49 protein-coding genes and 2 pseudogenes (2 of these 51 only partly in view) are annotated in these 57,671 nt (G+C 60.5%); 18 read left to right on the top strand and 33 right to left on the bottom strand.

Annotated features, from left to right (window positions below):
- Positions 1 to 18: part of a GMC family oxidoreductase N-terminal domain-containing protein coding region (locus AB4Y87_RS04075; protein ID WP_442003156.1), annotated on the bottom strand (this coding region is incomplete at its 3' end). 549 nt of the annotated region lie to the left of the window's left edge; the window shows 18 of its 567 annotated nt.
- A 475-nt stretch (positions 19 to 493) separates the two neighbouring features.
- On the opposite strand from AB4Y87_RS04075, the gene AB4Y87_RS04070 reads away from it, so the two are divergent.
- The 3 genes from AB4Y87_RS04070 to AB4Y87_RS04060 all read left to right on the top strand — a co-directional run bounded on the left by AB4Y87_RS04070 (position 494) and on the right by AB4Y87_RS04060 (position 3,175).
- Entirely contained in the window at positions 494 to 1,810 is a 1,317-nt protein-coding gene (locus AB4Y87_RS04070; protein WP_442003155.1) for a flavin monoamine oxidase family protein, read from the top strand.
- Positions 1,807 to 2,229 (top strand): nuclear transport factor 2 family protein, encoded by a 423-nt coding sequence (locus AB4Y87_RS04065; protein ID WP_442003154.1) that lies wholly within the window; start codon positions 1,807 to 1,809, stop codon positions 2,227 to 2,229. Before AB4Y87_RS04070 ends, AB4Y87_RS04065 begins: the two co-directional genes overlap by 4 nt.
- 67 nt (positions 2,230 to 2,296) lie before the next feature.
- Positions 2,297 to 3,175 (top strand): NAD(P)-dependent oxidoreductase, encoded by an 879-nt coding sequence (locus AB4Y87_RS04060; protein ID WP_442003153.1) that lies wholly within the window; start codon positions 2,297 to 2,299, stop codon positions 3,173 to 3,175.
- Between the two features lie 2,529 nt (positions 3,176 to 5,704).
- On the opposite strand, the gene AB4Y87_RS04055 is transcribed toward AB4Y87_RS04060, so the two are convergent.
- Positions 5,705 to 6,481: a GAF and ANTAR domain-containing protein gene (locus tag AB4Y87_RS04055; RefSeq protein ID WP_442003152.1), complete on the bottom strand. Its 777-nt coding sequence runs from the start codon at positions 6,479 to 6,481 to the stop codon at positions 5,705 to 5,707.
- A gap of 488 nt (positions 6,482 to 6,969) precedes the next feature.
- Between AB4Y87_RS04055 and AB4Y87_RS04050 the strand changes: the two genes are divergently transcribed.
- A complete protein-coding gene (locus AB4Y87_RS04050) occupies positions 6,970 to 7,284 on the top strand; it encodes a hypothetical protein (RefSeq protein ID WP_442003151.1) in 315 nt (104 codons plus the stop codon).
- Between the two features lie 151 nt (positions 7,285 to 7,435).
- Here the strand turns inward: AB4Y87_RS04050 and AB4Y87_RS04045 are convergent, their stop codons facing one another.
- The 8 genes from AB4Y87_RS04045 to AB4Y87_RS04010 all read right to left on the bottom strand — a co-directional run bounded on the left by AB4Y87_RS04045 (position 7,436) and on the right by AB4Y87_RS04010 (position 15,869).
- Positions 7,436 to 9,109 (bottom strand): thiamine pyrophosphate-binding protein, encoded by a 1,674-nt coding sequence (locus AB4Y87_RS04045; RefSeq protein WP_442003150.1) that lies wholly within the window; start codon positions 9,107 to 9,109, stop codon positions 7,436 to 7,438.
- Positions 9,110 to 9,458: 349 nt separating this feature from the next.
- Entirely contained in the window at positions 9,459 to 9,932 is a 474-nt protein-coding gene (locus tag AB4Y87_RS04040) for a VOC family protein (protein WP_442003149.1), read from the bottom strand.
- Positions 9,933 to 9,935: 3 nt separating this feature from the next.
- Positions 9,936 to 11,345 (bottom strand): FAD-binding oxidoreductase, encoded by a 1,410-nt coding sequence (locus AB4Y87_RS04035; RefSeq protein WP_442003148.1) that lies wholly within the window; start codon positions 11,343 to 11,345, stop codon positions 9,936 to 9,938.
- Positions 11,342 to 12,046: a fumarylacetoacetate hydrolase family protein gene (locus AB4Y87_RS04030; protein ID WP_442003147.1), complete on the bottom strand. Its 705-nt coding sequence runs from the start codon at positions 12,044 to 12,046 to the stop codon at positions 11,342 to 11,344. The genes AB4Y87_RS04035 and AB4Y87_RS04030 overlap by 4 nt, the downstream gene beginning before the upstream one ends.
- 274 nt (positions 12,047 to 12,320) lie before the next feature.
- Positions 12,321 to 13,151 carry an ABC transporter ATP-binding protein gene (locus AB4Y87_RS04025; RefSeq protein WP_442003146.1) on the bottom strand — a complete coding sequence of 277 codons (831 nt, stop codon included), beginning with the start codon at positions 13,149 to 13,151 and terminating at the stop codon, positions 12,321 to 12,323.
- A gap of 38 nt (positions 13,152 to 13,189) precedes the next feature.
- Complete coding sequence (locus tag AB4Y87_RS04020) at positions 13,190 to 13,894, bottom strand: ABC transporter permease (protein WP_442003145.1); 705 nt, start codon at positions 13,892 to 13,894, stop codon at positions 13,190 to 13,192.
- Between the two features lie 172 nt (positions 13,895 to 14,066).
- Complete coding sequence (locus AB4Y87_RS04015; protein WP_442003161.1) at positions 14,067 to 14,777, bottom strand: ABC transporter permease; 711 nt, start codon at positions 14,775 to 14,777, stop codon at positions 14,067 to 14,069.
- Positions 14,778 to 14,900: 123 nt separating this feature from the next.
- Positions 14,901 to 15,869, bottom strand: coding sequence for an ABC transporter substrate-binding protein (locus AB4Y87_RS04010; RefSeq protein WP_442003144.1), 969 nt, complete (start codon positions 15,867 to 15,869; stop codon positions 14,901 to 14,903).
- 149 nt (positions 15,870 to 16,018) lie between these two features.
- Here AB4Y87_RS04010 and AB4Y87_RS04005 point away from each other — a divergent pair, with 149 nt between their 5' ends.
- The gene (locus tag AB4Y87_RS04005; protein WP_442003143.1) at positions 16,019 to 16,843 is read left to right on the top strand and encodes a FadR/GntR family transcriptional regulator; all 825 of its coding nucleotides are present in this window, start codon (positions 16,019 to 16,021) and stop codon (positions 16,841 to 16,843) included.
- A gap of 478 nt (positions 16,844 to 17,321) precedes the next feature.
- Here AB4Y87_RS04005 and AB4Y87_RS04000 read toward each other — a convergent pair whose 3' ends face one another.
- On the bottom strand, positions 17,322 to 19,001 hold the full coding sequence (locus AB4Y87_RS04000) for an FG-GAP-like repeat-containing protein (protein ID WP_442003142.1): 1,680 nt from the start codon (positions 18,999 to 19,001) through the stop codon (positions 17,322 to 17,324).
- Positions 19,002 to 19,495: 494 nt separating this feature from the next.
- Between AB4Y87_RS04000 and AB4Y87_RS03995 the strand changes: the two genes are divergently transcribed.
- The gene (locus tag AB4Y87_RS03995) at positions 19,496 to 20,428 is read left to right on the top strand and encodes an HNH endonuclease (RefSeq protein WP_442003141.1); all 933 of its coding nucleotides are present in this window, start codon (positions 19,496 to 19,498) and stop codon (positions 20,426 to 20,428) included.
- Between the two features lie 311 nt (positions 20,429 to 20,739).
- Positions 20,740 to 21,054 carry a hypothetical protein gene (locus tag AB4Y87_RS03990; RefSeq protein ID WP_442003140.1) on the top strand — a complete coding sequence of 105 codons (315 nt, stop codon included), beginning with the start codon at positions 20,740 to 20,742 and terminating at the stop codon, positions 21,052 to 21,054.
- 792 nt (positions 21,055 to 21,846) lie between these two features.
- On the opposite strand, the gene AB4Y87_RS03985 is transcribed toward AB4Y87_RS03990, so the two are convergent.
- Both AB4Y87_RS03985 and AB4Y87_RS03980 read right to left on the bottom strand, forming a co-directional pair.
- Complete coding sequence (locus tag AB4Y87_RS03985; protein WP_442003162.1) at positions 21,847 to 22,716, bottom strand: competence protein CoiA family protein; 870 nt, start codon at positions 22,714 to 22,716, stop codon at positions 21,847 to 21,849.
- An 87-nt stretch (positions 22,717 to 22,803) separates the two neighbouring features.
- Positions 22,804 to 22,917: pseudogene (locus AB4Y87_RS03980) on the bottom strand (hypothetical protein); the annotation flags it as partial.
- Between the two features lie 378 nt (positions 22,918 to 23,295).
- Here AB4Y87_RS03980 and AB4Y87_RS03975 point away from each other — a divergent pair.
- The gene (locus AB4Y87_RS03975) at positions 23,296 to 23,700 is read left to right on the top strand and encodes a hypothetical protein (RefSeq protein WP_442003139.1); all 405 of its coding nucleotides are present in this window, start codon (positions 23,296 to 23,298) and stop codon (positions 23,698 to 23,700) included.
- 173 nt (positions 23,701 to 23,873) lie between these two features.
- Here the strand turns inward: AB4Y87_RS03975 and AB4Y87_RS03970 are convergent, their stop codons facing one another.
- The 3 genes and pseudogenes from AB4Y87_RS03970 to AB4Y87_RS03960 form a co-directional block, all read right to left on the bottom strand.
- Complete coding sequence (locus AB4Y87_RS03970) at positions 23,874 to 24,641, bottom strand: hypothetical protein (protein ID WP_442003138.1); 768 nt, start codon at positions 24,639 to 24,641, stop codon at positions 23,874 to 23,876.
- 1,109 nt (positions 24,642 to 25,750) lie between these two features.
- On the bottom strand, positions 25,751 to 25,933 hold the full coding sequence (locus AB4Y87_RS03965; protein ID WP_442003137.1) for a YegP family protein: 183 nt from the start codon (positions 25,931 to 25,933) through the stop codon (positions 25,751 to 25,753).
- Between the two features lie 145 nt (positions 25,934 to 26,078).
- Positions 26,079 to 26,261, bottom strand: a pseudogene (locus AB4Y87_RS03960) (DUF4193 family protein); the annotation flags it as partial.
- Positions 26,262 to 26,275: 14 nt separating this feature from the next.
- Between AB4Y87_RS03960 and AB4Y87_RS03955 the strand changes: the two are divergent.
- Positions 26,276 to 26,587: a GlcG/HbpS family heme-binding protein gene (locus tag AB4Y87_RS03955; RefSeq protein WP_442003136.1), complete on the top strand. Its 312-nt coding sequence runs from the start codon at positions 26,276 to 26,278 to the stop codon at positions 26,585 to 26,587.
- Between the two features lie 2,261 nt (positions 26,588 to 28,848).
- Here the strand turns inward: AB4Y87_RS03955 and AB4Y87_RS03950 are convergent.
- From AB4Y87_RS03950 to AB4Y87_RS03905, 10 genes are all read right to left on the bottom strand, one after another.
- Positions 28,849 to 30,309 (bottom strand): NAD-dependent succinate-semialdehyde dehydrogenase, encoded by a 1,461-nt coding sequence (locus AB4Y87_RS03950; protein ID WP_442003135.1) that lies wholly within the window; start codon positions 30,307 to 30,309, stop codon positions 28,849 to 28,851.
- Positions 30,310 to 30,397: 88 nt separating this feature from the next.
- Positions 30,398 to 31,141, bottom strand: coding sequence for an SDR family NAD(P)-dependent oxidoreductase (locus AB4Y87_RS03945; RefSeq protein ID WP_442003134.1), 744 nt, complete (start codon positions 31,139 to 31,141; stop codon positions 30,398 to 30,400).
- 54 nt (positions 31,142 to 31,195) lie between these two features.
- Entirely contained in the window at positions 31,196 to 32,302 is a 1,107-nt protein-coding gene (locus AB4Y87_RS03940) for an alanine racemase (protein WP_442003133.1), read from the bottom strand.
- A 17-nt stretch (positions 32,303 to 32,319) separates the two neighbouring features.
- Complete coding sequence (locus tag AB4Y87_RS03935) at positions 32,320 to 32,838, bottom strand: RidA family protein (protein WP_441437320.1); 519 nt, start codon at positions 32,836 to 32,838, stop codon at positions 32,320 to 32,322.
- A gap of 10 nt (positions 32,839 to 32,848) precedes the next feature.
- Positions 32,849 to 34,030: an FAD-dependent oxidoreductase gene (locus AB4Y87_RS03930; RefSeq protein ID WP_441437321.1), complete on the bottom strand. Its 1,182-nt coding sequence runs from the start codon at positions 34,028 to 34,030 to the stop codon at positions 32,849 to 32,851.
- 1 nt (position 34,031) lies between these two features.
- Positions 34,032 to 34,799: an amino acid ABC transporter ATP-binding protein gene (locus AB4Y87_RS03925; protein WP_441437322.1), complete on the bottom strand. Its 768-nt coding sequence runs from the start codon at positions 34,797 to 34,799 to the stop codon at positions 34,032 to 34,034.
- Positions 34,796 to 35,692, bottom strand: coding sequence for an amino acid ABC transporter permease (locus tag AB4Y87_RS03920; RefSeq protein WP_442003132.1), 897 nt, complete (start codon positions 35,690 to 35,692; stop codon positions 34,796 to 34,798). Before AB4Y87_RS03920 ends, AB4Y87_RS03925 begins: the two co-directional genes overlap by 4 nt.
- Before the next feature lie 47 nt (positions 35,693 to 35,739).
- Complete coding sequence (locus tag AB4Y87_RS03915) at positions 35,740 to 36,663, bottom strand: ABC transporter substrate-binding protein (RefSeq protein ID WP_441437324.1); 924 nt, start codon at positions 36,661 to 36,663, stop codon at positions 35,740 to 35,742.
- A 109-nt stretch (positions 36,664 to 36,772) separates the two neighbouring features.
- Positions 36,773 to 37,930 carry an N-methyl-L-tryptophan oxidase gene (solA, locus tag AB4Y87_RS03910; RefSeq protein ID WP_441437325.1) on the bottom strand — a complete coding sequence of 386 codons (1,158 nt, stop codon included), beginning with the start codon at positions 37,928 to 37,930 and terminating at the stop codon, positions 36,773 to 36,775.
- Complete coding sequence (locus AB4Y87_RS03905; protein ID WP_441437326.1) at positions 37,927 to 38,886, bottom strand: succinylglutamate desuccinylase/aspartoacylase family protein; 960 nt, start codon at positions 38,884 to 38,886, stop codon at positions 37,927 to 37,929. The genes solA and AB4Y87_RS03905 overlap by 4 nt, the downstream gene beginning before the upstream one ends.
- Here AB4Y87_RS03905 and AB4Y87_RS03900 point away from each other — a divergent pair.
- A complete protein-coding gene (locus AB4Y87_RS03900; RefSeq protein ID WP_442003131.1) occupies positions 38,795 to 39,703 on the top strand; it encodes a GntR family transcriptional regulator in 909 nt (302 codons plus the stop codon). The genes AB4Y87_RS03905 and AB4Y87_RS03900 overlap by 92 nt on opposite strands.
- Positions 39,704 to 40,089: 386 nt before the next feature.
- On the opposite strand, the gene AB4Y87_RS03895 is transcribed toward AB4Y87_RS03900, so the two are convergent.
- From AB4Y87_RS03895 to AB4Y87_RS03875, 5 genes are read right to left on the bottom strand one after another with little or no spacing between them, the layout of a single operon-like run.
- Positions 40,090 to 40,269, bottom strand: a complete 180-nt coding sequence (locus AB4Y87_RS03895; protein ID WP_442003130.1) for a hypothetical protein — start codon at positions 40,267 to 40,269, stop codon at positions 40,090 to 40,092.
- Positions 40,266 to 41,033: an alpha/beta hydrolase family protein gene (locus AB4Y87_RS03890; protein ID WP_441437328.1), complete on the bottom strand. Its 768-nt coding sequence runs from the start codon at positions 41,031 to 41,033 to the stop codon at positions 40,266 to 40,268. Before AB4Y87_RS03890 ends, AB4Y87_RS03895 begins: the two co-directional genes overlap by 4 nt.
- Positions 41,030 to 42,055, bottom strand: coding sequence for a zinc-dependent alcohol dehydrogenase (locus AB4Y87_RS03885; protein ID WP_441437329.1), 1,026 nt, complete (start codon positions 42,053 to 42,055; stop codon positions 41,030 to 41,032). Before AB4Y87_RS03885 ends, AB4Y87_RS03890 begins: the two co-directional genes overlap by 4 nt.
- Positions 42,052 to 43,551, bottom strand: a complete 1,500-nt coding sequence (locus AB4Y87_RS03880) for an FAD-binding oxidoreductase (RefSeq protein WP_441437330.1) — start codon at positions 43,549 to 43,551, stop codon at positions 42,052 to 42,054. The genes AB4Y87_RS03885 and AB4Y87_RS03880 overlap by 4 nt, the downstream gene beginning before the upstream one ends.
- Before the next feature lie 39 nt (positions 43,552 to 43,590).
- Positions 43,591 to 44,370 carry an SDR family NAD(P)-dependent oxidoreductase gene (locus AB4Y87_RS03875; RefSeq protein WP_441437331.1) on the bottom strand — a complete coding sequence of 260 codons (780 nt, stop codon included), beginning with the start codon at positions 44,368 to 44,370 and terminating at the stop codon, positions 43,591 to 43,593.
- An 80-nt stretch (positions 44,371 to 44,450) separates the two neighbouring features.
- On the opposite strand from AB4Y87_RS03875, the gene AB4Y87_RS03870 reads away from it, so the two are divergent.
- The 8 genes from AB4Y87_RS03870 to AB4Y87_RS03835 all read left to right on the top strand — a co-directional run bounded on the left by AB4Y87_RS03870 (position 44,451) and on the right by AB4Y87_RS03835 (position 55,420).
- The gene (locus AB4Y87_RS03870; RefSeq protein ID WP_442003129.1) at positions 44,451 to 45,047 is read left to right on the top strand and encodes a TetR/AcrR family transcriptional regulator; all 597 of its coding nucleotides are present in this window, start codon (positions 44,451 to 44,453) and stop codon (positions 45,045 to 45,047) included.
- 332 nt (positions 45,048 to 45,379) lie between these two features.
- Positions 45,380 to 46,345, top strand: coding sequence for an alpha/beta hydrolase (locus AB4Y87_RS03865; protein ID WP_441437333.1), 966 nt, complete (start codon positions 45,380 to 45,382; stop codon positions 46,343 to 46,345).
- A gap of 119 nt (positions 46,346 to 46,464) precedes the next feature.
- The gene (locus AB4Y87_RS03860) at positions 46,465 to 48,945 is read left to right on the top strand and encodes a glycoside hydrolase family 2 TIM barrel-domain containing protein (RefSeq protein ID WP_441437334.1); all 2,481 of its coding nucleotides are present in this window, start codon (positions 46,465 to 46,467) and stop codon (positions 48,943 to 48,945) included.
- A gap of 79 nt (positions 48,946 to 49,024) precedes the next feature.
- The gene (locus AB4Y87_RS03855) at positions 49,025 to 50,371 is read left to right on the top strand and encodes an MFS transporter (protein ID WP_441437335.1); all 1,347 of its coding nucleotides are present in this window, start codon (positions 49,025 to 49,027) and stop codon (positions 50,369 to 50,371) included.
- A 69-nt stretch (positions 50,372 to 50,440) separates the two neighbouring features.
- A complete protein-coding gene (locus AB4Y87_RS03850; RefSeq protein WP_442003128.1) occupies positions 50,441 to 52,720 on the top strand; it encodes a glycoside hydrolase family 3 C-terminal domain-containing protein in 2,280 nt (759 codons plus the stop codon).
- A gap of 20 nt (positions 52,721 to 52,740) precedes the next feature.
- Entirely contained in the window at positions 52,741 to 54,018 is a 1,278-nt protein-coding gene (locus AB4Y87_RS03845) for a glycoside hydrolase family 1 protein (RefSeq protein ID WP_442003127.1), read from the top strand.
- Positions 54,019 to 54,105: 87 nt separating this feature from the next.
- Positions 54,106 to 55,059: a LacI family DNA-binding transcriptional regulator gene (locus AB4Y87_RS03840; RefSeq protein ID WP_441437338.1), complete on the top strand. Its 954-nt coding sequence runs from the start codon at positions 54,106 to 54,108 to the stop codon at positions 55,057 to 55,059.
- 139 nt (positions 55,060 to 55,198) lie between these two features.
- Positions 55,199 to 55,420 (top strand): hypothetical protein, encoded by a 222-nt coding sequence (locus tag AB4Y87_RS03835; protein WP_441437339.1) that lies wholly within the window; start codon positions 55,199 to 55,201, stop codon positions 55,418 to 55,420.
- A gap of 127 nt (positions 55,421 to 55,547) precedes the next feature.
- Here the strand turns inward: AB4Y87_RS03835 and AB4Y87_RS03830 are convergent, their stop codons facing one another.
- Both AB4Y87_RS03830 and AB4Y87_RS03825 read right to left on the bottom strand, forming a co-directional pair.
- Positions 55,548 to 57,215, bottom strand: a complete 1,668-nt coding sequence (locus AB4Y87_RS03830) for an amylo-alpha-1,6-glucosidase (protein ID WP_442003126.1) — start codon at positions 57,213 to 57,215, stop codon at positions 55,548 to 55,550.
- 57 nt (positions 57,216 to 57,272) lie between these two features.
- Positions 57,273 to 57,671 carry the final stretch of an alpha-galactosidase gene (locus AB4Y87_RS03825; protein WP_442003125.1) on the bottom strand. Its footprint extends 1,689 nt past the window's final position, so the window shows 399 of its 2,088 coding nt (coding positions 1,690-2,088); the start codon falls outside the window, past its right edge; the stop codon is at positions 57,273 to 57,275.

Below are 57,671 nucleotides of genomic sequence, written 5' to 3'. Positions count from 1 at the left end.
ATAAGCGTCAAGCTTCACTGTTTATCCTCACTTGGTAGATGGCGTCGTTCGACTGAACGCCAAGGCCTTGCCAACATCCTTCCCCAAATAACACAGCCAGGGGCTAGGTGAGGAAGATTACGAACTACCCCACGGCAACTTGTGAGCCATGACATACCAACAGACCACCACCTTCCGGCCGCAACTTTTCAGAAGGGCGGTTCCGATGGGAGCTTGGGCCGGTATTCCGCGTCTCGAACGGCGGCTAAGAACAGGGATTATCATCCGAGACCGGAGTAGACGGACGCAGTCGACTCCGAGTCTCGTATCGTGGCAACAATCGTGACGATACCGACACTGGCTGCGTTGCATTGGAAAAACTTGCATGACTGTCAGCACGACGGCCGGGCAGGATTTAGATGTCTACCCGCAATTCGCGGCCGGCCCCGCCGACAGTGGCTGGGGAAGCCCGCGCTCTATGGGGGCCTAGAGGCAAAAATGCTAGGAGGAATGCATGATGGCGAGAACGCAAGACGTCGTGGTCGTTGGCGCCGGCTTCAGCGGTATCGTGGCGGCCCGGGACCTTGCCGAGCGCGGTCATTCAGTCGTGATACTGGAAGGCGGCACCAGGGTTGGCGGTCGGACTTACGCGCGAACTTTTAAGGGACAGGAGCACTTAACGGTCGAGCTCGGGGGCAGTTGGATCAGTCGCGCTCTCCAACCCAACATTCGTCGAGAAATCGCTCGATACGGCGTCCAGGTCAAGACCGATGTCCCAGCAGAGAATGCAGCGTTCATCACGGATGGCATCCGCCGCCCGTTTCCGGTGCCAATGTCAGAATTGCCCGATCTTGAGCGCGCATTCATGCGCTTGCGGGACGCGTCCAGGCGCATCGCTCCCAGCCAGCCGCTCAGCCAGCAGCCCCTGAATGACCTCGACATCTCAGTCGAGGCGTTCATCCACGGGATGGACCTCGGTCCTGCAACGACTGATCTGTTCTATGCGCTCATTGCTTGGTACTCCGGCGCGGACCCACGTGCCGTTTCGGTGTTCGGCGCCATTGCACAGACCGCTGGATTCGGTCACAGCCCCGTGGGGTTCTACACCGGCCTCAGTGAGCGCTTTGTTGGCGGCGCAGGCGTGCTCTTAGAGAAAATGATCGACACCAGTGGCCTTGAGGTACGGCTTGACCATCTTGTCACGCAGGTGCATCAGAACGACCACGGCGTCACTGTCCGGACAAAAAGCGGAGAGGTGATCCACGCCAAGGCTTGCGTGATGGCGATTCCGACTAACGTCCTTCGCCAGGTGGAGTTCTCACCGCAGCTCGGTCCGCGCAAAGTGGAACTTCTTGCCGAGGATCACCTCGGCCGCGCGTACAAAGGCTCCTTCCTAGTGAGAAACATTCCTCGCCGGTCATTCACGCTCGGATCGGGCAGGCTCCATTCCCTCATTCTCGGCTATGAGTGCGAGGACGGCTCCTGCGTCATGGTTGCCTTCGGCGACGACAAATCGCTTTCGGACCCGCTCTCGCGCGAGGAGGCAGAGGTGGCGGTTCGAGAGTACTTCCCCGACGCCGAGGTCCTCGCCGTTGATGCTCACGACTGGTGCGCCGACCCACTTTTCCGCGGCGGCTACCGCGTCGACCCACCGGGACAAGCCCTGGAGTTCGTACGCGTCATGAATACGCCGGACGGACGTGTTGTATTCGCGGGTACCGATCTCGACGATTCCGTGTGGCGTAACTGGATCGACGGCGCCATCAACAGTGGGCGGGCAGCCGCCGACAAGATAAGTGAAACCCTGTCTCATATGAGGAGTACCAGTTGAACGACACGAATCTCCAGCTGTTCAAGACTCAAATGGCTGCATACGGCCAGATGGACATCGACATGTTGATGACTTCCTTTGATGATAAAGCCGTACTTCAAGACATGAGCGAGCCGGATTCGCTGTGGGTTGGGAGCTCTGAGATCCGGAGGTTCCTGACCGAGTATTTCGCTCACCTATCGGAAGTCCAGGTCACGATCGCTTCTGTTGCGACGAGCAGTAACCGGGTCTTTGCCGAGCTAGAGGTGAACGCTAAGTATTCGCCCGATGCTGGATCCCCTTCGGATATCCACGACGTCGTGATGCGCTATTGCGTCGTCGAGACGTTCAGTCAGGGCAGGATCGTCCATGAGCGCTTCTACTGGGATCGCAGCGAATTCGAATCCCAGCTCTCGTCAGCTCCTAAGCTGGTCAGCTGACGGGCCTAAACCCGCATCCGCGATTCTCCTAACGACACGCAAGACCACAAGAAATCGAGGTAACCCGATGGCCGACGTAGCTGTGCTGGGGATGGGCAACATGGGGGCTGCAGTCGCCCGGGCGTTACTCGCCGACGGTCGAAGTGTCCTGGTGTGGAACCGAACCGCGACGAGGTGCGAGCCTTTGGCGAACGAGGGCGCGGAAGTGGCGCCTACCCCGACGAGTGCCATCTTGGGTGCTCCTGTGGTCATCGCCTCAGTCTTGGACTATCGCGCTCTGAAGAACGCTATGGCTGATCAGCTCGACCTAACGGAGCGCACTGTGATCAACCTCACCTGGGGAACGACAGATGAGGCTCGCGAACTTGCCGAGTTGGTGTCGACGCGGGGCGGTCGCTACGTAGAAGGTGGCGTGCTGTGCCGACCCGAAGCCATCGGGCACCCCGAGGGGGACATACTGTATTCAGGTCCAACAGGGTCTATCGAGGAAGTTCGCTCCCTCCTAGCGTCGCTTGGCCCAATTCACTACGTGGGTTCAGACCTCGCGCAAGCCAACGCTTTAGCTCTGGCTCTCGGATCGATTTTTTACGCCAGTGTCTTGTCGTTCCTTGAGGCGGTGGCCTACGCTGATCGGTTAGGTATTTCAGCCGACGTCATGGCTCCTCTGGTACGAATTCCGCTCGGCCTTGCCGGTTCGACGATAGATGCGTCCGTTGACCAGATCGAACGGCAGGACTTTATCGGATCCGAAGCGTCAAACGCGGTGCACTCTGCGGCGCTGGCCTCAGTGGCGCAGGCTTTCACAGCTGCCGACATCGAGCACCGCCTTACTGATGCGGTGAGCTCCTATTTCGACTCAGCGGCCCAGCTGGGACTCAGCCACCTCGAAGTCGGCGCGCTCCTGCGCATCATGTCCCGGACCGCCGCTGAGTTTAATGCGACCTGAATCCTGTCCGTATTGCTAAGGGGGGTATCGCTAGCGTTAGGTGGCCTCAGGCCCCTTGGGACTATCGGATGAAGAGCGGGAAGCCCTGTCCTAGTCAGCGCGAACGGGCAACACGGCCCCACACTCTGGCGACGCGCTCCTGGATATGCTAGCGCCGAAGGTGTCCTAGCGACTTCGGCCGCCGCACACATCCCGGACCATGTCGGCAGTCTGACGAATGGAAGCCGTTAAGGGGCGGGAAGCAGGGGGAAGCCAAAAGGGAATTCTCATTCGGTTAGCAACGAAAGGGATTCGATTCGCTGCTGCAGCGGGTGCATGTCTACGGTCGTGGCGGCGTCTCCGCATCTCCCCCCATTTTGCGGAGCAGCTACGGGACCCCACGCTTGAGTCTCCCGCAGACTCGCGTCGGGTTCGTCCTTACTTCTCGGTCCGGTTCTGTCGAAGTTCCCAGCCCCAGGCACGAGGGCAGCCAAATGTGGTAGGGCTTCCTGGACGGAGCTGGCTTCAACTTCAATTGTCTGCTGCTCACTGAGCATAGGCGCCTCTCCCCTAGCTCAGGCTGACGGAAGGGTGCTTCTCGGCCTTTGGCCTAGTTGCTTGAGGGTTTAGAGGGGGCAGGGACGCCTCCACCCTCAAGAGGCGAGGCGACTTGAACGATTGCGCAACAAGCCTGCTGCGCAATCGCGACTCACGCGCTCAATTGCAGCGACATTCCTCTAGCCCCGCAAACGCCGACTGCGAGGCTTCCCCCTGCCTTCCAACGCTGCCCCACTGCCTGATGGTCCAGCAGTCCAGACCAACTCCCGATATATATACGGGGCCGCCGAGCCTCAGGAGGATCAGGCGGGAAGGGAAAAGCCGTGGCGATCGTGAAGACAGTCTCGCTACGATCAGGCCAAGAACGTACCTAACCGCCCAGAGCCTGGGACTGCGTCACATATATGCATATGCACCACAGACTATGGCACATGTGGCCCGGCACTAGAGGCTCAGCCAATGGCCCGTCGAAACCGAATGCACCTATATCGGCAGTTGTTTGGTTTGCTGCTCCTGTCCATAGGCCGCGTTAATAGCGGACAGGCTCCTGCATCGACACTAGTTAGATGCCCTGACGCCAACGACCGTGCCGCCGCTCCTTTCACACCTCTGGATAAATGAGTGCGCCCACAATAACCCAGGCAACACTGTGCATCGCGTCGACTGAGCGCTCATGTCCGAACGGCACAGGAGTCGGGCCTCGTCTAAAACCACGTTGACGCGCATGAAAGCCGTGCCTTTTTGAACGCGTCATGTCGCTATGGCCACTCACATGAATGAGTAGATGAAGACGAAAGGAGGGATGAGCCAATGGCCGCAAGCAGTCACAGTAAAGAAGATTTAAGTGTGGACTTTGTCCACACCCACTTTGGCCTGACAAAGTACCGACCGGCCCGGCCTTCTCACGCCAGGAACGAGCCTAAACCAAGAACTTTGACGAAGGATCGCGAAGTCATGCTGTGCTCAGTACCCCTACCCATGAAGAGGTGTAGGCCAACCACGACCGACCAGACGCACCAAGAGAGGAACACATAACCCCAGCTCACAGCAAGCGGAGGGCCAACCAGCCACGACCCTGAACCCGCTCCCCCACAACCAAACAGGCGACCCGCGGCGCCAGGCACACCCCGCGGCCAGTGTCAGAGGGACCTGACCACCCAGAATGTACACACGTTAAAGCAAAAACCCCCTCTGACGAGGGGGTATGCCGTGCCCGAGGTGGGACTCGAACGGGATTCCAGGCCTTGGGAACACTGGGAACTCTTGAAAACATGCGGAATCCGGGGCAGTCCGTCGGCTGTACGGGCCAATCCGGAGCGGAAAGTGTGGACATTGTTCACACTTCTTTTTTGCTCCATCGCCACCGAAGAAAAGGACCCGACGCTGCTATGCGCATTCGGACCGGCACCAGCAAAATGGGAGCCGGCACACACTAGAGACCGCCTGCTAAGTCTCAGCATTTTCGCCCGCTTGGAGCCTCCTGCCGGGATGAGGCGGCGGCCTGCAGGGCACGACTCACACCGATGTGTCGAACAAACCAAAATCCGGCAACACTCCGCCCGGCAGAACGATGAAACATCCAGCACGATGGCAGCACCTCCTTCATTGTTAACATGGTGGAGAAGACCACGAGCATCATGACAAAGCCGATCCACTGCCCTCTCAACACAGCGAGGGCGTGAACAGGGCCGCCAGCTCCGCCCCGCGGAGCCAGGGCACCCATCGCCCGCAGAGATCAGCGAAACCTCACTGAACAGATTCACCAAGGCAAAGGCCGCGTACGCCTGACACTGGTGGGACCCCTCGTGGTCGAGGCCGAAGCCGACGTCGACCGCGGGTAGGTCATTTCGGCATCCTTTGGGTAAAGGCGTGTACGTCCGAATTGCGTCCCCAAGACGCGATATCGCCCTTTGAAGGACACGAAATCCGCTAACTCGTGGATGTCCGTGAGTCGATCCGAAGTTCGTTGAGCTGTACGGTTTAGCAAGATATTCAGCTCAAACGCCACGAACAGCTGTAGCGGGCAGAATTCTCAGTCTTCGAAGTGCAGCGGGGCGTCAATACTCCGGTGACGTTGGCGATGATCTCGGCGGCGACCGCGTTGAGTTTCTGATTCCGGTGGCTGGACGCCTGGGTCAGCATTTTGAATGCTTCGTCTTGAGTGCAGCGGTTCTGGGCCATGATCACTCCGCAAGCAAGATCGATGACGGTCCTGTTGGCCATGGCGGCCTTCAAGTCAGCGTTAAGGCGTTCGGTGCTTTCGATCCGGATGGCCAGGCGCAGCGTGCTGCCAGCCACATCCGCTAACGCGGTGGCTTCGCTGATGACCTCCCGTGTGAAGAGCCCGGCGGTGGGTGCGAAGAAGTTCAGCACCGCCTCGGAAGTTTCTCCCAAGTCCATGGGGACGCCCAAGCCACTGTGGCAATCCGCAATGGCCAGCGCTTCGCTGTATTTGGGCCACTTGGTGTCTGTTTCCACATCGGCCAGCAGCACCGCATGGCCCACATCAAGTGCTTCAAGGCACGGCCCTTGGCGCAGGTTCTGCTCTATTCGGTCCAGGAGTACTGCCTTCTCGCTGCTGCCCGCAACCGTCGCGGTCCGTTTGCGGCGCCGAAGCGTCAGGGCACAATCGAAGGGCTCACCGGCCACGAGGCTCATCGCGTTCGCGGCAAAGAGGGTCACCCCATCAAGGATCCCCTTGATATCAGCAGTGCCGGCAACCAAATCGTGCAGCCCGCGGATGTGCTCGGGATTTCCTGTAGAGTCCATGAGCCCAATGCTAGGAACGTTCATCGTTCGCGTCATCACGTGCGCCACAGACAGGAACACCTGCGGGCAGGCTGCGCGGAACATGGCGGGCGGGTTAAATGGGCGGCGAAGCCTTCGAAGTACATTTCAACAGGTGTACGTCCGGAACTGGATCCCCAGCGACCCTTGCTTCGGGCCCCTAGTAAGGGCGAGATCAACCGTGATTCACGGACATTGGCGCTGTCGTGGCATTTTCCTCATGCCCGAAAAGACACCCAGCCAGCACGGTTCCTCACCGTGGAGCAAACAGACCAGTACTTGAACGTGGGCCAGCCGCTCATCCGTGCGCTTCTATAGAACGCTGAACTGCGGGCCATTCAAGAGGTGCACGTGGTTATCTTGAACAACTCGTTGGCTTGAGGCGCGTAACGCCACACCACTCACTGGGACGAGCTCCCCCTCGTCAAAGCCGCCTGACCGGCAGCTCACCATCAGAAAGGAAAACCACCATGACTATTGCGCCTGAAACACCCACGACCGGCCACGAAGTCGCTGTCCGGTTCAGCCCCGACGGAACACCACTGGCGATCAGGTACGACGGCCGGATCTGGATGGTCGATCCGGACATCCACACAGCACACTGGTTCACCAGGGACGCTTGGTGGGAACACCGTACGCGGGTGGCCGTTGGAACCGGGGACGTCGTCAGCGTCGAGTACTGGCACGTGCCAGCACGACCATCTGGAGCCAATGCAGAGCTACATACGTTCATGCTTCGCCGTGAGCCCTTGGCTGAACACTGGCAACTCGAGTCCATCAGCTAGTACGAGGTGACATTTACCGCCAGCCCGTCCCGGAGCAGCTCTTACTTCACAGCGGCTCCCGCCGATCCCCTCCTGGCGCCGGTAAGGATGATCCCCTTCATCAAAGTTCGGCCGCCCGTACAGCTGCAGGCTGGCCTTTCGGAGCCCCGGTCTAGAGGGCCTGTTTGACTGCGAGGGAGGCGGACATCCATTCGACGACGATTTCCCGGGATATGGCGACGTCAAGCACGAACACGCCTCTGTCGTGTCCGGCGAGCCAATCCTGGAGGATCTTCAGGTCTGCGAGGGTCATCGCCTTGTGGCCGTCTGCGCCGAGAGCGCGGCCGATGGCGGAGAAGTCGACTTCATCGATTAGCATCGCGGTCGGGTCGAGGCCTTTGGAAGCGTACTGGTGGAGTTCGGCTCCGTAAGCGGCGTCGTTGAGGGCGATGACCACGCCTCTGCGGGTGGTCCGGATGAAGGTTTCGAAGTCTGCCAGTCCCATGAGACCTCCGCCGTCGCCGGTAATGAAGACGGTGGTCCGTTCGGGGTGGGCTATTGAGACTCCGGGCGCGGAGGAGAAGCCGAGGCCGATAGATTGGAAGGCGGTTCCCACCAGGACCATTGCTTGGGGGTCGGGGACGGAGAGGTACATGGGGGCCCATCCCATGAAGTGCCCGCCGTCCATGACGATTGACCTCTCGGCGGGGAGGATGCCCTCCAGGGCAGCGACCACGGTGCGGGGGTTGAGGCGTCCGTCGGGGCCGAACTCTTCCGGGTCCTCGTAGGGCCCGATCGAGCGGAACTCGTCCTCCGCGACCTCGGTCGCGGCATGTCGCCACGTCTGGTGCTCGTTGACGGTTGGTATGCGGCCCCTTAGTGCTTCGAGAAAGGGTGCAAGGTCGGCGCGGATGTACTTGTCGACGTGTGGGTGATCGCTGGAGGGCTCGTTGTCGATGCGGACGACGCGCGTGTCGGGTCCGAAGAGGGTCCCGTAGCGGTGCTGGAAGGAGTTCATTGAGGCTCCGGCGACGAGCACGACGTCGGCCTGTCGGGCGAGGTCGAGGCGGTGCTCGCGGGCGAAGCCTCCGGCGATGCCGAGGTTCCATGGGCTGTCGACGATGTTGACGGCCATTACGGAGGTCATGAACATGGCCCCCAGCCGGTCCCCAAGCTCTTGGAACGGGCCGACCGCGTCTCCGAGCAGCACCCCTCGGCCGGCCAGCAGGAGCGGACGCTTAGCGTTGCGCAGGATGGCGGCGACCCGGTCGAGCTCCTTCCCGGACGCATTCCAGACGGGCTTGGCTGGCAAAGGTTCGAGGTGGGTCTGCTCCTCCAAGGGTTCGGTGGCCAGGTCGTAGGGGATGGCGAGGACCACGGGTTGGACGGTGCGCAGCGCGAGGTCGAAAGCGCGGTGAGCAACTAGTACCGCGTTTTCGGGGTGCGCCACGAGCGTGACAACTCCTACCGCTTCTGCCGCTGTGACTTGGTCGATGTCGAACGACCGCGGCCCGGTGCTTGGCGCGTCCCCGACGATGAGCACCATTGGTACTCGGGCGAGCCTAGCCTCGGCCAGTGCCGTGTAGGCGTTGGTGAACCCGGCCCCGTAGGTCGTGGTCGCCGCCCCAATCTGGCCTCCGGCGCGGTAGTACGCGTCGGCCATCGCGACGGTGGCAGCCTCGTGGCGTCCAGAGGTGAAGGGGAATCCCCGGCTGGTGAGGTGGCTGATGAGGTGGGCGTTCCCGTTGCCCATTAGGCCGAACAGATGGCCGGCGCGCTCGGCCACGACGTCCGCGATTGCTGTGGACACCGTCGGGCTGGCGGTGGGTGGGGTGGGCGTTGTCATGCGATTTCCTATCGTGGGCCTTCGCCCGGTGTGAGAGGGATATGCGGTGGCTGCGCTGCGGATGCCGCAATGACCGCCTAAGGTGACTGGGGTTTTGGCCGTCCGCCGTGGTGTTGACGTGGAAATGGTGCCCCGACCAGATGATGCAGGGGTGTCCGTCCGGGGGTGAGTGCGTCGCCGCGCATCCCTGGCGCTTGCCTTTGAACGTGGGATGCCTTCCCTGTGGCCTTCCGGCGGAACCGTGTTCCCAAGAATAGGGCGGCGGCCGGGGCCAGAGAAGCGAAAAGCGCACCGCTCCTCACGGCGTGGCAGCTTCTACATGCCGTGCGGAGAGGAACGGCGCCGAACCTTATTCCGGGTAGACCACCCAGGGAGAATCCATGTCGGATCCTGCAGCGTCGAACTCATGGGTTTCCAAAGTGTAGAAACGGATAGCCAGCCCGTCGGGATCATGACAGACGAGCAGCCAGCCGAGGATGCCGCGGAGGACAGACGAATTTGCTACTCCATGTTGGTTCAGGTGCTGTTCCCACAGTTCAAGGTCCTTGAGGGTCCCAACGCTGAGGACTGTCGGGTCAAACCCTTTCATGCGCTCCGCGATTTTGGGGGCCAAGCGAAGTTCAAAGTATGTATCGATGCCCGGGATCGTAACGATGTAGGCAAAGAGATTCCCTTCCCGGTCGAAGTGATCAAATTCTGCGCGTCGTTTAGCTCCGAGGATCTCCTCGTACCATTTCAAGCTCGTCTGGAGATTGGTAACCGGAATCTTCAGGTGGTGGATGCCAGCGAGAGCTACTTCGGATGCTTTTATATCGTTTGTCATCACTTACCTGGTTCCTGAATTTGTCGCGGCGACGGGGCGATCACCTGGGGGTATTGGCACCATTGGCTGGAAGATCTGGCCGGGGTCGTAATGTGCTTTGACCTCGCGGAGCCGGGCATATTTCGCTGCCCCAAATATGCTTGACAGATCTACAACTTCATCAGCACCGAGGAAGTTGATGTAGGCGCCTTCGGCTGCCAAACGGTTGAGGGATTGGTGTGTCGAACGGCACCATCCGATATGTTCCTGGTCGAGTAGGTCACTTTCCCACCCGGCTGTGACGTTGTAGGCGAAGCGTGCTGACCGCTTGGGGTAGGCCGTTTCGCTTTCGGGTACATCGTCAATTGCCCCTCCGAGCAGGAGAACCTCAATTTGAGCGTCTTCACTCGGCATTGATTCGGCTGCTTTGAGCATGGCGTCCGCAACCTCGGCTGTCAGCGCGTTGAAGTGACCGGGTTTGAGGAAGTATCTGAAGCCATGGGGGTACCTGTGGTCTTGGTGGCTTTGAACTTCCGCGAACCGTTGGCGGGCCACCTGGGCTGACCCGAAGTGTTGCACTCCGAGCGTTTCCTGCGCTGAGAAAGCGTCAACTGGGTCCCCGGACCACATCCATTCAAACGTGACCACGGGTTCACCTCGCCGGTGATTTGGACCCGACTGGCTCAGCGCTTTTTGTACTTTGACCATGACTTGAAGTTCTCGGGGGAGCGTTTCGGCGCGGCTCCCAAATTCGATTAGCGCGGCTCTCGCCTGCTGCAGACCCACCGTCCGCGTTCCAAACGTCACCCACCCAATCGGCGCGGCTTCGTAGGTGAATTCTGTGACAACACCAAAGTTCCCACCGCCTCCCCGCATGGCCCAAAAGAGGTCGGGATTCTCGGTGCTGCTGGCCAACCTCTCCCGGCCCGTACCGTCAATGACGCGAGCAGAGAGGAGCCGGTCACAGGTGAGTCCCCTACTTCGCGAGAGCCATCCAATGCCCCCGCCCAGGGTCAGTCCCCCCACTCCCGTGTGGGAGACAACGCCTGCCGGGACGGCGAGACCGTACCTGGATGCAGCACGGTCGAGGTCGCCCAGCAGTGCACCTCCACCCACTGACACGTTGGAACTTTGTCTGTCTACATTCACCGAACGCATGGCGCTAAGGTCAAGGACAACGCCATCCTCTACAACGGCGCCGCCGGCAATCTGATGTCCTCCGGCGAGAATTGAAATGGGCACTCCGGCTGCCACGGACTCGGTCAGCGCTATTGACACGTCTCGTCCGTCGGCACATTTGACCAGCCCAAGCGGTCGTTTATCGACCATGCCGTTCCACACTTTTCGCGCGGAGTCGTAGCGCCGGTCCTCTGGTGTAAGGAACCGTTCACCGAAATACTTCGAAAGGCTTGCTGCCAGGGTTCGTGTGGTCATGAATGTATTCCTTCTGCTTCGTGTTCCTGGGCTCGGTTGCCTTCTTCCTGGAGCCACCCCGCTACCAGCGGGTTGGTAAGTTCACCAATTTGTTCGACCGCGACTGTGACAGTGTCTCCGGGGGACATAAACTCAGGCGGGTTACGGAAGGCACCTGCTCCGCCAGGTGTTCCTGTTGTAACGACATCGCCGGGTTGAAGAGTGACCGTCCGGGACAGGAATTCCAGCAGCTCCGGGATTCTCGTGAGCATGGTGCCGGTTGTCGAGTCCTGTTTTAGGACGCCGTTGACCGTAGAGGTGATCCGAAGCCCATAAACGTCGGCGATCTCGTCGCGACTTACTATTTCCGGGCCCACCGGGCAAAAGGTATCGGGACTCTTGCAGAGCATGATTTGCATGGCCTCGCGCTGCATGACGTCTCGCGCGCTCACGTCATTTACGAGAGTGTAGCCGTACACGTAGTCCCATGCTTCGGAAGCTTTGACCTTACTGGCGGTCTTCGAGATCACAAACGCGAGTTCAACCTCGTAATCAACGGTGCTATCCGGTTCTGGGATGGCGATGGGATCGCCTGGGCCTATTACGGAGGACCATAGACCGGGGAAGAAGACCGGTTCTTTGGGCGTTACAAGGTGGGCGACTTCCGCAAGATGGCTTGCGTAGTTTCCCCCGGTGTAAATGATCTGGCAGCGTTCCGCCACTGGTGCGAGGAGTTTTTCCGGACGGACAGGGCCGCCATGACCTGAGGCCTCAGTTAGGATTTCGGACCTGCGCGCGGCAGGGGCCTCCAGAAATTGTCTGAGGTCGGCGAAGCCGCTATCAGCAACGAGTCCATCATCGACTCTGACGCCCAGACGTATTTTGTTGTTATGCAGGTATTTAACCAACCTCATTGGGAATTCACACTCTTTCATTAAACATTCGGCTCAAATTAGCTATGCGTGCCCCGGGATACACTTTCGACGTGTGCAGCATCTAGCCTCCGATGAGCCTGTGTACATGGGCCCTGAGTTCAGCGAACTCGGGGCGGGCCTTGGTTTGGAGCTGGGTGCGGGAGGAGCCAAGTGGAATCGAAAGATTGGCGCGAACATTGGCAGGCCGGCCCCCCAAGACGATCACCCGATCAGCGAGGTAGATTGCTTCGTCGATGTCATGCGTTATCAGGACAACTGCCTGCCCCTGGTCTTCCCTGATCCGAAGTACCAGGTCTTCGAGAGTTTCTCGTGTTTGTGCGTCAACCGAGGCAAAGGGCTCATCCATGAGCATTACTCTCGGTTCGAATACGAGGGCACGGGCGATCGCTACTCGCTGTTGCATCCCCCCCGAAAGCTGCCAGGGGTAGCGATTGGAGGCCTCCCGAAGCCCCACTTCCCGCAGGGCTTTTTCCGCCCTTGCCCGCCGTTCACCCTTGGAGACCCTGCCCTTCAGCGGAAGCGTCACGTTGTCGATGACACTCAGCCAGGGCAGCAGGGAGCGACTGTAGTCCTGGAAGACGAGACTGATTGCTGTCGATGGACCAGCGAGTGGGATGCCGTCAACCGCAACGTGGCCGGCCGTCGGTTGCTGCAGACCCGACAGGCAACGCAAAAGAGTTGTTTTGCCTACGCCCGATGGACCGACGATGCAAACAAATTCCCCTGGCAGCACTGAAAATTCAACAGAGCCAAGGATTTCGGCGCTTCCCACGGAAGTATTGTAGGAATGCCCAAGGTTCACAGCTTCGATGACGGCGTTGACGCTATCCCTACTCTCAGTTTTCGCCGCTTTGACAATAGCGGCCTCATTGGTGCTGTTCGATGTACTCACGGCTTCAATTCCGATCGGTCTGGTAGCTTTTGTCTGATTCACAAGGTGACAGCTCCTGTCGTGGCCTGCTGGCTAAGTGCAGTCTTTGGCGACACAACCTTTCCCCGCGACTGGTTTTGCGTTCGATAGCTGGGGTGCCAGTGCAACAGGCGGCCTTCAAGAATTCTGAAGGCAAGATTCAGCAAGTAGCCGAGGATCCCGAGGACCAGCATCCCGGTCCACATGTCCGTGATGGCGTAGTTCCTTTGGGCCGCCAAAATGAAGTATCCGACGCCGCGGTGGGCCCCTGTCATTTCGCTGACGACTATCAGAACCACTGCTATCGAGAGCGCTGTTCGCGCACCAGCGAAGATTTGCGGAGCAGCAGACGGAAGGCGCACGACGAACAGTCTCGTTGCAGCTGAAAGCGAGAACGCTGTGCTCATATCTTTCACTACGGGATCGAGCGCGCGGATGCCCGCGATGGTATTGAGCAGGACTGGCCACACCGCCCCGAAGGCGATGACAGCAATTCTCATGTCGTCCCCGAGACCCATAGATATGATCGCGATCGGCAGTATTGCAACGGCAGGAACCGCGCGCAGAAATTCCAGCTCGGGTTCTATCGCCTCAAGAACCATGGGCATCAGCCCTAAAGCTGTGCCGATCAGGACTCCTGCAAGGACAGCGATCCCATAGCCCATCAGGAGATTCAGGAGGCTGGGGACCAGGTCACTTGTGAGGCGTGAATCTGTGATCCACACTTTTACTGCCTTCGTTAGGATCGTCTGCAAAGGCGGAAAGAAGGGCGACTTGCTGGATGCACTAATCGCCAGCCAGAGAGCCACCGCGATCACAGGTAGCCAAAGCTCGAGCAATAGGCCCTTCATTGCCCTAAGAAAACCTCGCTCCGTCCTATTTGTCATGATGGTTCTCTCACCTTCCACGTACAGACGGATGCCAAAAGAGAGCCTTGCGCTGACCGAGGCCCGTCCCAAGGTTGACCGCGACACCGAGAAGCGCGGCGATCACGACGTAGGCGTAAGCCGTAGGTACTTGCGCGCCCATTTGTGCCAAGGTGATCTCACGCCCGATTCCAGGTGCATTCCCGATGAGTTCAGCGGCGACCGCCAGCAGCAGCGCGATCGTGCTGGCAATTCGAAACCCTGTCAACAGAAACGGCGCCGAACTGGGCAGCAGAACATTCAGCCACAGGAACCGTGTCCGTAAGCGGAAAGCACGCGCGAAATCACGAAGAACAGGGTCCACTTCGCGTATGGCGTACGTAGCTTGCACAAAGAGCGGCCATATGCAGCCAAAAACAATGAGGACAATCTTCATCCAAGTGCTTGGGCCATATAGGAGAACGATCAGGGGAATGAGTGTGACTGGTGGGATTGTCCGGAGAAAATCTACGGAAAGGCGTGTGCTGGCCCCCAAGAAGGGACTCGCGCCTACCAACATCCCGAGAGGAACTGCCAGAACTGCAGCAATAGCTAGTCCAATAATGGAGCCACTGATTGTCGCCCACACGGCGGCCCAGAAATCCTGCTCGGGCAGGAGCCGGACCAGAGCCGTACCGACCTCCGCCGGTGAAGGAACAATCCCGGGCCCGAACCTCAGGGCTTGCACCTCCCAAAGACCCATAAAGAGGGCGAATGCAAGAGCTCTCAGGACGGGCCTTCTCCGCTCGACGCCCTGACCGCGCCCTATGGACAAGGACGTCCTTGTTCTACTCGAATTCTTCAGAACCATGCCTGGCCTCCAGCCCTATTTCCCGCCGAGCAGGAGAGTGTTGAGGTCTGGCTGATTGTCCAGAAGCTTGTACTTATTCATGAGCCCTGCCAGTGTCCGCATTCCCGAAGTGTCGGCTGCATCTTCGGCATAGATGGGCAGCGTGATGACATTCAGGACTTCCGGGGCAATTTTGGTGTAAGTGGCCGTGATCCGGCGTGTGTCAGCTGCGTCAGCATTCGCTCGAGTCGATGCCTTGCTCATGGCAGCCTGAAATTTCTTAACAACTTCGGGGTTGGTCGAGGCAAACTGCGACGACGAGACGAAGATGGTCGACGGCAGGTCGGCGACTGCGTATGCTTGCGGCGCTATGACTACGTGGAGACCTTTGGCCTTAGCTCCGGACAAGAAGGGCTCAACCAAGAGCGCAGCGCTGACCTTGCCTGTAGCTACGGCCTCGGTCATCTGCGGAAAAGGCAATTCTACGAATTGGACAGCTGCTGAGTTTCCACCTTGGTTGTCTATGGCAGCACGAGCCGTGAGTTCGGAAATGCCTTTCAACTGGTTTACCGCAACCGTTTTCCCCTCAAGGGCCTTTACGTTGGTGATCGCAGGGTCGTCAGCGACGATGCCTGAATAGTCCTTGCCAGGATCTGAGGGCGAAGTCGTGGCAACACCGGAAGCCACTATGCCTACTCCGTTTGCTGCTGCTGTCATGGTGCCGGCGGCGTCACCCAGGGCGAAGGCCAACTCTCCATTCAGCAGACGGGGAATCGCCTCAGCCCCAGACTGGATAGTGGCCGTCTTGACGTCGAGGCCCTGCTCCTTGAATTCCTGCTCAGCGGCAAGATATACGGCTGCCGAAGCTGTGGATGGGCTCACCCCTACGGTTATGGAGGTTGGACCTCCCGCCTGGGTCGCGGTCGGCGCCGGATCTGCCCCGCAAGCCGAGACTGCAAAAAGGGCCAACGCGGCCAGGGACGTCGAAAGAACCATTTTTTTCATCGAATGCACACTCCATCGTGTTTTTCAAGTTGGCCTCAAGTATCCTCATGGACAATCAAGGTGTCAAGGTCACTGGGTGACTTTGACACCTACCGTACTTGATCATGTTGCTTAAGTCACTGGGTGACTGGGTGCGCTATTCTTGCACCATGCCTACCTCGAGAGCGGCCTCGCGTCCACCAGCTGTCAACCTGTCAGGTGCCAGCACCCTAAGAAGCACCAACACCGCGGAACGAATTGTCGAAGAACTGCGCGGGCTTATCGCAACTGGGAAGATCAGTAAGGGAGCGCGCTTGCCGACTGAGCGGGACCTGGCCGGCACCTATGGCGTAAGCCCGTCCACTATTCGGGAGGCCATCCGCGCGCTGGCAGTAATGGGCCTCGTGGAGGTTCGCCATGGAAGCGGCACCTATGTGGTCGAAGACACCGGCGCCCTTGTTAGGTCGTCGCTGATCACCGCCATGCAAATGGAGGGTGTGCAAATCAGTGAAGTGCTTCGGCTTCTATCGCTCATCAACGAGCAAGCCGCCTCCAGGGCTGCGGAACGAGCAACTCCCGAGAACCTCCATGCGCTCAGCGAAGCAAACAATGCAGTGGCCCGCGGTTCCACTTCCCGTGAGATATTGGACGGAGTCGTGTCCTTCCTCACTGCACTGCTGGAATGCGCCCACGAGCCACTCCTGAGAGTCTTCGGAGGGTTTCTCATCCAGCTTCTCGATCGCATAGAGAGCGACCTGTTTCCGGACGACGCGCAGTTCTGGCGGACCCTAACCGGAAACGCCTACGAAGACAGAAAGGCCATAATACAGGCCATTTCCCAGAAGAATCACGATGCTGTCGTTCAAGCTGTACGCAAGTACCACGCGGGCGCCATTGATCTCTTGGAGACAAGTTCCCTCGAAACAGGGTCTGGATCAAAGCTTTCGGATGAAAGGTTTGCTTCCCTTATTTCCTCCCTCATCACAAAAAGGTAGGACCACTCAAAGGGGCCTCCTCTCGAGTGGCCCTATCCGGAGCGGTGTAATCCGAAGGGCAGCCGGTGGCCACTGAACTCGCCAAACTTGGATGCATCCTTGATGGCACGTCGCCGCGTTTCTTTCCATATCCTGCGACGAATCTTTGGCCCAGGACGTCGCCGACAAATTGTTCACCTTGCAACGCAACGATGTCCTTCATTACGAGACTGGCCGAACTGCCCCATAGGGCTGCTCTTCGGGCTGCGCGTCTGACGGTAGCTCTACCAAGCCATTCGGCGCTACTGGCAGCGCAGCCGCCTGTTCAACGCCCATCTTCTATAGCTCCGCGACCGATGACTACACTTTTCTGTCAATTCAGGAAATAGCCGTTCTGCAAGCATCCCAACACCATTGGATTGGGTGCTCATAGGCTCTGACCATTTCCACCATCGCTTGCCTACGCCCGGGACAGGTTCTGGGAATGTAAGGGGTGGCTCTAGACAAGGGGGTTCATGACGTTCCAGCCCTGCCCTACTTGGACGCGTGGCATCCAGCCGTAGTCACCGGCTTCCGGATAGAGCCACAGCAGGCCGTCAATATCCCTTGCGAGCACGTCCGGCCTACCGTCACCCGTAAAGTCACCGGGCACCGTGATGGCGTCCATGACGTTCCAGCCCTGCCCCGACTGGAACCGCTGCAGCCAACCACCGGCACCGTCGCCGGGGTACACCCACAGCAGCCCTGCCGAATCCCTGGCCAGGACATCAGGTTCCTCGTCCGCGTTCAGGTCACCCGCGCCAAGGACCGTCGTCATGCCGTTCCACTCCTGACCGACCTTGATCCTAGGGAACCAGCCGCCGGTCCCGTCGCCTGGATATAGCCACAGCACACCGCCGGGGTCCCGGGCCAGGAGGTCGGGGAAGCCGTCGCCGTCGAAGTCCCCCGCACCTAAAAGGGCCGTCATAGCCTGCCAGCCTTGCCCGACCTGGATGCGCGGAAGCCAGCCGCCATCCCCATCCCCCGGATACAACCACAGCAACCCAGAAATGTCGCGGGCCAGCAGGTCCGCGCGGCCGTCGGTGTTGAAGTCACCACCGGCGATGATGGCTGTCATGGCGTTCCAGCCCTGGCCCACGCGTTCAGGGGCAAGCCAGCCGCTTGAACCATTCGTGGGGTACAGCCAAAGCGCACCGTTGCCGTCACGGGCCACCACGTCCGTTCGACCGTCCGAGCTGAAGTCCCGGTTTGAAGGGTCCCGGATGACAGCCACCGCGCCGACCGGCGAGGGGACATAGACAGAGTGTGATACCGGATCCACCACGGGTCGACCTGGTTTGTGGAACGAAACAACAGAGGACACCTCGCTGCCATGAACTACGGACACCAGGTGGGGACCCGGGCTTGTCACGTACGCGGTGTGGGTTGAAGAATCCACCGCAACATCCCGGGGATACAACGGAACATCAATCGTGCGCACGACCGCGCCGTCGTTGATCACTAGGACTTTCTTGTTGAACTCGCTGGGAACGTAGACGTCATGGGTTACCGAATCGACAGCAATTGACCAGCCGCTGGCGGCCGGGATGGTTTTCGTGACGGCGCCATCGACAATGAGCGAAACCGTGGACTTGGAATAGTTGCCTGCGTACACGGCGTGCGTGGAGGTGTCCACGGCGATCGACCACACGTATCCTTCATCCTTCAAGGTGATCGTGCCAGTGACTTTATCGCCCTCAATGACGGTCACACCCGCCATTCCGTTGGCGATGTAGACCTTTCCGGTACCGGGGTCCAGTGCCAGGTCCTGAGACCCCTCAGGAACCCCAATGGTGGCCGTCACGGTTGTTCCGTTGATGACCGTGACAGTGTTGTGTGTTGAGTCGAGGGCGTACAGCGTGTGCGTCAGAGGGTTTACCGACATAGTCTTTGCAGCCACGGCGATCTGGCCCACCGTGACACTGTCCTTCATAACGGAGATGGCTCCGTCGGCTCCCACAAAGAGAGTCCGTGTCGTCGGGTCGTAGGCAACCGCGGACGCGGAGTTGCCAACCTCGAGCCAGTCGCTCACTTCCGGAGCGGCCACGGCGACGTTACTGCCCCAGACAGCAGCGGCAGAGAAAGAGAGGGTGATAACCAGAGCAATGCTGATACGAGCCAGATGCCTAGCCAACATCATGCGACATCATTCCCCCAAGGATTTCGCACCGATTCATCCTGCTCAGACAATATGTCCAGCACCGCTTTCCGGCAAGTCGTCTGGACATTCATCGGGGAAATATCGGCGTCTTCGCTGCCCGTTTTATATCGGGCTCTGTCCGCATTCCGATGCCTGTCATGACCAGCGAAGTATTCTCTCAGTCGTGGGCCACTTCCTGGAACTTTGACGATTCTCCGGCCACCCTCAACGGCTGAGCAGGCCGCGATCCACGCACCCGGCATCTCCTACTGACCGCTGTGGCTAATCGAGCCACCGATCGCACTGAGCAGCATCATGCCCACATAGATCATCGTCCACGCGCTGGAGGTCGAGCTCATCAACTAAGCCGAAAACGCCCCTCGAGCTCTTACCCGGGAACGGGATCATGAGAACCCTGTAGGGATACATGAACTCTGTTTCGAGGTACTGGCAGAGGGCCGTAACTCGGGCGTCGACGCGTTACCCTGTTCCTCATGACCGTCTGGATCGTCGCCTCGAAGCACGCCACCTATAGGAGCGAGGATGCCTTCCGAGAACTCGAGGAGGTGAACTGGAGTGAGACGCAGTCGGCGCACATCGCCCTCGGCGACGTCGTATACCTGTACATCACGAGGCCGATTTCGGCGATCGGCATCAAGTGCTCCGTGACGGCGGTCGGCCTTCCACAGCCGGACATCGACGACCGGGACTATTGGGTAAACGAGAAGGAGATGATCGAGCGCAAGCAGCGCCGCAGCTGGATGCGACTCAAGCGAATGACGGTGTTCAGCGACGAACAGCGTGCTCAGCTGAAGGGCACCGTGCTTGAACGGTACGGATTGCGTGGCCGGCGCGTGCAAGGCCGACAGCGCGCAACAGATGAGATCCTCGCCTATATCGAGTCGATCGAGCAGGGAGGAACGATCACAGGCGATGACGCAATCGCCGAGGCGGGCGAGTTCGAGCCAAACGAGGTCGCACGCTTTGCCGACCAGATCGCGCGAGGCGATTATGCTGTGTACGACCAGATCGTCCCCGCCAAGACTCGCGGCAGTGCGCAAAGAGCATTCGCCGAAGCGGTCAAGGGCAATTACAACGGGCACTGCGCTATCACAGGCATCTCGACGCGAGAGTTCCTGGTCGCATCGCACATCGTGCCGTGGAGTAAGGCACCAGGGATCAGGCTCGACCCGAGTAACGGAATCTGCCTGTCAACCTTCGTGGACCGTGCGTTCGACGCGGGATTTCTCCACATCGGAACGGATTACGTTGTTCGGATCGACTGGGTGAAGGTTGGCGATGACCAAGCGCTAAAGAATGCACTGGAGCCCTTCGATGGCCGGCGTCTGGCGATGCCAACGCGCGACGAGCCACAGGCAGACTACCTTCTGCGACGCCTTGCGAGCGAGGTCACCACTGCCCGATAGCCGGTCCCTCATCTGAACACCCAAAGCTAAGTGCGCACCGACTACGGAAGCGAGTCGAACGAGGCTCACTCGTTCGACGAAAGATCCGCCCGCAAAACTGCCCGGTGGGGTGCCCTGGATGTGCAAGGTTTCCAGCGCCGACTTCCTTGAAGTGGAATACCCAAATTGACGTAGTCCGGGTGGCCTCCCTGCGGAATTGCGGCTTGCCCGGTCAGCACCCGGGTGAAAAGCGCCCAAGATAGGACATCTTGACTGAGAAGCCGCTCGGAAAAGTAATCACTTGCCCAAAGGGTGCTGTCAAAGATGTGGGATTGGTCGGCGCATTGGCGGATGGGGAGTCAGCGGTCCTCGCGGTTTCCGTAGCCGATGGCGGCGCCGGCGTGGCGCTCGGTGTTGCAACTGCAGCTGCAGTTGCAGAGGGTGAAACCGTGGGAGTGGCGGTTGCAGTCGCCGAAGGAGAAACGGCAGCGCTGTCAGTGGTCGGTGCCGCTGCTGAAGTTGACGCTGGCTGCGGCGTAAACGCCTGCCTGTTCGGTATCGTGGCGCCGAACGCCGCCCACGACGCCACCCAGGCGATCGTTCCTGCTGCGAGCAGTATTCCGCCTCCTCCGCGACCGGGCAGGTGAATCCAAGACCGCCTACCGGTGACGAGCGTATACAAACCGGACAGCATCAGAATGAAGAAGATGATACCCAGCCACAAGAGGAACGAGTTGGAAACGACACCAATGACGATGAGAAGAGCCATTGCTCCCGCTCCGATGAGCGTTGACGGACCGAGTTCCTTGATTGGAATACGCTGCATGCTTCTGCGATTCTCACGAGCGGCCTTGGGCCTGGCCAATGGCGGTCTCAAATCTGGAGAAGGGCCATTTCCAAACACCCATCGATATATAGTCAACTTTATCCGTGGGGTGCGCCGCGCGTCAGGAGAAACTTCTCAATACCTGGAATCTACGCACGCTGGGTCTGTCTGAGGACCGGTGAAGTCGGGTGCCATGACTCCTCTAACGCGGCTTCACCTCTGGAGGGGCTCTTCACAGCTTTTGCATGGTCGGCGACCGCCAACATTGGATTCTGCTATGACAAGGAGCCCAGCGGGTTTGCTATCCCAAGCAGTGCCAACCGCCAGGCACCATGCCGGATGGAAGACTTCTCCCGTGCGGGTCACATACACCTGGCCCGGTCCGATCTGTGGTGAACCGTCAGTGCGGAGGGACGCTGGATCCACAGGGACCAGGGGGCCGAGGCCTTTGGCGTTTTCGTAAGCTTTGGCTGCTGAGCGCCAAGTGCGCTTCTTTGATGCTGGGGACATGAGGAGATGATACTGGCACGTTGCAGGTGGTTCGAATGCTGCGCCTGTCGCCCTCTTAGGGGTCCTCCGAGGCCTGCGGTATTTTCGTGCTGGAACGCCGGCCTCATGTCTGACCTGAACCGGGAAAACGGTCAATGGGGCGGCCAAAGAGGTCCTCATACCAGTGCAGGACGTCCACCAATTCCTCGTGATGACCGCAGATCTCGATCCAAAACTTGGCTTGTGTCTGCAAAGCGAGCCATCTTGCCACGGGTATGCCTCGGTTCTCGTCCAGCCAGCCCTTCTCAAGCTCTTCGAGGAACCATCCAATCACTCGGGCACGCAGTTCTTCAGCCCAATGCACTTGCTTAGGACTGCCTTGCAGTTCCGGCCAGCTTGTAGGCCACTTTTCTTCAAGTCCGTCTGGAGTTTGCTGAAGCTGATTCAAGAGCTGAGCCCGGGCGTTCCGCTGACGCGTTGCCTCCTGCAGTCGTGCCGCGGCTTCCTTTTCAGCCTTGATAGCGGCCCGCCGCGCCGCCGCGGAGGCCTCCTGATTAATCTTCTGGCGCAATGCTTCCCGCCCGCCTGTCACGGTTGCTCGTGCTGTGCGCAAGTGTTCAGAGTCCAAGCCCCGCGACGTTATTTCCCAATCCGCAAGCGGACCACAGATTTCTTTGTACTCAAGTTCGGGGTCGATGTTGCTCTCGTAGCGGACGCCAATGCGGCATTCACGCTTCGCCCAGCCGTACCAGATCCGAAGACTCCATCCACGGTTGGCCAGTTCAGCTTTGTGGGCGTCAATGTCTCTGTCTGCATAAAGCCAGTCCACGGCATCGGCCCCCTGGGCGTAGACAAGAGTGCGTTCCGTTGCCCTACGCTCATGCAACCGGGAACGTTGGACTTCCAGTGCCACAGCAAATGAGGGCCCCGTTGCCAGGACATCCGTGCGCCCACTTTCGATGGTCGCCTCCAAGCGACAGGTGAAGCCCGGCATGCTTTCAATCCGAGACCTTAACGCCTCCTGCATCGCCAAATGCTTGTACCTGTCAGCAACTGATTGCGACGCTGTCAATGAGCAGACGCTACCCCTTTGATGCCGGAAATGGGGAACGTTGACATCTCCGATGGCGAAAATCAGCTCTCCGCCACAGCCACCCAACAGCGTGGAACAGTAAAAAGTGTTCACTGCCCTCATGCGTAGAGCCTGGACAGGGTCAGCCGGAGCACGAACCGGCACACGGGATTCCGGCGAGCCGAGGACTGCATATATGTCCCGGTCTTCCGGGGCCGATGGGCTACTCATGCGCGGAACAATAACGCAGAGCACCGACAATGAAAACGAAATGAGCTGCTGCTGCGAAGTATTCACTCTCGTGGAGCTGCAAATTGGCCCATCCGTTTTCCCAGGACCGGATGAATTTTGATGGCCGCATGGGGTTACATCAAGATTTGCTCAGGGTGTGCCAAGGATTGCATCAGGAGCCGTAAATCCTAGGGTATTTCGGGGACCATCGTCCTATTATCGCGTTCAAGTGGGACGGCACGTCTGCATAGCTGGCGAAAAATATCCACGATGAGAAATGGGGAAATCATGAACCGGATCGCAACCGGAGTGCTCTTGGCGGGCGCGGCCGTAATGATGGGCGGCTGCGCAGCAGCGGAGCCAGCTCCCCCCGTAACCAACACTGTCACGGCCACCGCGACGGTTACAGCTAGTCCTCCGCCGACTAAGTTCGTGGGGGTGACACCGTCGGCCTGCATCGACGCGCTTGACAAGTATGAGCAGCTGGTCACGCTGTTGAAGAACGAGCAGATTCCCCTGATTAAGGAGAGCATCCAGGGCGCATTCGACCGGGATGCAGTTGCCCTGCAGGCTACCGGGGAAAAGATCGAAGCCCTTTCGACGAAGATTAACGCTTTCGCTATTCCAATAGGTGCCGACTCGAAGACGTGCCGCTCCGCAGCGAAGAAACAATAACGAGCCGGCTGACTTGAGCCAGCAATGTTGATTGAGCTGCGCCGCCCCCTTCGCGGCGCAGGTGTTCGCCGTGGCTCCGCCGACCATAATCATGTAGGGACGTTAGCCCATCTTTAGACCACCGGACTTAGGGTCGCGAACGAGGGCGGCGTCCTTGTTCAGGGCTAGCGGGTTCACCGGCCGGCGTTGCACGTGACGATCGAGTATTGGCCGGTTGATGTTTGCTTTGAGATCTCTCTACCATCGTGCATGATCCGACAGGTGATTATGCTGGTACCTGCTCCGGCTTGGGCACTGACGCCGAGAGACCAGAATCCGTAGCTTGACTCAAAGTTTGAGGCATCAAACTCGTAGGACTTTTCCACGGGCCCCAAGACTTCGTCCGAGGCTTGTTCCTGCCCCATCTTGTTCCCGACGAAATTGGTATAGGTGATAAGGCCAATCGGACCGTCGGATTCGACGATGTAGGTCACCAGGGACTGCTTCGGCTTCTTCGGCGTAGGCGCAGCTGCAGGCGTAGTAGGCGCAGGAACTGCAATTGTCGTTTGCGTCGGCAGCGGTGCCGGCGATGGTATGGGAGACGGTTTGGGTTTTGGAGGGTTGTCGGGGTTCGGGATCAAATTCAACATGATGTGATCACTTTTGGAGACCTCACTACCGGCCGAAGGATACGAGGATGTCACCAGAAAGCTAGCCAGATCGTCGTTCGAACTCACAGCATGCGGATCAAATTTGCCGTCCACCCAGTAGGTGTAATTGGAGTAACCCGCGCTACTCAAGGCGAAGGACGCCTCGGCCAAAGTCTTGCCAGCGACGTCCGGGAAGCCCGTCTGCCGGGTGGAAGTGCTGGACACCGCCGACGCAGCCGAATCGGGTGAAGCCGAGCCGCATCCCACAAGTCCGAGCATCATGACCACGACCAAACCCACGCGTGGTTTCACCGCATACCCCCAATGTTGAGTTCTCTATACAAGTTTCACCGAGCCTAGATTGACTAGGTTGCCCAAGTCCACGCTTCCCCTCAGGATGAGCAGCTATTTGGAGTAATTCTTGCTGCGTCATAATTCTCACCACCCTGACAACTGGAATTGCTGAAGACCGTTAAGCCCCTTACATTCGGGCTAATAGGAACTGATCCGAGCGAATGAAGGCTACGCCTCTGTCGTGCTTAAGCCGAAACAAACCCCGCATGCCATCTATGCTCATACAGTGTCGATCCTGAGAGGGCAGTCTGTGCTGCCGGCAATCCATAGTGGCTGTCTCGTATTTGCAGCTCTGGCTACAGCTACTCTGTTGTCTGGCTGCAGCGGGCCGGCTATCAACACTGACCCGTCATCTGCGACGTCAACGAGCACAGCCAGTGCCGCGTCAAATGGCCTCATCAAGGCGATCCACACCGAATGCGACGTCGGTGACCAGATCCTCAAATACTTGGCCACAGGAGACAACCAGAGCAATCCGCAGCTGGACACCTCCTCTCTGATTACGTGGGCGTTTCTCTGCCCAAGGCGCGAAGCATTGCCGATGAGCAAATTCGGGATTGCGATGCAAAGCACTCGAAGAGAGAACAAGCGCAGGCTTCGATCACCGCCCAGAACCAGGCACAGACAGCCTCTGCCTCCGCAGCGGCTGCAACTTCAGCACAGGCCGCCCAGGACAGAAGTGCGCTTCTTGTGACGGAAGCGGCTGCCTGCTCATCGGCTCTGGGTGGGAAGGTACTTCAAGGCGGCGGCGGGGGCCGTGATTTGTGCAGTTCCACGAACGTCGGCACCGCCACCGATGGCAGCAATACCAGCTGTGCCTTCGGACTGATCGCATTCCAGCCAGACGGTACACTGCTGGATGCGGACGTCACCGCCGTCCAGCGCGCATATCCCGGCTGTTTCTAAAGGACCACTGCCAACGGGCAGGCACGGGCCCGTTGAAGCGCCAGCGGGATGGATCTGTATTCCGCATCAAAGGACCATCATCTTTGAGCGTGGTCCCGAAAAATTACCCCGGAGCATTCGATGCCCCAGGGTAATCAGCGTTGATGGCTCAGCTTCGAGCGCTACTTGTCAGTGAGATCCACGACAGCGGATTGTGCATTCGCCTTGACCGAGTCGATGCCCTTTTGGGCGGCGGCTTTGCTTGTATACGACTCGCTGGTGGCGATGACCTCGCCATTGCCAGCCTTCAGTCGAAAACGAAAGCCCTGAGACTTGTCTGAATAGATTTCGTACTTGCCTGCCATGCGTGATCCTCCTGCAACAATGCCACCCCAAAGGTGAACGTACCGGCGAAATGCTTGAACACCGTCATCCTAACTGCTTGGAATTGCGTTTGGGCTGCAACATGAGCCGGGCTTTTGGCATCGCTACTTCGTCAGCAGCGAATGTCTAGCCCTCGCACTCAACGCAGTACACGTGGCCGTCCTTTTCGCGGGCGATCTGGGACCTGCGCCGGACCAGGAAACACGAGTAGCACGTGAACTCGTCAGCTGCCGGCGGAATCACTTGGACGATCAGTTCTTCGGCGATGATCTCGCCGCCGGGGCCTTCCTGGTCAAGGCCATCAGCCTGGTGTTCTGGTCGCAGTGACTGTTGTCGATCCGATGATGGGCCTGGTTGCTTTCGGCAGGGCGGACGGTTCCATGCCCCACAGCGTGGCGACCAGCCGACGGAAAGCCAATACGGCGGCCTCCTCCCGGAGACCCAGCGGATGGATGCAGGGAGACTTCGCACTTACACTTCCAATGGGAACTGACAACCTCCTCAAAAACATCCGCGGGGGATTCCCCTTGGTCCTGGACGGAAAGCACTTGGGAGGTCTTGGCATTGCCGGAGGAACGCCCGACCAAGACGCCGAAATCGGACTGGAAGTTCTAGCTTCCTTGGGCAACACATAGCCAAAACCTGACCTCATCGAGAGCTGCCAGCAGCCTGGAGGAACAAGTAAGGGGAACTACTATGCCGTTGGGTGAAAATACAGACACCTAAAAGACAGGCCTCTGGAGACCAGGCCTTGGACTTTGCGCACCCCGCCTGGGAGCATACCGGCGGGCGACCCACAAGGTTGCCTTGGGACGATGCCTCGTAGATGGTGCCTGTCGTTGGGCCCGCCTAACCCCAGCCTGACGAAAGGGCCCATATCGGCAAAGAGTACGGCTTGCGCATGCTCAGCCGACAATCGCGTGGGCAGTGTTCCGAAGGCCGAGCTACGGCCTGTAAATATGTGAGGAGACCACTCGCCTTGTCATTCGTATAGTCGCGTCGACGGCGCGCACGAAACCAACCCGAAGCACTCGGTCGGCCGTAGCTAATAACTCTCGCCCCGAAATAGCCCTGGCCATAGAGAGCTTGCGCGTCACTGTCATGTCGCAATGGCCACTCCCATGCAATGAAGGGGCAGATGCAGGCCAAGGTGGGACAAGCCAATGATTGACAATAGCCGCAATAAAGCAGACTTAAGTGTGCACACTGTACACACCCCTTCAGGCCTGACAAAGCAGCGCCTAACCCGGCTTCCTCACGTCAAGAACGCGCCGACGTCCGGTGGTTTCGGCGCCATGCTCCGAAGTCATGTTGCGCCCAGCCCTCCTATCCATGAAGAGGTGTAGGCCAACCACGACCTACCGGACGAACGGCGCAAGGAACGCATGAACCCAAGTCAGAGCAAGCGGCGGGCCCACCGGCCACAACCCTGAACCCGCTCCCCCATAACTGAACAGGCCAACCGGCGGCCAGGCACCAGCTGGCACACATCAGAGACTCGTGTCAACCATTGTCAACACGTTAAAGCAAAAACCCCCTCTGACGAGGGGGTATGCCGTGCCCGAGGTGGGACTCGAAGGCGATTCCTGGCCTTGGAAACACTGGGAAGTGGCGGAAACAAGCGGAATCGGGGCCAGTCCGACGGCAGTACCGGCCAGTCCGGGGTGGAAAGTGTGGACATTGTTCACACTTCTTTTTTGCTCGATCGCCACCGACGAAAAGGGGACCCAAGCTGCTCTGCACAGTCGGAGCGGCACCAGCAAAAGGGGAGCCGCCACACACTGGAGATCGCCTGCTAAGGCTCAGCCTTTTAGCCCGCTTGGAGCCTCCTGCCGGGATGAGGCGGCGGCCCCTGGGGCACGACTCACACCCATCCGTCGAACGAACCAAAATCCGACCACACCCTACCCGGCAGAACGATGAAACATCCAACACGACGGCGGCACCTCCTTCCTTGTTAACATGGCGGAGAAGACCACGAGCATCATGACAAGACCTTCCGACCGACCCGACGACAGAACATCGGTATCGGCCAGCAAGTGGGACGAGTAGAAAGACGGAAGAGAACCCGTCTCGGCATGCTTTTGCGCGTTTTCCCATGTCAGGGGCCCCAAGAAGACTCTGCACCTTCGCAGCACTTCATCGAACACCCACGACCAATCACCTTGGACTCGCAAACATTTTTTCTACCCTGCGTAGAATTGATACGTGCGCAGACACCCTACCCTCCTGGGAGGTCCGCGGCGTCCCGGGAGGAACCCGGCGCCGATGCGCCACTGCTCCGTGCATCAGGGCTATTGGCCGCTGATTACTCACACTCGTTGGAGGAGAGGGGGACGGTCCCACGCACCCGCTGGGGCTAGGCACAACCGTCCGGCCGAGCCAGCCCGATGAGCGTGTGGTCACCCCGGATGGTCAGCAATGCAGCCTTCACAGCTTTAGAAAGGCCACTTCCGGTGCAGTAGACTCTGCCGGGTTTGAACGCGAAAAGAACCATTTGGAGGAATACCTACGGTTCCGAATAGCGGATTCCGACAGGTGTCCGCCCCGATCTGCATCAAGCAAGTATCCCTATCAAGTTCCGGATGTGAGCTCCGGGCAACCCAGGCTTTGGCCTGACGGGAACGAAGTTGGTGTAGCTCGAGGCGGCCTGACGAGGCCACCCCTATGCACCCACTTCAGACGGCTCATCTCGGCCTGCCGTGACATTCCACGGGTGGGCATCAACCGTTTTGGGACGCCGAGGATCTTGAACCGCTATCTCGTTGGGTCCTCGCGCCATCCACGGTTCCGCTGGTCGGCCTTTCGCATTTCGATGGGCAGCCGTAAAAGCCTCTTCCACTCCGCGAAATCGTCCATGGTTTCTCTAGCGTTTGGGCGGACATGACCAGTCAGGTCAGAGTTGGATGCCGGTGTATTTGGTTTCCTGGTAGGCCTCGAGGCCTTCGATTCCCCCTTCGCGCCCGAGGCCTGATTGTTTGGTCCCGCCGAAGGGTGCGGCCGGGTTGCTGATGAGTCCGCGGTTGATTCCTGTCATGCCGGCATCAATCGCGTCGGCGACGCGCAGTGCCCGCCCAAGGTCCTGAGTGAAGATGTAGGAGGCCAGGCCATAAGGGGTGGCGTTCGCTTCGACGATGGCTTCTTCTTCGGTGTCGAAGGTGTAGATGGCTGCGACGGGGCCGAAGATTTCTTCTTCCCTGATGTTGGCGTTGGTTGGAATGTTGGTCAGGACGGTGGGTTGGTAGTAGTAGCCGGGGCCGTCGATGACCTGGCCGCCGGTGAGGCAGGTTGCTCCCTTGGCGACGGCGTCGGTGACGAGGTTGTGGACGGTTGCGCGTTGCTTGTCATCGATCAGTGGTCCTAGGCCGGTGCTGGGTTCGTGGCCGTTGCCTACGTTGACGGCGGCGAGGCGTTCCGTGAAGCGTTTGGTGAACTCGGGCGCGATGCCGGCCTGGACATAGATCCGGTTGGCTGCGACGCAGGACTGGCCGCCATTGCGGAGCTTGGCGAGGTAGGCGCCTTCGATGGCGGTATCGAGGTCGGCGTCGTCGAAAACAATCAATGGCGCGTTCCCGCCGAGTTCCATGGAGGTGTTCATGACGTTCTGCGCGGCTTGGGCCAGGAGTACCCGGCCGACTTCGGTGGAGCCGGTGAAGGAGATCTTTCGGGTCCGTTCGTCGCTCATGATGCCGCCGATCAGATCCCGGGAGTTGCTCGTCGCGACGACGTTCATCACACCGGCGGGCACGCCTGCTTCCTGGAGGACCTGGGCGAGTAGCAGGGACGTCAGTGGGGTCTGGGCGGCAGGCTTGAGGATGGTGGTGCAGCCGGCGGCCAAGGCCGGTGCGATCTTGCGGGCGCCCATGGCAAGGGGGAAGTTCCATGGGGTGATCAGCAGGGAGGGGCCCACCGGGCGTTTGGACACTGCCATGTGGTAGTTGGAGCCCGGTTCGACGCCGAACTGGCCTTCGGTGTGGATCCGTCCGGCGGATTCTGCGAACCAGCGGAAGAAGCCTGCGCCGTAGTCGACTTCGGATTGGGCTTCGGTCCAGGGCTTGCCCATCTCATCCACGATCAGGCGGGCGAATTCGTCGCGGCGGTCGATGATGCCCTGATAGGTGCGGGCAAGGATGTCGGCGCGGTCCCTTGCCGGTGTTGCTGCCCAAGCGTCCTGGGCGGCGCAGGCGGCATCCAGTGCCGCCGCTCCGTCTTGGACGGAGCCGTCGGAAACGTGCGCGATCGCTTCGCCGGTGGCAGGGTTGATGACCGGCAGCGTGGCTCCTGTGCCGGATGGTATCCATTTCCCGCCGATGAACAGCCGGGTTTCGGTGAGGTCCAGTGTGGCTCCAGTACTCATGGGCGTTGCTCCAGTTTCAGGCTTTGTTGGGAAGGGTGCGGGACCCGGCGGTTGACCGGGCCCCGCTGTTTTTGTGGATCATGCGCTGCTAGAAGGCGGTGTATCCGCCGTCTACCGGGAGCGTCGCTCCGGTGATGTAGGACGCTTCCTTGGATGCGAGGAAGAGGATGGCGTCGGCGATTTCCTCGGGGGTGGCGAGGCGTTGGAGCGGGATTTGGCCCTCGCGCTGCCGGCGGTAGGCCTCGGGATCGGGCGTGCGCTGAATTGATGCTTCGATGACTGGCGTGATGGTTAGCCCGGGAGCGACAACGTTGACGCGGATGTTCTGTGGGGCCCACTCGATCGCGGCACCCTTGGCCAGCATGATGAGGCCGCCCTTCGCTGCGGAGTACAGGACTTGATCTGCCATGCCGACCATGCCGAGCCGTGAGCTGACGAGCACGAACGAGCCTCCCGCCGCGGGCATCAGTGGTGCGAAATGCTTCATCACCAGGAAGGCGCTGAGCAGGTTGCTGTTGAGCACGTTCTTCGCGTCCTCGTGCGCCATCTCCGTGAGCGGGCCGGTGACCTGCAAGCCGTGGTTAATAACGACGACGTCGACGGTGCCGAAGGATTCGGCGGCCTGCCGGGCGAGGCTTTCGACGAAGGCCTCGTCGTTAAGGTCTCCCGGGACGTACAGGTCATCTGGCTGGGCCGTATCAAGTTGCTCCCTTCGGCCAGTGAGCAGCAGCCGGGCACCTTCGCGGCGGAAGTGGGCACTCACCGCCTCGCCGATTCCGCTGCTGGCGCCGGTCACCACGGCGGTGGTCTTGTCTAGTCTCAAGTCAGGCATTCCATCGTGAGGTTGATTGTTGGCTGTCGGGTTGGGACGAAAGTCCTCAGGCGGTCAGTTGAGGAATCCGCGGGCGTCCACAGGCCACCGTTCCAGGGTGGTTCCGGTGCTGTCGGTGACGATGTACTCCTCGAAATTGACCACCACCGGGCAGACGTGGTTGGGCACCACGGGAAGCACGGTCCCGACGCGGGGGTGGAATCCGTCCCCGGGCAGGGGAAGGAAGCCGTGGTACTCATTGAGCTTGGACAACACGGCCGTAGTGCCGGCAATGCCGCCGTACCCGATCTCGGGGCTGCCTTCGCGACCGAGGGCTTTGGTGCCGATATCGAGCAGGACCTGCTCCGGGACCCAGTCGCTGACCACTGTGCCGGCGAGGAACAGCGCGATCTGGTCCTCAGTGCAGGCGCCGAGCCTGGTGTTGTTGAGGTCGTTGAAGACGTACTCGCCGGGCCTGATCTCGGTGATGACGCTGTTGGTGGCGAATTCCACAGTGGGTGTGGAGCCGGCGCTGACCACCTCTGCGGTCACGCCAGCTGCGCTGAGGCTCCGTACCGCGGTGATGAGTGCGGCGTCCTGGTCCTCGGCGGCTCGCTTGCGCGCGTCCGGTCCGGCACTGCCATGGCCAGGATAGGTGAAGACGCCCGCCGGGATCAGGCCACGCTTGCGGGCGGCGAGGGCGAGGTCGCCGGCAGCCTCGGGAGCGGCCCCGGAACGGCGCGCACCACAATCGACCTCGATCACCACCTGCAGCAGCTCCGCTTCTGATCCCATCGCATCGGCCAAGGCATCGATCGCCGCCACATTGTCGACTCCGACCCGGAGCCGGGTTGTCTCGGCCAGCTCGCGGATCCGTGGGCCTTTGGTTCCAGCCGGCCAGATCGGGTAGGCGATGAAGACGTTGTCGAACCCGGCCGCGGCGAAGACCTCTGCCTCACCGACGTTGCCTGCAGTGATTCCGACCGCACCCGCTTTGAGCTGGCGCCGGCCGATTTCCACGCATTTGTGGGTTTTGACGTGTGGCCTGACGTCGAGGTTCTGCTGGGTTGCGAAGGCCTGCATCCGGTCGATATTGTCCTGCATCACGTCGGACAGCACGATGGGTGAGGGCGTGTCGATCCGATCGACGAGAGCCTCGAGTGCTTGCTGAATGCGGTTCACGCAGTGCTCCTTATGGTTCATGCCCTCGCCTCCGTGCAGACCATCTGAATCTCGACCGGGCTCCTGCGCGGCAGCCCGGCTACACCGATCGCAGTACGGGCGTGCCGTCCGTTTTCACCCAGTACCCCGATGAGCAAGTCACTGGCTGCATTGGCCACCTGCGACTGCAGACCGAAGTCCGGTGTACTGGCCACAAAAACGAGCATCTGCACGATGCGGACCTTGTCCAGGTCGCCCACCGCTTGGACGGCGGCAGCAAGTGCGTTAAGCGCGGCGTGGCGGGCAAGCTCCTGCGCTGTTTCAAGCTCCACATCGTGGCCGACGATGCCGGTGCCCAGGAGTTCGCCGTCTTTGTACGGCAGTTGGCCTGAGATGTGAATACTGGAGTCCACCGACCGGTGATGCAGGTAGTACGGGTTGTCAGCGAGGCTGGGCAACTTCAAGCCGAGAGCCTGGAGCCGGTGCGATGGCGAGCCGGACACACCGTTGGCGACCAGCCCGACTCGAGAATCAGTGGGGGCAAAGGGAAGGCTCATATCAACGCTTTCACTGGTTGTGGGAAGAGGATTGTCCGGCCGCGGCAGCCTGCATGCTATGGACGCTCATGAACCGTTCCGGACGTACGAAATCCAAGCCATCGAACGTCTGTAATCCGAGCGCTTCGCGGGCGGCGATCTCGCCATATCCGGTGGCCATTTTGAAGCCCCCGCCGGAGAACCCGGTTGCGCAGTAGACCCTGCTACCGGCGTCGAGGCGGCCGAGCAGCGGGTTGCGGTCGGTCGTGAAGAGGTCCGGGAACGCGTCCGAGCGGACGATGTTTGGATACAGGCCGGGGAAGAACTCGCTCACCGTCTCGGTCGTCTCGGCAATCTCTGCCGGAGTAAGTTCCCTCGGAACCGCACTGGGGTTCCCGGTAGGCGTTGGCCGGAAATTCAGGGTTGCCTTGACGGTGACCCCATCAACTGCGGGCGCACCATACATGGACCGGTCTCCGGAGAGCCGCACGAAGACAGGAAACCGCTCTGGGGAGAAGAGCGCGGGATTTTTGGCGACGAACCACGTGAGGAAGACCCTGTTCGGTTGGGTGTGCGCTTGGAGCGACTCCGGCATGAGCTTCTGCGACCAGCCGCCGGAGGCGACGATGACGTTCTCGAACGTCCAGGACTTGTCCCCGGAGGTCACCACTACACCGTCTACGGTTTCCCGGATCCCGTCTACCGGGGTGTTGGTGAGCACTGTCGCACCGTTGGCCTGGGCTGCGGAGACCGCAGCCGTGACGGCCCGATCCGTCCTGAGTGCGCCGCCGTTGGGGTCGAACACACCGATGTCATCGGCACGCAGGTTGTGCTGCGGATACCGCTCGGCCATCTCCGTCCGGGAGAGGATCTGGTGCGCTACGCCGGTCGCCCGCGCCGACTCGAGCAGCTGCGGGATGTACGCCCCGTTCGCCGTACCAATGTAGATTCCGCCGCAGCGCAGGAGGATGTCCTGTCCGGTTTCGTCCTCAAGCTCGGCCCAGAGACGTTGGGAGCTCTGCAGGATGGGATTGAAGCCCGGGTTTAGGTTGAGCATGCGGAACAGGCGGGTGTCTCCGCCAACGGCACTGCGTCCGTGCGCAGGGAGCTGCGCTTCGAATCCGACCACGGAATCGGATAGCCGGGAGGCCTGCCAGAGGGCCATACTGCCAATGGTGCCGAGGCCGATGACGGCCAACTTTCCATCTGTCATTTCAGAGCACTTTCTCGAGGAAGGACTGGGTGCGGGACTCTTGGGGGTTGCGGAGCACTTCGCGGGCGTCGCCGCGTTCGACGACGTAGCCGTCGTCCATGAAGATCAGGGAATCGGCCACTTCGCGGGCGAAGCCCATCTCGTGGGTGACCACCACCATGGTCATGCCCTTCTTGGCGAGCTCCTTCATAACGGTCAGGACTTCACCGACCTTTTCGGGGTCCAGTGCAGATGTCGGCTCGTCGAAGAGCATGATTTCCGGATCCATGGCCAGGGACCTCGCGATCGCGACGCGTTGCTGCTGCCCGCCGGAGAGTTCGGCCGGGTAGCGGTCCCCGAAAGCGCCGAGGCCCACGCTTGTCAACAGTTCCTGGGCGCGTTTGGCTGATTCCTTCTTGTCCGCGCGCTTGACCAGGACCGGTCCGGACATGACGTTCTCCCGGGCGGTCATGTTTGGAAACAGGTTGAAGGACTGGAAGACCATGCCAACCCTGGTGCGCTGCTGGGCCAGTTTCTTCGCAGGCAGGGCGTGGTAGGCCTTGTCGGTTTCGTAGTAGCCGAAGTCCTCGCCGTTGACTTTCAGGATTCCGGAATCCACGGTCTCCAAGCCGTTGATGCAGCGCAGGATGGTGGACTTTCCCGAGCCGCTGGGGCCGATGATGCAGCAGATCTCTCCGCTGGCAATCTCCAGGTCGATGTCCTTCAGGACTGTCTTGGGTCCAAAGGACTTTCGGATTTTCCGGGCAAGGATAGTGCCGTCGGTGCTCATCGCGCGATACCTTCCGGGTCGGTCAGCACAACGGATTTCGACTTCCGCGGAAGCCGGGCTGTTGCGCGGGAGTACTTCTGTTCGAGCTTGGACTGCGGGTAGCTCAGCAGCAGGGTCATGACCAGGTACCACAGGCTCGCCACGATGAGCAGCGGGATGGTCTCAAAGGTGCGCGCGTAGATCAACTGGGTGCTCTGCAGAAGCTCGGCCACGCCGAGGACGCTAACCAGCGAGGTTTCCTTGAACATTCCGATGAACTGATTGCCGGTCGCCGGGATGATGGACGGCATGGCCTGAGGGATGATGACCTTGCGCATCCTCATGGACGCGCTCATTCCGAGCGAGTCGGCGGCCTCAAGCTGGCCCTTGCCTACTGCGGAGAAGCCGCCGCGGATGATCTCGGCCATGTACGCGGCCTGGTTGAGGGTCAAGCCCACAAGCGCTGCGGTGATCGGGCCCATGATCGTGTTGACGTCGATGGCGGTGCTGATGTCGGTGAACGGGATCCCGATGCTCAGGTTCGGGTAAAGGGCGGAGATGTTGAACCAGAAGATCAGCTGCACCAGCACTGGGGTGCCACGGAACAATGTGATGTAGAGCCCGGCTGTCATGGAGACCGGCTTCACGTGCGAAGCCCGCATGATCGCGAGGGCAAGCCCGAGCAAGGTTCCCAGGGCCATGCTCGCAACCGTGAGGAAGATCGTGAGCATGAGCCCGCGCAGGATCGTCTCAGCGAAGAAGTACTTCCCGACGATCTCCCACTTGAAGTTGGAGTTTGTGAGGACCGAGGTGAGGATCCCGACGCCGACGAGGATGCTAAGGATCCACCCCGCGTATTCCGATCGGGTCCGAAGCCGAAGCCGTGGCTTGAGGGCTGCATCTACGCTTCCCATGGCAACTTTGTTTCCTTTGCTGATAGCCGTTGTCATTCAGGCACCTGCTAGTTCAGCTTGGCGTCGGTAATGGCCCCAAACTCCAGGCCCCAGGTTTTGAGGGACTCCTTGTACTCCGGGTCCGCAAGGATCGACTGGACTGCTGCCTGAATGGCGGGGGTCAGGGGCGACCCCTTCTTCAGCGCAACTGCCGTGATTCCGGTTCCGCCGACGTTCAGCGGAGGGGTGAGCATCTGGAAGGAGCCCGGCTGCTGCGTCTGCGCCCAGGCGAGTGCCGTGGTGTCGTAGAGGATGCCGTCGATGCGCTTGGAGTGCAGCTGGACCAGGGCTTCCTGGATGTTGGGCAGCGTCACGGCATTGATTGCGGGCTGTCCCTTGGAGGTGCAGGTCATCTCGTTCAGGGCTGGAAGGCGCAGCAGCTGACCGGTTGAGCCCTGGGTGACGGCAATGCTCTTCCCACATAGGGTCTCGTTGGTGAGTTTCTGCGGATTTCCGGCGGTCACCCCAATGGAGCTGCCGGCCTTGAAGTAGTCGATCATGTCCACGACCTTGAGCCGGTCCTCGGTCTTGGCCATGGTCGAAACCGTGAAGTCGAAGCGGCCACCGTCAAGGCCCGGAATGATGGTGTCGAACTTCGTGTCCTCGAACTTCACCTTGACGCCAAGCTTCTTGGCAATAAGCCGGGTGATATCCGGGTTGAGGCCGATCGGGGTTTTGTTGTCCTCGGCGAGGAAGACGGTCGGCGGGTAGTGCAGGTCCGCGGCCACCGTGAGCTCACCTTTGTCCTTGTACGACTTCGGCAGGAGGCTCACAGCCTTCGGATCGGGCTGGACACCCTCAGAGATGTCCCTGAGGCCCAGTTCAGTGGGGCTGGCCGAAGGTTCACTACCGGCGGCGCTGCCGCACGCGCTCAAGCCAATGAGGAGGGCCAGTGAGGCCACAGCGGCGTGGACCTTGTTTTGTGTCTTCATGGTGTTTTCCTTGGAATTTATTTTGGTTGGGGATGGTGCGGTTACAGAAAAAGCCGTGTAGTGGTGCCAGATGGATGTAGTTAATGGCTGGGACGGGCCTTGCGTCACCTCACGGGTTCGCCGTCGAGGTCTGGACGGTAAGGAACCGGTCGGGGCTCAGGAGCGGGATCGTGCTGTCACTGGCACCGTGAAGGGCGTAGTCCGCGGCGATTTCGCCGAGCGCCGGCGCAAGCTTGAACCCATGACCGGACAGGCCCGTGAGGACAGTGATGCGGTCCTCGCCGCCAAGCCGCCCAACGATCCCGTGCCCGTCCTGGGTGTAGCCCTCCATGTAGGCGGCCACACGGACAGGATCCGGATAGAGTGCCGGGAAGGAATCGGCCACGAGTTGCCTGAATGCCTTCATTTCGTCGATGGGGACCGTCCGGTCGAGGGCGTCAGGGTCATCGACCAGACGGTTGACGGTGCCGGACAGGCCTAGTTTCAGCCCGTTCCCGTCCATCGCGGGCAGTCCATAAAACTCTTCGGGCGTTGTGCGTATGAAGCATGGGAAGTTGGCCGGATCAAATGCTCCGCGTTCCTTCGTGACGAACCACGCCGATACCGCCTTGCGAACCTGCACGAGTGGCGCGAGTTCGGGAAGCAGCTTGGCAGCCCAGGGGCCGGTGGTGATCACAACGTGGTCGTATCGCTCGCTCCGGCCATGGGCGCTGACCCAGACCCCGCCCTCCTTGACTTCGACCCCTTCAACTGGGCTGTAGGTGCGGAGTTGGGCGCCCAGCGACATGGCCCGGTAGGCGGCCTTCAGCACCGCGAGCTCAGGGCGAAGATAGCCAGCCTCACGGTCCAGGACAACGGCGTCGCCCTCGTGGAACGGATGATGCGGCCAGCGGGTGCGCGCCTCGTCGAGCGGAATGATGGAGGCGTCCACCCCGAACTTGTCGATGGAGTCACTGACGTTGGCCATCTGCGATGATGCCTCCCCCAGCATGAGATTGCCGGCAAGGGTAAGGAGATTGGTGCCTGTCTCGCCCTCGAGCTGTTGCCACAGTGCCTTGGCGGTGCGAAGCAATGGCACGTATTCGGGGTCTTCGAAGTAGGCGGTGCGGAAGATACGGGACTCGCCCGCGTGGGCGCTGCGGTCGTGGGCGATTCCGAACTGCTCGTAACCGACTACCTCCATGCCCCGTGAAGCCAGGCGCCAGGCAGACATGCTGCCTGCCGTTCCGAGACCGATGACGGCCACTCGCTTCTTGGTGGTGCTCACTCTGAAACCTCCTGGGTTAGAACCATAAGGAGTCCGTCTGCGGCGATCGCGGGACTCGTGGTGATGATCATGGGTATTCCGGCGTGCGTTGCCTTGACTTTGTGGATGACGTCGCCGAAGAGGTCACTGACCTGTCCGAGAAGCTCCCCCTTGGAAACAGGCTTGCCAAGTTCGACGCTCGGTTGCCACCAACCGCCCACCGGCGAATGAATCCAGCTCCAGCCTTGGTCGTGCTCCGCCTGGCCAGGGGTCTGCTCAACGTCATAGGGGAGCATTCCCAGGGTCGCCGCCACATTCCGCAGGCCCCTGACATGAATGGCGACAGCCTTGCGATCGATGATGCCGCCGCCTCCTGCCTCAGCGGTGATCGCCGGGACACCGGCATCCGCGGCCGCAGAACTCGTGGTGCCGGTGGTAACCCGTGAGGCGGCAGGCTGCCTGATCACGTGCTGTGTTCCGTACGCCACCGCGATCCGCCGTGCAGCCTCACCCACCGGTGACTCGTCGTAGATAACTACCGGCTCGATAGCTTCCGGTACGTCTCCGGAATGAAGGTCGACGACGAAGTCGGCTTCCCGGATGAAGCGTTCGAACACATGGTGTGCCAGTACGTCCGAAAAGCTGCCGTTCGGGTCGCCAGGAAAGCACCTGTTCAGATTCTTGCCGTCCATTGGAACGATGAAGGGCGTCCGGCTCAGGTAAGCCGGGAGGTTTACCACGGGAACCGCGGTGATGATCCCCCTCAGTTCCGCAGGATTGACCTCTGCAACAAACTCCCGCAGAGCAGCCATGGCCGCATACTCACAGCCATGGACGCCCGCGAGCATCGTCAGCCGCGGCCCGGGCTCCCCGCCATGGATCTCGATGTACGGCAGATCCAAACCGCCGCCAGGGAGAGCAGCGATGTGGAAGTGGCCGCGAACCACGGCCTCTTGGCTTCTGAAGCCATCATGCATTTTGATGTCCTATCCGACCATAGTGTCCGACAATCGTGTCCGACATGATTGTTTGATACTATCGTTTGGTGATCTAGTGTCAAGGCCCACTCCAAAGCGCGGGTGGCTGCCATTAGCCGATAGGGGTGTGAGCGCAATGGAGAGTCAACCTACCTCTGAGCCAGCAAGGACGTCTCTCGCGAGAACGCTTGCGCCTCGGGTTGCGGAGCGAACAACGCTCGTGGATCAAGTGGCGCACCGAATCAGGAGGGAAATCATCCTGGGAACTCTCGATCCGGGTCGGCATCTCGTAGAAAAGAGGCTCGCTGAAGATCTGTCTGTGAGCCGCGGCACAGTCCGCGAGGCCCTGACGCGCCTTGCCGCAACCGGGCTCGTCGAATTCTCGCCGGGTTCAGGTAACCGGGTTCGATACTTCAGCGACGGCGACATCGCCGAGATCGGGGAAGTCTTCGCAGCCCTCGAAGGACGAGCTGCCATGCACGCCGTGCTTCCGCCGTCCGAAAGCGTTGAGAAAGAACTGAGGCGCATCGCCGAACGCATGCGGGGGCTTCGTCTGCCAGAGGACGTAGACGATCTCATGAGGTTGGACCGCGAGTTCCACGGAACGCTGATGAATCAGCAGCCAAAGGCCAAACTGGTGGAGGCATGGCAGAGCCTGGAGTCGCTTCTCGCCGTCATGATGGTGCCGATAATGCGGCGCGGCGTGGGAACCGCCGACAGCCAGGCGGACAGGCATCTGCTGCTGGTCGACGCCGCAATGAGCGGAGAGCCCGAACTGCTCATCAAGGGTCTCGAACAGCACTACTACCAGGAGTAACAGCAGATCGGCCACGCCGTGGCCTCGTATTTCTTTGCGGCACCGAACCAGAATGCTCACCGCTCGAAAGTGGTTGATCGAGACCTGGCCTAAAAGTAGTGGGCTGCTATCTGACGACTCTTTGGATCAGGTAAGGAACCGGTCGGGCGTGGTGCTGCGCACTCGCCCGCGTCACGTTGCCGTCGTTCGCCTCAGCCACGAGGGCACCGGATCCGAACTCGAACCGCAACCTCTGGCGGGCCAAGTCCCCGCCGCGGCTCAGCAATCAAACGGTAGCTCTAGAGACATTTCCCGGGAGCGCCACCAAAAACTGGAGTGAGATTTCGGATCCCTTCCCTAGAATTTCCCACTTTTCTTCCAGGACGAATCACGTCAGAGACAGAATGTCAGGAGTCCCTGACTGCATCGACGAGACGATAACTAGTGAGTTGGAGGCGGATGCGCGTTTCGCTGCCGATGCCATCGCCGCCCGGATCGGAATCACCCGGAGAATGCGCAGCCCGAATCGCATGGTTGGTATGCGTTTCGCCCTCTCCGGGTCCGAGGATCTTTGTGCTCCCCGTCATAATGAGAGCTTGTCTTCTCCGGCGGAAGGTACGGGCGCTGAGTCGGCGGTTACGTCGTTCAGCCACTCCAGCGCTTTGGGCCAATACGAATGATCGGGCTGCAGGACGAACATGTGGTCGCCCCCCTGAACTTCCCGAAGTTCAACATTGTCCCCCACCCCGGCGGCTCTGGAGACGTATGCCTTGCTGTGGCTCAAGGGGACCCGGACATCATCCGAGCCGTGGACGACCAATTGGGGAACACGGATCGGTGCCTGCTCCAAAGGCGAAGCTTCTTCAAAGACTTTCTTGGTAAGACCAGCCTTTTCGAGGAAGACCGGCGTCGCTCCCTCTCCCAGTCCTTCAGCCGCGCAGCGGGCGACATCCGTGATCGGGGCGAGCGCAACGACAGCAGCCAGTCGCGCTGTCTTGGCCGCGAGCAGGGCCAGGTGTCCGCCGGCGGAATGTCCAATGACCGCAATGGATGACGGGTTTACCCGCAGCGGCTCTGAGGTCAGGTGGTGAATGGCTGCCAGGACGTCGTCCAATGTCCCAGGCCAACCGCCGTCGTCGCCATCGATCCTTCGATACTCTACGTTCCAAACCAAATACCCCCTCTGATGCAGATCAGCAGCCAGCTCATCCATCAGATGCAGGTCGTGTTTAGCACGCCACCAGCCACCATGGAGCAGCACGACAGCACTGTCCTGTGACCAGTTCTCGGGAAACCAGGCTTCGACAAACTGAGAAGGATGCTTTCCGTAGTTAATGACTTGCTTTGTCATTGCCACGCCCCATGGAGGACGCTGCGAACCACGGTTTCGGGGTTCTGAACGGTGTGCGCAAACGCCTTGGCACCTTGCGACCAAGGGAACTGGTCAGTGATAACTGATGCCGGATCAACCACGCCCTCCTGGACCAAGCGCACCGCCTCGGAGTACATGCCTGGGCCTCCCTTGATTCCCAGCACCGACAGCTCTTTGAGCAAGATGCTCGCTGGCGACGGGGAATGCGGCCCACGGCCCACGATGGCAACAACGGAACCCGGGGCTGCTATCCGTTCGGCGAGGTCGACGCCCGCGCCGGCCGCGGATGTCTCGATCACCAGTATCGGGCCGCCTTTAAGTGTCTCGATGTCCTCAGCTTCCGCCGGATCGAACATCTTCACGCCAAGGGAGCTGCCCAGGTCCCGGCGTCGCTTCTGGGGCTCGAAGACAACGCAATCCCATCCAAAGTGCTGGGATACCTGTGCCTGCAGGATGCCCAACGGGCCTCCACCAATGATGGCGGCGGCCCCCTGGCCGGGCATTAAGGGCGCCACCCGGCGAAGTGTGTGAAGGGCCACGGCGACGGGCTCCAAGACGGTGGCCGCCAGGTCTGATACCGCGTCCGGCAGCGGAATGAGTTGGGCCGCCGGAAGCTGTACATATTCAGCGGCCAAACCTGGGCCGAGCATGCCGAGGTATCCGCCGTCCGCGCAGAGCTGCACCTTGCCTTGCCGGCACATCGCGCATTTCCCGCATCGGACGACGGGGTCAACGGCAACGCGTTGGCCCTCTTGGAGATCGACTCCAGGCCCTACCGATTGGATGATTCCGGCTCCGTCATGCCCCGTTACCCATGGATACATGGATCCCCGACCGGAGTAGATGTGAAGGTCTGTGCCGCACAGGCCCAGAGCGACCATGCGGACAACGACTTGACCGGGGCCGGGCTGACCTAGGTCAGGGCGTACGACAGTATCCATCTCATAGGGTGCTGTCAGCTCAAGAACACGGCCACCGAGGCTGATGGCTGCAGCACTCATGAGATGCCGTACTTGCCCGGCGCGATGGTTCCCTTGGGATCCAGTGCCGCCTTAATTTGATGCGTGACCTGCTGCAGTACCGGCAGACGGGCCATGGCCCGTTCCTGCCAGTCAGTCGGGGTTCGTCCGATGGGGTAGCCGATCTCGTCGTATGCTTCGACCAAGGCAGCATAGGCGGCGTTCATGCGGGCTACCTCATCAGCGTCCTGACGGTTGAAGATGATGAGGTGCAGGCCGCGTGCTGCCCTGGTGCTGCAAACGAACTCGACGAAGTACTCAAACCCGTGCTCGGCAAGGACGCGGCGTGAGGTTTCGTGCTGAAGCTCAGCAGCTTCGCCGATCATAGGTGTGGCGGGCAGGAACCAGGTCGCGCCACCGCCAGGGCGCCAGTTGAGCATGTCGACTTCACTGTCTGTGGGTTCACCACTGTAGGTGTCGAGATGGATCTTGTAGATGGGGTTATCCAGCATTTCCTTGTGGGAAATGTAGGTGGCCTTACCTGATGCCTCGAAAACGGCGCGGATCCTACCGAGCGTGGGCTGCAGCGCCTCCTCGGAAGGCCCATACAGGGCGCCGGACACGAGCCACGCTCCGGTGCCATGCTTTTCCTGCAGTTCCCGGCGGATGGCATCCGGCAGTGGCACCTGACCGTCGGTGCGGTTATAAGGGTAGGTATCCTCCGTAGCGAAGCCGTAACCGCCGGAGGTCACCTTGATGAGGGTAGGAACCACCGAGTTGAGCTTCAGCGGGCGCACCATTTCAAAGATCTCGGAAAGGTCCTCGTCCTCCGCGAAGGAGAAAGCAAATCCCACAATGACCGGCGGGCGTGGCATCAGCCAGACAGCAGTCTGCGTGACAATGCCGAAGTTGGATTGAGTGAAGATGCCGTCCAGGAGCGGTCCGAACCCCGACTTATTAGTAAAGCGGCTATTGGAATTGGGAAGGGACCCGTCTCCGGTGTTGAAGATTTCCCCGTTGGGCAGAACTACTTCCATCCCGCAGAGCGTGCCGAAGTGATCGAAGTGAGGGGTGTAGCCGGCACCGCGGTCGAGGGCATTGCCGATGATGCTGCCATCGGGCGGACCGGAGGTTCCGCTGATCATGAACTTGTCGCCGAGTTCGGCCATTTTTGCCCGAAGCTGTCGGAAGGTTACTCCCGGTTCGATGACGGCGTAGCCGAGTCGTTCATCAACTTCCAGGATGCGGTTCATCCGTTTGCCCAGGTGCATAACCACCTGGCCTTCCCGGACTGGGGAAAACTCTCCCATGCCCCAGTTATGGCCCGTGCTGGTCGGCCACAAAGACACTCCATGCTCGGCGGCCAGGCGAACAATGGTGGAAACGTCTTCAGTGGAAGAAGGAAAAACAATCCCATCGGTTTGACGGTCTCCGCCAGGGAGCCGGTTGCTGCTGTATGAGGCGCGGCCAGCATCCGAAACGTCAACGGCATCTTGACCAAGGATCTGGGAGACTGCCTCAAAGAACTTTTCTGACATTAGAAGAAACTCCTGTTTGAAGGGTTTTTTGTTTGGCGGCTAAATCGCCGACCAGCCGCCGTCGGAGGCCAGAACCGCGCCGTTTAGGTTGGTGCCGTCGTCGCTGAGCAGGAAAGTGATTGAGGCTGCCAACTGTGCGGCGTTAGCGGGCGTGGGGATATTGGCCTGCATGAGTGGGATGAGCCGTTCGGTGGCCAGTTGGGAGCCGAAGTTTGCCTCGATGCCAGTGAGTGTGGGCCCGGGAGCCACGGTATTGAAGCGAAGACCCTTCGGGCCGTACATCACGGCGGAGTTCTTGGTCAGGCCAACAACGGCATGTTTGGAGGCAGTGTATGCAGCCCCGGCAGCCGAACCGCGGATGCCGGCCTCTGAGGAAACGTTGACTACCGACCCCGCCCCGGCTTCCAGCATCAGCGGTACAACGGCGCGGGTAAGACGCATGAGGGCGGTGACGTTGATCCGGAAAACGCGGTCCCAAAGGTCATCGTCCACCTCATGGATTGGTGCGAAGTTATCCATGATTCCGGCAATGTTCGCCAAGGCGTCGATGCGCCCGCCGGCGGCAGAAACCACAGCGGCAATAGTTTCCTCAGTAGAGATGTCACCGGCCACTGGCACCAGGTCCAGGTTCTTATTCTCTTCAACGAGAGCGTCGAGGCGCTGCTTGCTGATGTCCGCGGCGATAACCTTGCCGCCCTCCTTGGCGATGCGCATGGCAGTCGCCTGCCCTATGCCGGACGCTGCACCCGTTACGACGACGGTTTGTCCCGCAAAGCGGCCATTAGTGATGGTTTCCTGCCACGAGGCTTCGCTGCCCATGATGTCCTTCCAGACGCTGATGATGTCGCAGCCAAGATTACGACACTCAGTGTCATAATGGAAGGGTGAATACTGGTGAGATGCTTTCGAACGATTCAATCACTATCCACCGGTCGCCGGGGCGGCCGGTGAGCATCGACCCTGAAGCGGTTGCCGCCCTTGCCCTCAAAATGTTCGCCGAGCGGGGGTATGAGCAGACCTCGATGGAGGATATTGCGCGGGAGGCCCGCGTTGGGCGGAAGACTTTGTACCGCCATTTCGCCAATAAAGCAGAGTTGGTATGGGGCGGGATGGGACCTGTAATAGAAGCCTCCGCCGCCGCCTTGGAGTCGGCCCCTGCACATCCCCTGTCCCGACAGGCGATTCTGGACGGACTTCGGGAAGCCGTGCTTACGGGTATTGCCGCCCTCCCGGACCTCGCCGTGACCCGCGGGAGACTCCGATTGATCGCCGAACACCCGGAGCTGCTGAGCCGCAGCCAGGAATTCTTAGGGACTCGCAACGACCAGACCCGCTCCTACCTCACCGCCCGTGGCATTCCTGAAGACACTGCCCGGTACCTGTGCGCCGCTCTTGCTGGCGCATTATTCGAAGCCTGGCTGCAATGGGCGGCTAATGATGACACTGACCCTGCCCCCTACCTTCGGCGGGCGCTTGCCGTCCTCCAGCTGGGCTAACCAGGTCTTCGCCCCCATCTTGGACGGATGACGTACGCTCCAGGGTCAAAGTTTGGCCCGGAGGATCAACTGCTTCGCATTTCGATGCTTGAGCTGGTGCGATCCACTGGAGTGGCTCTTCAAGGGCTTTGCTGCAGCCGACACCCATCTGTGCGCCGCGGCCGCTCAATGCACTGCATTCCCAACGGGAAATTTCAGCCCCTATTGACGCGTGTCACCCACGCGTGATTAGATCGGTGACGCGCGTCACCCACGATGTCGCGACTAACCGCGAGAGCGCCTGACTTCACGAATAGTTCACGATCGATCCCCGCAGAGGAGAACGTTCCACGATGACCGAATACCCTGTTCCAACCACCATCAGCCTCGAGGCACAGAATGTATTGGCCATGGCCGCCGGAAGGCCGCCGCAGCCTGATCCCGCCCCTGAGGATGTCGAGGTCTGGCGTGCCCTGGCGGCGGCCGCCGAATCCTCAGACCCTGTCTTCGTCGAAACCATGGCGCGAGCGACAACTGGCGCCGTGACATCAGACGTTGCAGTAGCAGTAGAAGCCGGCGAGGTTCATGGGGCGAAATTCTTTATGGCTGAGCCGTCGGACATCGCAGCTGACGACGAGCGGGTCCTTCTGTACATCCACGGCGGAGGTTTCCTTTGGGGCGGCGGGCCCACTGCGCGCCGCTCCACCGAGCTCATCGCCGGCAACATCGGCGTGCGCACCTGGGGAATGGACTACCGGCAACTCCCGGACAACCCGTTCCCGGCTGGCCTGGATGACTGCATGACGGTATACCGCGAACTGCTGAAGAGCCATAGGCCGGAGACGATCGCCATCGCCGGGCAATCCGGAGGCGGCAATCTCTCAGCAGCCCTTCTCCTTAGGGCCCGAGACGAGGGTCTGCCAATGCCAGCCGCCGCCTGCCTCATTTCTCCTTGTGTCGATTTCACGCTTGCCGGCGACACGTACACCACCCTCGGGTTTGGCCTCAGCGAATGGCACCCGAAGAACATGCTCGAGCTATACCGCGGTGATCAGTCACTCGAGCACCCCTACATCTCACCTCTGTTCGGCACATATACCGCAGACTTCCCGCCTGTCATGCTGACCTCCGGGACGCGCGACTTCCTCCTCTCGGATACCGTGCGGTTGCACCGCAAACTCCTTCAGGCCGGCGTCCGCGCCGAACTTCATGTCTGGGAAGGTGCCCCGCACGGCATGTTCATGGGAGAGGCTCCGGAGGATCGAGAACAGATCGAGCAGGCGCGCCGATTCCTTGAAGCCTCCTGGGCAGCAGCATGAGCTTCATGAGAGACGACGACGCTCAACCGCGGGAATCAACCATCCGTTGACGTGCACCAGCGCGTGGTTAAGCCGTGACGAGTCACTGACAATCGCTATTGATTTTTCTAGGAGTGCTAATGGCCAGGAAACCATTCAACGAAGGATGGGCCGTCCGGACGAGGGTCAGTGCTTTCGCTGAACTGGGCGGAGCAAGTGAACAGTGGGTTGATGTAATGCTTCCGCATGATGCGCTGATCTCGAAGACCAGAAGCGGTGATGCTCCTGCCGGCGCGGCTGGCGGATATTTTCCCAGTGGTGCTTTCGAATACCGCAGGATGCTCGATGTTGATGAGGCAGATCGCGGCAAGGTGTTCGCTCTCGAGTTCGACGGCGTTTACCGGGACGCGATGGTGTACGTCAACGGTGCCCTGGCCGGCCAAGACGCTTATGGCTACTCGCGCTTTACCGTGCGCATTGACCCGTTCCTTCGGTTCGGTGCCGCGAACGAGGTCCGGGTGGTCTGCCGGGCGCATAAGGACAGTCGCTGGTACACCGGTGCCGGGATCTACCGGGACGTGCACCTGATTGTTAAGGAGCCTATCCACATCGGGGTAGATGGTGTCCGTGTCACCACTGCTGACATCGACAGCAATCGCGCGATGGTGGAGGTGACTGCAAGGATCACCAACACCACCGCCGTGACCACCACGGTCAACTTAGCAGCGTCGGTCAATGAAGAAGGCATCGCCGAGGTCGCCAGCGACGAGTCCCCTGTCACACTGCTTCCAGGCACCTCGGCTGTGGTGCGCCATCGGCTGATGGTCGAGAATCCTGCCTTGTGGGGATTCGATTCGCCGTCCTTGTACACGTGCGTCCTGCTGCTGCGAGACGCAGGCGCGGTCATCGACAGGGAATCCGTCACGTTCGGGATCCGTCGGATCCAGGTCGACGCCAAGAGAGGGTTGAGGCTCAATGGTGAGACGGTGAAACTGCGCGGTGCCTGCGTTCATCACGACAATGGACCTTTGGGTGCGGCGACTATTGCCGCGGCCGAGGAGCGCCGGGTCCGGGTCCTGAAGGAAGCCGGTTTCAACGCCATCAGGAGTTCGCACAACCCCGCGAGCTCGGCACTCCTGGATGCCTGTGACCGGCTCGGGATGCTCGTCATCGATGAAGCGTTCGACGTTTGGACCTCGGGTAAATCCGATTACGACTACGCCACTGATTTCGCGCAGTGGTGGGAACGTGATCTTGAGGCCCTTGTGGCCAAGGACATCAATCACCCCAGTGTGATCATGTACTCCATCGGCAATGAGATTCCGGAAACCGGAACTGCTGATGGCGGGGTGTGGAGCCGCCGGCTTGCCGAAAAACTGCGGTCGCTGGACGGGACCCGGCCCATCACCAACGGTATCAACGGTTTTGTATCGAGTCTGGACATTGTCCTGGCCGGCATGAAACAGCACCAGGGCGCAGCTGGCGACACCGGAGCGGGCGTGAACGGGATGATGACCCAGGTCGGAGACATGATGAACCATATCTCGGCCTCCGAAATGGTCAGCGAACGGACCGCCGAATCCTTTTCGGTGCTTGACGTGGCAGGAATGAACTACGGTGACGGACGCTACCTGCTGGATAAGACGCTCTTTCCGAACCGCGTCATTGCCGGCACTGAGACTTTTCCGGGGCAGATCGCCAAAAACTGGGACCTCGTCAAAGCCAACGATCATGTTATTGGCGACTTCGCCTGGACCGGGTGGGACTACCTGGGAGAAGCCGGCTTGGGCTCGGTGGGATACGCCGACGGCGGCCATGGTGCAGCAGCAAGCGTGGCACGTCCCTACCCGTGGCTTACCGCGTGGACAGGCGACATCGACATCACAGGTGAGCGCCGCCCCGCCTCCTACTACCGGGAGATTGTCTTCGGGCTCCGGTCAACGCCATACATCGCGGTCCAGCGCCCGCAGTTTCATGGGCGCACACCGCTCATGACGCCTTGGTCCTGGAGTGATGCGATCAGCAGCTGGACCTGGGAGGGATTCGAGGGACAGCCGATCCAGGTGGAGGTGTACTCGGACGCCGACGACGTCGAACTGCTCCTCAACGGGGTGCCTGTCGGACGATCCAAGGTAGGAGAAAACCTGGCCTTCCGTACCGATTTCGACATCATCTACACCCCCGGTGACTTGACCGCTGTCGCGTATAAGGACGGCCAGGAGCATTCCCGTGTGCAGCTATCCACGGCACGCGACCGATTGCACCTTGACGTGAGCTCCGACGTCGACCTACTCACAGCCGGCACCGGGGACCTCGCCTTCCTGCGAATAGCACTCACGGACGGAAGCGGCGTTCTTCACAACGGCCGGGACCGCGAGGTCGCCGTAACGGTGGACGGACCCGCGGTCCTCCAAGGCCTCGGAAGCGCCAATCCCGCTACAGACGAGCCCTTCACAGCAGGCTCACATACAACCTTTGACGGCCGCGCCCTGGCCATCATCCGCCCAACCGGGCAAGGCCCTGTCACCGTCACCGTGACAGCCTCCGGATGCCAACCGGCCACCGTCACCATCGGTGCCAACGCAACCGAAGCAACGGGAGAACGTCAGCTCGTCTCCTAGCACAAGCACCACCGCTCCAACTGTGTTTACTTCACCTCAATCCCCCAACACCCGTACATCAAGACGACGGAGTCCTGCCGTGAAAAACAACAACAACCTTCCTCCGGCCACCGCCACCATCGGGGGCACACCAGCCGAGGTGGCGGAGGAGCAAATACTTCTTGCTCCTCCTGTCACCGGGCAGGTGGACCTGCCCAAGGTCAGCGCCAAGTACATTTGGCTCCTGCTGCTGGGCATGTTCGGAACCTACATCGCCCTCGTGACACCCATTGCCCTGTCCCTGGCCATCAAGATCAAAGCAATTGCACCGGATCACGAGGAGTACCTGGGGTTCGTCATCGGCGCCGCCGCCGTAGTCTCGCTGGTCTCCGGTCCCATCATCGGGGTGCTCAGTGACCGCACCCGAAGCCGCTTCGGGCGCCGCCGCCCCTGGCTCGTAGCCGGCTCCCTTCTCGGAACCCTGGGCCTGCTCATTATCGCCCTCGCACCGGACGTGCCCATGGTTACCGTGGGGTGGGTTGTCACGACGCTGGGCTGGAACACCGTCATTGGAAACTTGACCAACTCCCAGGCAGATCGCCTGCCGGAGTCCCAGCGCGGAAAAGTCGGCGGCCTGGTCGGCTTCGTCACCATGGCAGCACCGGTGACAGGCGCCATCCTCGCCGGCAGCCTCGCCAAAGACGCCTTGCTGCTCTTTATGATCCCCGCGGTGCTCGGCCTGGTCCTTACCGTTCTGTTCACATTCGTCATCCGTGAGGACGACAGCCGCACCCGCAACTTCGAGGACAGGCTGAACCTTCGCCTGGTCCTGTCCAAATTCGTGTACAACCCCCGCACGCACCCCGACTTTTCGTGGAACTGGCTCGGACGATTCCTTTTCTACTTCGGCCTCACCATGAGCTCAACCTTCACTGCGTTCTACTTCGCACAGCGGCTCGGGGTTCAGATCACCGAAATAGGCACCCTCGTGGCAATCGGCGGGATGCTCGGTATCGTCACGGTGATCATCGGCTCCATCGGAGGCGGCTTCCTTTCCGACAAGCTGCGCAAGCGCAAGCCCTTCGTGCTCAGCGCCGGTTTCATGTTCTCCGCCGGCGCAGTAGTCATGGCTTTCGGTGACAACCTGCCCATGCTTCTCATCGGTTCAGCCATCTCAAACCTGGGCCTTGGCATCTTTTCCGCCGTTGACCAGGCTCTGGTCCTGGACGTACTGCCCGAGCGGGACACCGACGCCGGACGGTTCATAGGCATCAATGGACTCGCTAACTCCCTGGCACAGTCAGCCGCCCCGCTGATCGCACCGCTTTTCCTGGGCATTGGTGTAGCCGCTGGAGGAGACAAAAACTACTCCCTGCTTTACCTGCTGGCCGGAGCCTTCACGATCCTCGGCGGCGTCGTCGTCCTGAAGGTCAAAGCCGTCCGCTGATCCCGCGGTCCGACACGGAATGCAGCAGACAAGCGTGCAACCGGGCCACCCCTACTACAGAGGAATTCCATGCAGAACATCGACGTCAGCCAGCTGACGCTGCAGCAAAAAGCGTCCCTGTTGATCGGAGATACCTTTTGGTCAACCACTGCCATCAAGGACCATCACATTGGTGCCGTGACCATGGCGGACGGACCCCACGGCGTCCGCATGCAGAAGCATGGGACTGACCACCTCGGGCTATACCGCAGTCAGCCCGCAACGTGTTTTCCGCCTGCGGTAGGAATCGGATGCAGCTGGAGCGAGGACGTCGCCGCACGCGTCGGCGCCGCCTTGGCCAAAGAATCACAGGCCCATGGCGTGGACATCCTCCTCGGCCCGGGCGTGAATATCAAACGCTCACCTCTGGGAGGCAGGAACTTCGAGTACTACTCCGAGGACCCGCTGTTGTCCGGCGTACTTGGGAGCGCCTACGTCAAGGCTTTGCAGGAGCACGGTGTGGGAGCATCCGTGAAGCATTTGGCGGCCAATGACCAGGAGACCGAGCGCATGGTCATCAGCTCCGACGTCGACGAACGCACACTCCGCGAAGTGCACCTGTCAGCCTTCGAACGAGTCGTCACCGAAGCGCAACCGGCGACGGTCATGTGCTCATACAACAAGATCAACGGCGTCCACGCCTCAGAAAACCGCTGGCTTCTCACTGATGTACTGCGCGGCGAATGGGGATTCAACGGCGTTGTGGTGTCCGACTGGGGCGCGGTCCGCACACGGCCGGCAGCACTGAACGCCGGCTTGGATCTGGCAATGCCCGGACCAGGGCAGTACGCCACCGAAGCGCTCATCAAGGCCGTCCAAAACGGGAGCGTGAACGAGTCGGCGATCGATCTGGCAGTGGAACGGGTTCTGGACCTTGCCGCCTACAGCGAACCCCGCATCACCGGGACCGCCCCAACTGAGTTCGATTCCGCAGCGCACCATGAACTGGCACGTGAGCTCGCCACCGAGTGCGCTGTCCTGCTCAAAAACCAGGACGGCGTACTGCCCCTGAAACCAGGAACATCCCTTCTGGTTGTCGGAGAATTCGCCACCAACCCCAGGTACCAGGGCGGGGGCAGCTCACACGTCAACGCCACACTCATCGACATACCCCTGGAGGAACTCAAGGCGGGGGCCGCTGTCTCTGATGGCAGCGTCCACTACTCGCAGGGCTTCTCTCTCCAACCCGGCGAGAACGATGCTGAACTCCGTGCCCACGCCGTGGAGGCGGCCCGCACCGTGGACGTCGCTGTCATATTCGCGGGCAACCCCGAAGAGGAGGAATCCGAAGGGTTCGACCGGACGAGGCTGGAACTCGCCGCTGTGCAGGTCGAGCTCATCCGGGCGGTCGCGGCCGCCGCCCCCCGTACCGTCGTTGTCCTGGCGAACGGGGGTGTTGTCTCCCTTGAAGAATGGCATGACCAGGTGGACGGCATCCTGGAAGGTTTCCTCCTCGGCCAGGGCGGCGGTAGAGCGATCGCTGACCTGCTGTTMGGTGTGACGAGTCCCTCCGGACGCTTGGCCGAATCCATTCCTTTCCGGCTGCAGGACACGCCCACTTACCTGTCCTTCCCCGGCGAGCAGGGCCACGTCCGTTACACCGAAGGCGTCATGGTCGGCTACCGCTACTACGAAACGGTGCAGCGGCCCGTCCGGTACCCTTTCGGGCACGGGCTAAGTTACTCCACCTTCGAAACAACGGACCTCCGGGCCGAAGCGCGCGGCCATGACGAAATCGCTGTTACGGCGAATATCACCAACACCGGAAAGATCCCGGCAAAACACGTCATACAGATCTACCTTTCAACCGACGCCGGGCCGGTCCTGCGCCCGGAACGGATCCTCGCCGCCTTCACCAAAGTCCTCCTTCAACCGGGCGAAACCCGGGAGGTCCATTTCCTCCTGGACCGCAGGAACCTTCGGTACTGGGACGTTATCCTTGACCGCTGGGTTGTCGCCCCGGGCTGCTACACCGTGCAAGTATCCGACAATGCCTCACACGTCCTGCTGGAGCAGGACGTGGCACTTGACGGTGACGAACTGCCACGCCTCCTGTCGCTGCAATCCGACGTTGCGGAGTGGCTCGCACACCCCACGGCGGGGCCGGCACTGGCGAACGAACTCAACCCCATCATGGCGGCATCCGGCCAACAGCTGGACGACGACAGCGACGGCACCCGCATGGTGCTCTCCATGCCCATGAACCAGATCCTGAGCATCCTCGGCGGTGCCATTGACGGCGATTGGCTTGTCTCCCTGCTTGAGCAGCCCGCTGAGGCTACTTCCTCCCCCGCCTGCCCACCGGCCTGAAACCCACGGAAAACACACCCATGACTGAGATTCCCACCCCGCACATGACACCACGCCCCATCGAAAGGACACCAATGACAACGTTTGGCCCGGATTTCCTCTGGGGTGCTTCGACGGCGCCGCACCAGATCGAGGGAAACAACATCAACAGTGACTGGTGGGCCCGGGAAGGGCTCTTCCCTGGTATGGAGCTCAGCGGTGACGCGAACGACAGCTATCACCGTTACCGGGAGGACATGACCCTCCTCGCCGAGGCTGGCTTGAACTCCTACCGGTTCGGAATCGAGTGGGCGCGCATCGAACCCCGGCCCGGAGTGTTCTCCCCTGCACTGCTGGCTCATTACCGTCACATGATTGACACCGCCCTGGAGCTGGGCATCAAACCGGTCATCACCCTCCACCACTTCAGCTCCCCGCGATGGTTCGCAGACGAAGGCGGATGGAGTGCCCCCGCTGCACCCGAACGCTTCTCACGCTACGTGGAGGCCGCTTCGTCCATTCTGGGCGACGTCGGACACGTCATCACCATCAACGAACCCAACATGCTCGCCATGATGCTCAATCTGGAAGCAGCAGCCAGCCGTGGTGAACTGGACTCGTGGCAGAGCCCCACTGTCGAAAACCAGGGTGAGACCGAATATAAGCAGCCTCCGCTGCCGGTTCCGGTGCCAGACGACGGGAAGTACGTCGTCGAAGCCCACCATCTGGCGCGCGAGGCACTGCGCCAGCGCACGGACGCCCAAGTTGGCTGGAGCGTGGCAAACCAGTCCTTCACTGCAGCACCGGGAGGAGAAGAACGCCTCCTGCAGATCCGGTGGAACTTTGAAGACCTTTACCTTGAGGCCGCGAAGGGTGATGACTTCGTCGGTGTTCAGTCCTACACCTCCCAGCAGGTAGACGCCAATGGTCTGGTGCCGCATCCGGCCCATCCGGACAACACCATGATCGGTACCGCATACCGGCCGGACGCGCTTGCTATGGCGGTAAGGCACGCCGCCCAAGTGGCAAACGTGCCCATCCTTGTCACCGAGAACGGTATCGCCACCCCGGATGACACACGGCGCATCGCCTATACCCGCGAGGCCCTGCAGCACCTGGCCGCGGCCATGGAAGATGGTGTCGACGTCCGCGGTTACCTGCACTGGTCACTGTTGGATAACTACGAATGGGGCCATTGGGAACCGAAATTCGGCCTCGTCGCCGTAGACCGGACCACCTTTGAACGTAAACCCAAAGAAAGCCTCGGATGGCTCGGAAACATCGCCCGCTCCGGCGGCGCGAGGCTCAGCGGGTCCTGACAGGCCCGGGGGAACGCCGCCATGGGCAGCCCGCCCTGAAGCCGAAGCTATGATAATTAGACCTCGAACAACGGAAGGCGGGCGGTCGTGATACCCACCAGCCAGGATGTCGCCAACCGTGCCGGGGTGGCTCGTTCCACGGTCAGCATGATCCTTAACGGGAAAAAAGCCTTTTCGCAGGAGACGCGGGACCGTGTTGCCAAAGCTGTGGCTGAGCTAGGCTACGAGCCATCGTCAGCAGGACGTACGCTGGCCCGCGGCGCCAGCGATATCGTGATCGCGCTGATTCCTGACACAACCTTCGGACGCAACCTTCAAGACATCTACGGTCTGCTCACGGATGAACTCGCTGCACGAGGCCTGACACTTGTCCTGCGTCTATCGAGCCGTACTGACGCTGATTTCGACAGGCTCATCGTCGGGCTGAAGCCACGTGCAGTCCTGACGCTGGCTGCCCTTTCCGAGGGACAGCGCGCGCTGCTTGAACGCCGGGGCGTCAAGCTGCTGGAGACCGACGAATCCGGCAGTCACGGCATCAACGCGCAAATCGGAAGACTGCAGGCGCGATACCTCATCGAACGCGGCTATCAACAGCTTGCGTACGCGCACCTGCGGGACGCGCGCAGCGACCCGTTCGGCGGCCCCCGCGAACGCACCTTCAGGGAAGAGTGTCTTAGGCAGGGCCTTGACGAACCCCACGTTCTGCATCTTGATATCACACCCGTGGACGCCCGAAAGGCGCTGGAAGAATTGGGACACCGAGGATTTGCCGTGGCCTGCTACAACGACGACGTCGCCACCGCACTTTTGCACGCTGCCCACGAGAAAAGCTGGAACATCCCCGAAGACATCGCTCTGATCGGAATGGACAACACCCCATTGTCGCAGCTGACCATCCCCCCGCTGACCACGATGGGATACGACCCCACTCAGGTCAGTCAGCTCTCGATGCAGTCGCTGCTTAACCGTTTGGATGAGCAGCAGTCGGACCAACCCCTTCCCGAGCTTCACATCGACATCATCGAGCGGTCGACCGCCTAGGCCACCAGCCCAGGATCACTACCCGCGGGCGGATGAGCCCTGCCCGGTATGCACACCCCTCCGCCCGTGAAAAAAGATCACCCCCGCCCAGGCCTGCGGAGTGTCTAAACAAAAACATCAACGGATAGTGAGGAAGATCATGGACATTAACCGTCAGCAAACAGAAACGCCGGGCATGCTGGAAGTACATGCCAAACATGCTTCCGAAGTAGACGAGGCCCTTACGAAAGCAATCGGCGTCGTCAAGATCGCCGCAATGGAACACAAAACAGGGATTCTTATATCGCGCATCGACGCTGGCATATACATGGTGCGGGCACATCCGGCCGTCCCGTTCGGGCTGGTCCGCCAACAGCACTAACCTCTGGATGGACGGCAGAGTGGTGCAGCGGATGATTGATGTAGAGGACACAGTGCAGTCACCTGACGGAGGTTGAGGGAACGTCCGTTGTCGGCGTTTGAGTGGGACGCAGCCGACTCCGTCTTCGTTAGACCCCTGCGCAGGGGTCGTTCGTTCGCTCTTCAGCAGCTAGCAGTCCTGCCAGAGTCAGGAAGACGCTGGAGGTCCACGTGTATGCTCGATCGCGCAGACCGGCGCCGGTGACCGCGTCAAAGTTTTCGGCCATTCCCGAGGCAGAGGCCATTGCGCACAAACTTTCGGCGAGATCCAGGGCCAGTTGTTCTTCCCCGCCATCGATGAGACCGTCAATGATCAAAGCGGTACACGGCGCCCAGATCGGACCTCGCCAGTAGCCATCGGCGATATAGGCCGGGCTATCCGTGGCTTCGGTTGCCAGACCATATTCCGTCCGGAACCGCCCCAGGTCACTGACAAGTGTGTTGAAGACCTCTGATGGTAAACGGGATCCGAGCACTACCGGTAGGAGGTGAAGGAGCGATGCGGACTCGATGACTGTTGAGTCGAGCTTGCGGGCGATGAATCGGCTACCGTCCCACATTTCCTTGAGCAGCGAATTGAGGAGAGAGGATGAAACGGTTGCCCATTTCTTGGCTTCGTCCGGACGCGACAGTCGCGAGGCAATCTCACTGAGCGCTTCTGTCTGCAGGACCAGGAAGGCCGCGAGATCAGGAGACTCTACAGGCACCGTTGTGGCGAAGATCGTGCTGTTGTCCCACCCGGAGTCATTCCCGTGGAAGTAGTGCGGCAGAATGCGTCCGGAGGCGACTCGTTCCGTCAGCCACCATTGCGTCCACCGTTGGAGAGGATCATAGGCACGAAGCAGCCACTCGTCGTTGACCGCGCCCGCCCTAAATAGCGCCATCAGAGCCCATCCGTGAATTGGAGGCTTGGTGAAGGTGTAATCGATGACCTTGTCGTTGACGGAGTCCGGCAGCCGACCGCTTGTCGCTTGGGCGTCAAACGGCACGAAGAACTGGTCTTCAGCGAGCTCGGGAAGCTGTGCTAATGCGATTGCGTTGAAGCAGTTGTCCCAGCTCCAAACGTTGGTCATCGTTCCCTTCGACATGTACATCGCCGGCCGTTGCACTGCTCCGGAGGGCTCTACTATCGAGGACCACATGATGTAGCTGGCGAGCTGTTTCGCCGCCTGATGCTCGGGTTTTACCTCGGGCATAGCGGCGGCGAATACATCGAATGACGGTGGCGACCAGGGTTTCCGAGCGGTCGGCGTCGCATCATTCGTCTCCTCAATGAGCACGACGCTGCCGGGCGCGAACTGGAGTGTAGCCATGGTGTGACGTTCTCCAGCCCACGTCGATTCCTCTATGCCTCTGCCCCTGAGAACGCGGATGGCAATCGTTACCTGTGAGGAGAATCTGAGGTAGCGCCATTCATCTTCGGCCACACGGACCAGCGTGTCGTAGTTGCTTGCCGCCTCCATGATGAGCTCGAAGCCAACGCCTGCGCCGGAAACACTGAGAACGCGGTGTGTGTTGAAGTCGACGCTGACGTGACCTGCCGCTGCGGGAAGCACAAGGTGGTCGATATCGAACGCTGCTTTGCCGTGAAGTCCGTCGCGAGGCGCGATGCGCAGAAGTGCACGCGTTGCCGCCCTGCCCCGGACCGTCCGCAGCTCCACCCATTTCCCGGCGTCTTCAGTGTTCACGGCTGATGTCACGGCGAAGTACGAGCCAGCCGTGGCGAACGGGAGGTGTTCGAGGTCAAAGGGATTCACAGAGTACTCAATTGCAAGGTCGGTTGAGGGGGTGGAAGAGCACTGACTGGACATGGGTCAGACTCCGATGGTCCCGAAAATCGCTGACCCGGACTGAGTCGCGCGGATGACAGCACGGCCGTCCGGGTTTAAGGAAACCTCAACGCCGTCGCCGCTCCAATAGCCTGAATCCACCGGAACTGCCGTCACGTGTTGGATCGATTGCCCGCGGGCAGGGAACAACGACACGATGCCACGACCAGTTTGCGGGAGAATCTTCTCCCGTATCTCTGCGGCTCCCGCACCCAGCCCGATGGTAACCATGCTGGCCCGGGCCGAGTCCATGGCGACTGCCCGGTACCGGTCAAGCGTTGAGCGGATTCCCTCCACGCCGTCCTCAGAGATGGTGAGCAGGTCCCCCCAGATTCCGTGGTGTCCGAGCATGATCGCTGCGAGGCTTTCCTGCTGGTGGCCGTG

Source organism: Paenarthrobacter sp. RAF54_2 (assembly GCF_052113945.1).
Taxonomy (GTDB): Bacteria; Actinomycetota; Actinomycetes; order Actinomycetales; family Micrococcaceae; genus Arthrobacter.
Note: the sequence above shows the minus strand (reverse complement) of the source record. Positions and strands in the feature narration are given on the sequence as shown.

Excerpts from the sequence above, each read along its gene's own strand:
- AB4Y87_RS04070 (WP_442003155.1), top strand. The coding sequence starts at position 494 with ATGATGGCGAGAACGCAAGACGTCGTGGTCGTTGGCGCCGGCTTCAGC.
- AB4Y87_RS04060 (WP_442003153.1), top strand. The coding sequence starts at position 2,297 with ATGGCCGACGTAGCTGTGCTGGGGATGGGCAACATGGGGGCTGCAGTC.
- AB4Y87_RS04055 (WP_442003152.1), bottom strand. The coding sequence starts at position 6,481 with ATGGACTCTACAGGAAATCCCGAGCACATCCGCGGGCTGCACGATTTG.
- AB4Y87_RS04050 (WP_442003151.1), top strand. The coding sequence starts at position 6,970 with ATGACTATTGCGCCTGAAACACCCACGACCGGCCACGAAGTCGCTGTC.
- AB4Y87_RS04045 (WP_442003150.1), bottom strand. The coding sequence starts at position 9,109 with ATGACAACGCCCACCCCACCCACCGCCAGCCCGACGGTGTCCACAGCA.
- AB4Y87_RS04040 (WP_442003149.1), bottom strand. The coding sequence starts at position 9,932 with ATGACAAACGATATAAAAGCATCCGAAGTAGCTCTCGCTGGCATCCAC.
- AB4Y87_RS04035 (WP_442003148.1), bottom strand. The coding sequence starts at position 11,345 with ATGACCACACGAACCCTGGCAGCAAGCCTTTCGAAGTATTTCGGTGAA.
- AB4Y87_RS04015 (WP_442003161.1), bottom strand. The coding sequence starts at position 14,777 with ATGGGTCTTTGGGAGGTGCAAGCCCTGAGGTTCGGGCCCGGGATTGTT.
- AB4Y87_RS04010 (WP_442003144.1), bottom strand. The coding sequence starts at position 15,869 with ATGAAAAAAATGGTTCTTTCGACGTCCCTGGCCGCGTTGGCCCTTTTT.
- AB4Y87_RS04005 (WP_442003143.1), top strand. The coding sequence starts at position 16,019 with ATGCCTACCTCGAGAGCGGCCTCGCGTCCACCAGCTGTCAACCTGTCA.
- AB4Y87_RS04000 (WP_442003142.1), bottom strand. The coding sequence starts at position 19,001 with ATGATGTTGGCTAGGCATCTGGCTCGTATCAGCATTGCTCTGGTTATC.
- AB4Y87_RS03995 (WP_442003141.1), top strand. The coding sequence starts at position 19,496 with ATGACCGTCTGGATCGTCGCCTCGAAGCACGCCACCTATAGGAGCGAG.
- AB4Y87_RS03985 (WP_442003162.1), bottom strand. The coding sequence starts at position 22,716 with ATGCCGGGCTTCACCTGTCGCTTGGAGGCGACCATCGAAAGTGGGCGC.
- AB4Y87_RS03975 (WP_442003139.1), top strand. The coding sequence starts at position 23,296 with ATGAGAAATGGGGAAATCATGAACCGGATCGCAACCGGAGTGCTCTTG.
- AB4Y87_RS03965 (WP_442003137.1), bottom strand. The coding sequence starts at position 25,933 with ATGGCAGGCAAGTACGAAATCTATTCAGACAAGTCTCAGGGCTTTCGT.
- AB4Y87_RS03950 (WP_442003135.1), bottom strand. The coding sequence starts at position 30,309 with ATGAGTACTGGAGCCACACTGGACCTCACCGAAACCCGGCTGTTCATC.
- AB4Y87_RS03945 (WP_442003134.1), bottom strand. The coding sequence starts at position 31,141 with ATGCCTGACTTGAGACTAGACAAGACCACCGCCGTGGTGACCGGCGCC.
- AB4Y87_RS03935 (WP_441437320.1), bottom strand. The coding sequence starts at position 32,838 with ATGAGCCTTCCCTTTGCCCCCACTGATTCTCGAGTCGGGCTGGTCGCC.
- AB4Y87_RS03930 (WP_441437321.1), bottom strand. The coding sequence starts at position 34,030 with ATGACAGATGGAAAGTTGGCCGTCATCGGCCTCGGCACCATTGGCAGT.
- AB4Y87_RS03925 (WP_441437322.1), bottom strand. The coding sequence starts at position 34,799 with ATGAGCACCGACGGCACTATCCTTGCCCGGAAAATCCGAAAGTCCTTT.
- AB4Y87_RS03920 (WP_442003132.1), bottom strand. The coding sequence starts at position 35,692 with ATGGGAAGCGTAGATGCAGCCCTCAAGCCACGGCTTCGGCTTCGGACC.
- AB4Y87_RS03915 (WP_441437324.1), bottom strand. The coding sequence starts at position 36,663 with ATGAAGACACAAAACAAGGTCCACGCCGCTGTGGCCTCACTGGCCCTC.
- AB4Y87_RS03900 (WP_442003131.1), top strand. The coding sequence starts at position 38,795 with ATGTACGGCAGATCCAAACCGCCGCCAGGGAGAGCAGCGATGTGGAAG.
- AB4Y87_RS03905 (WP_441437326.1), bottom strand. The coding sequence starts at position 38,886 with ATGCATGATGGCTTCAGAAGCCAAGAGGCCGTGGTTCGCGGCCACTTC.
- AB4Y87_RS03895 (WP_442003130.1), bottom strand. The coding sequence starts at position 40,269 with ATGACGGGGAGCACAAAGATCCTCGGACCCGGAGAGGGCGAAACGCAT.
- AB4Y87_RS03890 (WP_441437328.1), bottom strand. The coding sequence starts at position 41,033 with ATGACAAAGCAAGTCATTAACTACGGAAAGCATCCTTCTCAGTTTGTC.
- AB4Y87_RS03885 (WP_441437329.1), bottom strand. The coding sequence starts at position 42,055 with ATGAGTGCTGCAGCCATCAGCCTCGGTGGCCGTGTTCTTGAGCTGACA.
- AB4Y87_RS03880 (WP_441437330.1), bottom strand. The coding sequence starts at position 43,551 with ATGTCAGAAAAGTTCTTTGAGGCAGTCTCCCAGATCCTTGGTCAAGAT.
- AB4Y87_RS03875 (WP_441437331.1), bottom strand. The coding sequence starts at position 44,370 with ATGGGCAGCGAAGCCTCGTGGCAGGAAACCATCACTAATGGCCGCTTT.
- AB4Y87_RS03870 (WP_442003129.1), top strand. The coding sequence starts at position 44,451 with ATGCTTTCGAACGATTCAATCACTATCCACCGGTCGCCGGGGCGGCCG.
- AB4Y87_RS03865 (WP_441437333.1), top strand. The coding sequence starts at position 45,380 with ATGACCGAATACCCTGTTCCAACCACCATCAGCCTCGAGGCACAGAAT.
- AB4Y87_RS03860 (WP_441437334.1), top strand. The coding sequence starts at position 46,465 with ATGGCCAGGAAACCATTCAACGAAGGATGGGCCGTCCGGACGAGGGTC.
- AB4Y87_RS03845 (WP_442003127.1), top strand. The coding sequence starts at position 52,741 with ATGACTGAGATTCCCACCCCGCACATGACACCACGCCCCATCGAAAGG.
- AB4Y87_RS03835 (WP_441437339.1), top strand. The coding sequence starts at position 55,199 with ATGGACATTAACCGTCAGCAAACAGAAACGCCGGGCATGCTGGAAGTA.